We start from the raw sequence: 56,835 nt of genomic DNA on the forward strand, positions 1-56,835 counted from the left end.
GTGACCTTCGCCGTGCCCGCCGCGCTCGCAGACGAGTACGCGTACCTCCCCGGGCAGTACGTCGCGCTGCGGGTGCACCTCGACGGCGCCGAGGTGCGCCGCTCGTACTCGCTGTGCCGCCCGCCCGCACCGGTGCGCGACGGCGCCACCAGCCTCAGCATCGCGGTCAAGCGCGACGAGGGCGGCCTGTTCTCGACGTGGGCGCAGACCGAGCTGACCCCGGGTTTCCAGATCGACGTGATGAGCCCGCAGGGCACCTTCACGTCGGGACTCGAGGAGCTGGAGGGCACGCACGTGGTCGGCATCGCCGCCGGCTCCGGCATCACGCCGATGATGGCCCTCGCACGCACCCTGCTCACCGCCTCCGACACCACCCGCTTCACGCTGCTCTACACGAATAGATCGACCGGCGACGTGATGTTCCTCGAGGATCTCGCCGACCTGAAGGACCGCTATCCGACCCGGCTCGTGCTGCACCATGTGCTCTCCCGCGAGCAGCGCACCGCTCCGGTGCTGTCGGGGCGCATCGACGAGCAGCGGCTGCGCACCATCCTCGACTCGCTGATCCTCCCCGCGACCGTCGACGAGTGGTTCCTGTGCGGTCCGTTCGCGCTCGTCGACCTGTGCCGCGAGGTGCTCGCCGACCTCGGCGTGCCGCGCGAGCATGTGCGCTTCGAGCTGTTCACCACGGGCGATGCGCCCGTCGAGCGCGGACCGCGACGGGTCGAGGTGCGCGCCGGCGAGAAGGCGTACCGCATCGAGATCAACCTCGATGGGGTGTCATCGACCGTCGAGAGTCCGGTCGACGCGCACGAATCGGTGCTGAACGCGGCGCTGCGCGTGCGGCCGGATGCCCCGTTCGCCTGCTCCGGAGGAGTGTGCGGCACGTGCCGGGCTCGCGTGTTGGAGGGCAGCGTGACGATGACCGAGAACTACGCGCTCGAGCCCGATGAGCTCGAGCGCGGGTACGTGCTCACCTGCCAGTCGCACCCGACCAGCGACCGCCTCGTCGTCGACTACGACGTGTGACCCACCGCCGCGCCCGGCCGCTCGAGACAGGAGCCGTCATGATCGACATCCACATCGCCGATGACGTCGCAGAGATCACGCTGAACGCCCCCGAGCGGCTCAACGCTCTCGACGAGCAGGCCCTGCACGGCCTGCACGCGGCGTACGACGAGGCCGAGCGGGTCGGTGTCAGGGCCCTGCTGCTGCGCGGCGAAGGGCGGGCGTTCTGCGCCGGACGCGACATCTCGGCCGTCGATCCGAGAGACGACGACGTGATGGGCTACCTCGGCGGGATCGTCACTCCCCTGCTGCAGCGCATGGCGGCGTTCCCGGCGCCCACCTTCGCGGTCGCGCACGGCGCCTGCCTAGGTGTCGGGCTCGGCCTGCTCATCGCCACCGACGTGGTCTACGTCGCCGAGTCGGCGAAGATCGGCTCGCCGTTCGCGGCCCTCGGCGCGACGCTCGACTCCGGCGGTCACGCCCTGTTCGCCGACCGGCTGGGCGCGCACAAGACGCTCGATCTGATCTACACGGGCCGGCTCATGTCGGGCTCCGAAGCCGTGGCATCCGGGCTCTTCTCCCGCGTCTTCGCCGACGACGAGGTGCGCACGGCGACCGAGGATGCCGCTCGCACCGCGGCTCGCGGGGCGACCGCGGCATTCCTGGCGAGCAAGCGACTCATCGCCCGCATCCGCGACGAGCGGCTCGCACTCTGGGACTCGATCGACATCGAGAACGCCGCGCAGGCCGCGCTCTGCGACACCGATGACTATCGCGAGGGCTTCGCCGCGTTCCAGCAGAAGCGCCGCCCGGAGTTCCGCGGCCGCTGACCCTGCTGCTCCGCCCGCCCGGCCGGTCCCGCGCCCCGCCCGACGGACGGGAAACGCCGGTACCCGGCATCCGCCACCAGCGTTTCCCATCCGGCACCCACCCGACGGATGGGAGACGCCCGTGCGCGCAACCCCCTGCTTCCGTGTCGGTGCCCGGTGCGAGGATGCCGGCATGATGCTCGCAGAGCTGCTCGCCGCGACCGACGAGGTCTCGGCGACGTCTTCCCGCCTGGCCAAGATCGACGCGCTCGCCCGGCTGCTCGCGGCCGCGCAGCCCGACGAGCTGCGTCCGCTGGTCGGGCTGCTGCTGGCCGCGCCGCGACAGGGCCGCCTCGGCGTCGGGTGGCGCACATTGAGCGGCCTCGACGTCTCGCACGCCGAGACCGCGACGCTCACCATCACCGAGGTCGACGAGGCGCTCGATGCCCTGGCCGCGGCATCCGGAGCGGGCTCGACCGCCGCGCGACAGGGCATTCTGCAGACACTCGCCGGTCGAGCGACGGCGGCGGAATGGGATCTGCTCTCCCGGGCGATGATGGGAGAGCTGCGCACCGGCGCGCTCGGTGGCGTGCTGCTCGACGCGATCGCCCGCGCGTCGGATCGCCCAGTGACCTCGGTGCGACGCGCCGCGATGCTGTCGGGCGATCTGGGCGAGACCGCGGTGATCGCGCTGACCGGCGGCGAAGACGAGCTCGAGGCCGTGGGGCTGGCGGTCGGGCGGGCCGTGATGCCGATGCTCGCGTCGACCGCAGCCACCCCTACCGCGGCGCTGGAGATCACCGGCGAGGCGTCGGTGGAGTACAAGCTCGACGGCGCGCGCATCCAGGTTCACCGCCACGGCGACGAGGTCGGCGTCTACACCCGCAGCCTCGCCGACGTCACGCATCGGGTGCCCGAGCTCGTCGAGATCGTGCGCTCGCTGCCGGCGCGCGACCTCATCCTCGACGGCGAGACGCTGTCACTCGATGAAGACGGCGCACCGCGGCCCTTCCAGGAGACGATGTCGCGCTTCGGCGCCGACGTCGCCCGCGAGCTGGTGCTGCGCCCGTGGTTCTTCGACATCCTGCACGTCGACGGACGCGATCTCATCGACGAACCCCTCAGTGCGCGACTTGCCGAGCTCGAACGGGTCGTCGGCGACTGGCGGATGCCCGGAATCGTCACCGCCGATGCCGACGAGGCCGAACGCCTCTCGCGCGAAGCCCTCGCGGCCGGGCACGAGGGCGTGCTGGTGAAGGCGCTGGACTCGCCGTACACGGCGGGGCGCCGCGGCACGTCGTGGGTGAAGGTGAAGCCGGTGCTCACCTACGACCTGGTCGTGCTCGGCGCGGAATGGGGATCGGGCAGGCGCACCGGGATGCTGTCGAACCTGCACCTCGGCGCCCGCGACCACGACGGCGAGTTCGGCGAACCGGGCGGGTTCGTCATGGTCGGCAAGACGTTCAAGGGGCTGACCGATGAGCTGCTGCGCTGGCAGACGCAGACCTTCCCCGCACTCGAGACCCGGCGCACGGCGGGCACCGTCTTCATGCGACCGGAGACGGTGGTTGAGATCGCGATCGACGGCGTGCAGCGCTCGCCCCGGTACCCGGGCGGCATCGCGCTGCGCTTCGCGCGCGTGAAGGGCTATCGGCCGGACAAGAGCGCCGGCGAGGCCGACACGATCCAGACGCTCAGGGCGCTGCTGCGCGGCTGAGCACCAGCATCACGCCGACGGCGCCAGCCCCTGATCCTCCTCGACGACGGTGCCCTTGAACGACCACGGGAAGTTGATCCACCGGTCGGTGTCCTTCCAGGCGAAGTCGGGCTGGATGATCGTCGACGGCTTGGTGTAGATGGTGACCGAGCGCACATCGGCGCCCTTCTCCTTGAGCAGCTGCACGGCGAGCGCGAGCGTGCGCCCCGAGTCGGCGACGTCGTCGACGAGCAGCACGCGGCGTCCGTTCAGATAGTCCATGTCGAGCTCGGGCGGCAGCACCTCCGGCGCGTCGAGCACGGTGCCGATGCCGGTGTAGAACTCCATGTTGATCGCACCGCAGTTCTTCACGCCCAGGCCGTAGGCGATGGCCCCCGCCGGCAGCAGACCACCGCGCGCGATCGCCACGACGACCTCGGGCACGAAGCCGCTGTCGATGATCTCGCGCGCGAGATCGCGGGTGGCCTCCCCGAATCCGTCCCAGGTGAGTGTCTCGCGCTCGATCAGTGCCTCAGTCACCGTTCCATTGTGTTACACGAATGGCATACCAGGTGAACCGATTCGGCCCCTCTTCTGGGTGGATGGGGTAGAAACGAATGAGGAGTCGCGTCACCCGCCGCCCTCCTCGCTCCGATACCCGAGGTCTTCCACCATGTGCCGCCTGTTCGCCTTCGTCGCTCCCGATCACTCCGCCGCCCGCCGGGAACTCGGTCGCGACGGCATGGAGAGCCTGCTCTCGCTCGCCCGGCTGCACGGCGACGGATGGGGCTGGGCGGGAGTGCGCGAGCCGGGTCAGCCACCTGCGGCACACCGGTCGGCGCGATCGGCCATCGGCGACGCCGCCTTCGAGCAGGCCGTAGACGCCGAGTGCCGTGCCGCGATCGTGCACCTGCGTTGGGCGACGGCGGGCCTTCCGGTCAACGACCGAAACGCGCATCCCTTCCTGGCGGACGGCATCGCGTTCGCGCACAACGGCTCGATCAAGCCGCTCGACCAGCTCAGGTCGCTGCTCTCGCCCGAGAGCGTCGCGTCGCTCACCGGCACCACCGACAGCGAGATGTACTTCGCGCTCATCCGCGAGAAGGTCGCCGAGGGGCTGAGTCTGCACGAGGCGACGACGCGGGTGGCCTCGCTGCTGCGCGAGCTGTTCCCGCTCGCCAGCCTCAACGCGCTGCTGCTCGACGACGAGGAGCTCATCGTCGTGCACGCCAGCGCGACGAGCATCCTCACCGAGCACGACCTGTCACGCCTCGCCCCGCTGGCGGATGTGCTCCCCAGCGAGCACAACGAGGACTACTTCGCGCTGCGCTGGCGCGAAGGCGACGACGGAACCATCTCGATCGGATCTACCGGTGTCGCCGGCAGCGGCTGGACTCCCCTGCCCGCGGAGTCGGTCACCGCCATCCGCCTTGCCGACCGCGCGACGTCGACGCTCGAGCTCGCGGCCGAGCACGCGCTGCACGCCTAGCGGCGACGCTTCTCGGCCCGCTCGCGCAGCTCCCGACCCTCGTCGATCGTCTTCTGCTCCTTCTCCTGCATCTTCCTGCTCTGCCGGTCGTCGCGCGGTGGCAGCTGGATGCTCTCCTCCGCCTCGATGCCCGCCTGCAGCTGACGACCGCGCTCCACCTCGGCATCGAACTCCGCGCCGAGCAGCAGCGACAGGTTCACGATCCAGAGCCACAGCAGCAGGATGATGACGCCGGCGATGCTGCCGTACGTCTTCTGGTAGTTGCCGAAGTTGACGACGTAGAAGAAGAAGCCGAGCGAGGCGATCACCATGATGAGAAGCGCGACGAAGGCACCCAGGCTCATCCAGCGGAACTTCGGCTGCTTCACGTTCGGGCTGCCGTAGTACAGGATCGCCACGGCGAGCACGGCGAGGATCGCGACGACCGGCCACTTGGCGATGCTCCACACGGTGACGGCCGCCTCGCCGAGTCCGATGGCCTCTCCGACGGCCTCGGCGATCGGACCCGAGACGATCAGCAGCAGCACGATCGCCACGGCGATGATCAGCAGCACCACCGTCAGCAGCAGCACCACCGGCCGCAGCTTCCAGAACGGGCGACCCTCGTCGATCTCGTAGACCGTGTTCATCGCCTGCGAGAACGCGCTGACATACCCGGACGCCGACCAGATCGCTCCCGCCAGACCGATGATGAGGGCGAGCCCTGCGGAGTTCGACTGCGCCAGCTGCTCGATCGGCTGACGCAGCAGCTCCACGACCGATTCGTCGGCCACACGCCCCAGCACGCCGACGAGCAGATCGGTGGTCTGCTGCGCCTGCCCGAACAGCCCCACCAGCGAGACGACGGCGAGCAGGGCGGGGAAGATCGCCAGCACGCTGTAGTACGTCAGAGCCGCCGCGAGGGTGGTGCATCGATCGCGCGAGAACTCGGCGACCGCGCGCTTGAGCACGTACTTCCACGAGGGCTTGTCGATCTGCGGCGGGGTCTGCGGCTTGCGAGCGTCGTCAGGCGCCGGCGCCTGCTGCTCTTTGGCGGTGCTGCTCTGCGCATCGCCCTGCGACGCCGGCTGCTCCAGGTTTCCCGACATGGTGCCCTCCGTGATGCTGTGCGGTCGCGTTCCGAGCATCCACTCTCGACCGGATGCCCGATTCGCACCACCGCCTCGACCTGGAGAGCCGCGCGAGCTATATTGCCGCGGCGCTACTATCGGAAGAGTCCGGTCACGACCGGTGCTCGAAAAAGGGGCACGAAGCACTCCGCGATGCAGCGAGAGACGCGAGACACATACGGATCCCTCCGTTCCTGTCTTGAAAGGCGCTTCACCATGCCCACCGTCTCCGCCCACGTGGCCCTCACCCTCGCCCAGCACATCGACCACGTCTTCGGCGTGATGGGCAACGGCAACGCGTACTTCCTCGATGCGCTCGAGAAGCAGACCGACGCCGTCTTCACCGCCGTCCGCCACGAGCAGGGTGCTGTGGTCGCCGCCGACGCGCACTTCCGCGCATCCGGTCGCATCGCGGCCGCCACCTCGACGTACGGCGCCGGGTTCACGAACACCCTCACGGCGCTGGCCGAGGCCGTCCAGGCGCACGTGCCGCTCGTGCTCGTCGTCGGCGACGAGCCCACCTCCGGCCCGCGCCCGTGGGATGTGGATCAGATCGCGATGGCATCGGCCGTCGGCGCGCGCACCTATACGACCGGGCACGCGGATGCCGCCGCCACCACCGTCATCGCGATCGAGCACGCCCTCACCTACCGCGTGCCCGTCGTGCTGGCGATCCCCTACGACGTCGCCGCGCTCGAGGCGGGACCCGTCGCTGCGGCTCCCGAGCCGCGGCTGCCGGCGCCGCTCGCCCCACGCGGTGACTTCGCGGACGGGATGCTCGACGAGATCGCTCACGCGCTGCGCTCGGCCGAGCGCCCGTTCCTACTCGCGGGCCGAGGAGCCTGGCTGTCCGGGGCGAGCGAGGCCCTCGGGCAGCTCGCCGACGCGACGGGCGCGCTCACGGCATCCACCGCTCTGGGCCGCGGCGTCTTCCCCGACACCCGATACGACCTGGGCGTGACCGGCGGGTTCGGCGCCGACGGCGCCATGGAGCTGGTGCGCGAGGCGGACGTCGCCGTCGTCTTCGGCGCCTCGCTCAACCAGTTCACGATGCGCTTCGGCGAGCTGTTCGCCCCGGGCACGCACGTCTTCCAGATCGACGTGGCACCGGCGGCGACGCACGCCAACATCGGCGGATACGTGCGCGCAGATGCGCGTCTCGCGGCCGAGGCACTGGTCGCGCGGCTGCACGACTCCGGAGAGACGACTGCGGTCGGCGCCGACACGCAGGTCGGTGGATCTGACGGCGGTCGGATCTCCGGACTCGGAACCCAGCCGTGGCGGGAGTCCGTCGACGTCGCCGCGGCCCGCGCCTACGCGGAAGGCGACGAGATCGCCCCCGACGGCCGCCTCGACCCGCGCTCGGCGGCGCGCCGCATCGCGGAGCTGCTGCCGGAGGACCGCGTGGTCGTCTCAGACGGCGGCCACTTCATCGGCTGGGCGAACATGTACTGGCCGGTGGCGGCGCCTGACCGCATGATGATGGTCGGCACCGCCTTCCAGTCGATCGGCCAGGGCTGGCCGAGCGTGGTCGGCGCGACCCGCGCCCGCCCCGAGCAGACGATCGTGCTGACCTCGGGCGACGGCGGCGGACTGATGGCGATCGCCGACCTCGAATCCGCCGTGCGCGCCGCCGCCGGCCGGGGCGTCGCGGTGATCTGGAACGACGCCGCCTACGGCGCCGAGGTCAACCTCTACGGCCTCAAGGGTCTCGCTGAGGGGCCGATGCTCATCCCCGAGGTCGATTTCGCCGCCTTCGCCGCGGCCGTCGGCGCGGAGGGCGTGGTCGTGCGCACGCTCGACGACCTCGAGCGGCTGCGCAGCTGGGCATCCGAGGATCCGGCGGAGCGTCGCTTCCTCGTGCTCGACCTGCGCATCTCGGGCGCGGTCATCGCGCCGTACCAGCAGGAGATCATCCGCGTGAACTCCTGACGCGGCACCCTCGCAAGAAACGCAGGAGACCACGCGAAACGCAGGAGCCGACCGTGAATGGGCTCCTGCGTTTCGTGCGAAGTCCTGCGTTCGGGAATCAGATCCAGCCCTTGTCCTGGGCCGAGCGCACAGCCTGCGCGCGATTGGCCGCGCCGGTCTTCCCGATCGCCGAGGAGAGCACATTGCGCACGGTGCCCGGGGTCAGGAAGACCTCCTCGGCGATGCGCCCTGCTGTCCGGCCATCCGCCGCCAGACGCAGCACCTGGCGCTCTCGCTCGCTGAGGGGGTTCGCGCCCTCGAACAAGCTCTGCTCTGCGAGAGAGGGATCGAGGACCCGCAGTCCTGCGTGCACGCGACGCACTGCGTCCGCGAGCTGCTCGGCCGGGGCATCCTTGGCGACGAACCCGGCAGCACCGGCGTCCAGCGCCGACCGCAGGTACCCCGGGCGGGCGAACGTCGTCACGATCAGCACGCGCGTGCCGGGGCAGGCTGCGCGTACGGCACGCGTTGCCTCGATCCCGTCCATCCCCGGCATCTGGATGTCCATCAGGCAGACGTGCGGTCGCAGTTCGGCGGCGAGACGCACGGCATCCGTGCCGTCGGCCCCGGTGCCGAGAACGGTCATGTCACCTTCGAGCTCCAGCAGCGCCGCCATGGCCCCGCGGATCAGCGCCTGGTCGTCCACCAGAAGCAGACGGATCGCGTCGGCGCTCACCAGGTCACCTCGACGTGCGTGCCGGCGTCGGAGCGCACGGAGAAGGCGGCCCCGGCCGCCGCGGCGCGCTCGCGCATCCCCCGCACCCCGTTGCCCTCCCTGCCGCCCGAGCCGACGCCGTCGTCATGCACCTCGAACCGCCCCGGCGCGATGCTCACGCTCACGATGCTCGCGCGAGCGTGCCGGAGCACGTTGGTGGTCGCCTCGCGCAGGATCCATCCCGAGGTGAGCGCCTGCGAGGGGGACAGCGCATCGGGCTCACCGCTGACGCGCACGTCGATATCCGCCGCCCGCAGCGCTTCACGGCTCGCGGCCAGCTGCTCGACGAGCGCTGCCACGCGGGCACCGGCGACGGTCGACCGCACGCCTGCGATGGCCTCGGCCGTGAGCTCTTCGATGGCCGCCAGCTCCTCCTTGGCCCGTTCTGGGTCGGAGTCGATGAGCCGTCGCGCGAGCTGCGCCTTGAGTCGCACGACGGTGAGCGAGTGTCCGACGAGGTCGTGCACGTCCCGCGCCACCGCCTCCCTGCCCTCGCTGGTCGCCAGCTCGCGTCCCAGCGCCTCGGCCTGCGCCGAGCGGATGATGAGCCACGTGGAGACGGTGTTGACAACACCGACCATGGCGATGATGGCGAGTACCGAGGCATAGCTGCGCCCCTCCGGGGCGAACAGCACGGTTGCGGCGGTGACGGCCAGGGAAGTGATCGTGGTGATCCAATGCCAGGGTCGGGTGAGACCGTAGGAGGCGAACGACATGATGAACGGCAGGAAGCTCAGGGCCGAGCCACCCTCGGCAGGCACGGACACCACCGCGCATGCGATGAGCGCGGCGAAGATGATCCACTGACCCTTCCGCGGAGGGTCTCCCACTGCGTTGCCGTCGGCCATCCCGCGAATGAATCCGACGACGTACAGCACGGCGAACGCGGTGATGGCAGTCCAGCCGATCACCACCCAGTGCGCCTCGGCCCGCGAGCGCAGCAGGGCCATGACCGGGTAGATCAGGAAGACCAGCCAGACGACTGCCATCAACCACCCGAAGCGCTCCCAGGGGTTCTTCACCGCGTGCGTGGTCACCGTTCGACCTTATCGGCGCGCGCGCGAGCGCTTGGCGCCGGCCACCACGAGCAGGACGAAGAACGCGGTCCATGCGCCCATGTTCAGCAGGAGCGCCGACAGCGGATCGCTCTGACCGGTGGTGAGAGTGCCGTCGGTGAGCGGCCAGCGTGCCAGGGCAGCGAAGCCGTACATGGGCGTGAAGCGGGCGATCTCGAGCATGATGCCGTCGAGCGGCATGAACACGTTGCCCAGGAACCCGAAGAAGGTCATCGAGATCGATGCCAGCGCCGCAGCGGAATCGCTGTTGAAGAACAGCCCGACGCCGAGCCCGTACAGGCCGAACATCAGCCCTGCTCCGAGGATGATCGTCGCTGCGGCCGCCCACCGCCACATGTCGTCGGCCTGCGCTCCGGTGGCGAACCCGGCGATGAACACGGCGACCAGGGCGAGCACGGCGAAGATGAGCGCATTGATGAGCTTCGTGAGCGCGTATCCGGCGGTGCCGAGCGGCGTCATCGCGAGCTGGCGGCCCCAGCCCTGCTTGGCCTCGGCTGCTGCGAGGGACGAGAGCGAGCTCATCGCGACCGCGGTGCCGTAGGCGGCCATCGAGACCATGATGTAGAACGACACGTTGCCGTGTCCTGCGGAGAGGTGGCCGACGTCGCCGCCTGCTCCGAAGAGCAGGTACATCGCGACGGGCATCGCCAGCGTGAAAGCGAGGGTGTAGGGGTTGCGCAGCTGACGCAGCGCCTCGACGCGCAGCATGGTGGGCGAGATGGTGGTCATGTCAGTTCTCCGTCAGGGTGGTGAAGGCGGTTTCGAGGGTCGGCGCGACGATTTCGAGATCATGCGCCCCTGAGGCGAGAAGAGCGGATGCCACGACATCCGAGTCGGCTGCGCGAAGGCTCACACGGCCGGCGTCGACGCGCAGATCGGTGACGCCGGGACGAGCATCGAGGACGGTGAGGAGCTCGCGCGCGCCCTCGGCGGGCAGCGTTGCGGAGAGCGTGCGTGCGCCGAGGCTGGCACGCAGCCGGTCGGTCGGAGCGTCGGCGACGATTCGACCGCGGTTCATGACGACGGTGCGTCGGGCGAACTGCTCGGCCTCCTCGAGATAGTGCGTGGCGAAGACGATGGTGCGGCCGGCATCGGCATCCGCCCGCATGACCTCCCAGAACCGGCGGCGGGCGGTGACGTCCATCCCGGCGGTGGGCTCGTCGAGCACGAGGATGTCGGGGTCGGCCACCAGCGCCAGTGCGAACTTGACGCGCTGCTGCTCTCCTCCTGAGCACTTCGCTACGCGCCGGCGTGCGAGCCTGAGCAGGTCGGCGCGCTCGAGCGTCTCCGGCACTCTGCGGAGCGCCTCCCGGCTGTGCAGCGAAGCGATGACCTCGACTGTCTCACGCACCGACAGGTCGGAGAGAAGCCCTCCGGTCTGCAGGACGGCGGCGATGCGCCCGGAGGCTGTCGCGTGCGCCGGCGCCTGACCGAAGACGGCCACGCGCCCTTCGCTGGCAGGCGTCAGACCGAGGAGCATGTCGAGCGTCGTGGTCTTGCCCGCTCCGTTCGGGCCGAGAAGCGCGACGATCTCGCCGCGGTGCACAGTGAGGTCGAGGCCGGCGACGGCGTCGACGCGGCGGTCGCTCGCGCCGTAGTGGCGGCGCACTCCCTCGAGGACGATGGCGGGCGAACGCTCGGAGATGGACACCGGCGGTTCTGCCGGGACGGTGAGAGTGGTCATGCATCCACTCTCACGGCGCGCGGTCCCGCGAGCAGGAGTGCGCTGTCACGCCTTCCGCGTGACACCTGTCACGTGCTGAATGGGGCATCCGACCCCGCGCGGATCACAGGAGAACGCGCGAAACGCAGGAGCCGATCCGGGCTCGGCTCCTGCGTTTCACGCGAATTCCTGCGTTTCGCGAGCGCAGAGCCGACGATTCAGGATGCCGGCAGCAGGGCTCCCTCGAAGAACGCGGCGAGCTCGTCGACCGCGTCGAGGGGCAGGATCGCGGCGACGTACTGGTCGGGGCGCACGACGACCACGACGCCGCCGCGCGACAGCTCGCGCGCCTCGAAGATGTCGTTGTCGTTCCACTTGCTGGGAGCCGACGCGTACACCTTCTCCCAGTCGGTCAGGCCCAGCGGCCCCGTCTTCGGTGCGAACAGCTCGGGCACGGTCGTGACCTCGACATCCTCGTACGAACCCTGGTGGATCGCCTTCACGTCGAACACGGAGTCGACGTCGGCATCCGCCGGGGTGAACCGCGCGAAGACCGCCGCCGCCTGCGCCGCCCAGGCGTTCAGTCGCTCGCCCGAGGCGTCGCCGAAGGCGTAGACGCGCCAGCGGCCGTCGGCCCGGGCATGGTGGCCGAGGTGGATGACGTTGCCGTCGCAGACGCGGGTGACCTCGGCCGACTTGAACCGCTTGCCCAGCGGGAAGCCGGCCGCGAGTGCCTGGTGCGCGTCGGTGCCGGTGATCATCGACGGGGTGTACTGCGTCATGAACCCCGAGGGGAACTCGGCCGTGCCGAGGTAGAAGGTCGCGAGCTCCTGGGGGTCGGAGATCTCCTCGGGCTTGCGGGCCATCAGGCTCGACCACTCGCGATCGAAGTCGATCAGCTGCTGCGCGACCGGCTTGCGCTCGGCGCCGTAGGTGGCGAGCAGGGTCTCGGGGCTGCGGCCGGTGAGCACCGAGCCGAGCTTCCAGCCGAGGTTGAAGCCGTCCTGCATCGAGACGTTCATGCCCTGGCCGGCCTTGGCGCTGTGCGTATGGCACGCGTCTCCGGTGAGGAAGACCCGCGGGGTGCGCCCGCTGTCGTCGATGACGTCGTCGAAGCCGTCGGTCACCCGGTGCCCGACCTCGTAGACGCTGTGCCAGGCGATGTCCTTGACGTCGATGGAGTACGGATGCAGGATCTCGTTCGCCTTGCGGATGACGGTCTCGATGGGCGTCTGGCGCACCCGGTGGTCGTCGTCGGCGGCGACCTCACCGAGATCGATGTACATGCGGCTGAGATAGCCGCCCTCACGCGGGATGTGCAGGATGTTGCCCGCCTCGGCGTTGATCGCGCACTTGGTGCGCCAGTCGGGGAAGTCGGTGTTCACCAGCACGTCCATGACGCCCCACGCGTGCGCCGCCATGTCGCCGACATGCGTGCGGCCGATGGCCTTGCGCACCCCGCTGCGCGCGCCGTCGCAGCCGACGACGTACTTGGCGCGGATGGTGCGCTCGGTGCCCTTGTCGTCGACCTGCACCTCGACCGGATGCTCGCCCGAGTCGTGCACCGTGAGGCCGAGGAAGGCCACGCCGTAGTCGGGCACGATGCGGCCCGGTCCGTCGGCGGCCGCCTCCGCGAAGTAGTCGAGCACGCGCGCCTGGTTGACGATGAGGTGCGGGAACTCGCAGATGTCGTAGGCGTAGTCGGCGGTGCGCGCGGTGCGCACGATGTTCTGCGGGTTCTCCGGGTCGGGGCCCCAGAAGTTCATCCAGCCGATGTTGTACGCCTCGGCGACGATGCGCTCGGCGAAGCCGAACGCCTGGAAGGTCTCGACGCTGCGCGGCTGGATTCCGTCCGCCTGGCCGAGCACGAGACGCCCGTCGCGCTTCTCGATGATGCGCGTGTTCACGTTCGGATACTGCGACATCTGCGCGGCGAGCAGCATGCCCGCAGGGCCCGAGCCGACGATGAGCACGTCCACCTCGTCGGGCAGCGCGTCTGGCCGGTCGATGCCCAGACCCTCGGCGGGAAGGACCCGTGGGTCGTGGGAGACATAGCCGTGGTGGTGGAACTGCATCGTCGTCGATTCCTTCCGGCGTGTTCTATATTGGAACACAGCGTTCTACTATTGAACAGATCGTATACGAAGGGCGTCACGCGCCACAAGAGAACAGGAGTCGCCGATGGCCTCGGCACCCGCATCGCAGACGCTCAGCCGCGGCATCCGGATCCTCGAGATCCTCGCCGATGGCCCTCTCTCGATCGATGACGTCGCCGCGCGCCTCGAGGTGCACCGCTCGATCGCCTACCGCCTGCTGCGCACGCTCGAGGATCATCGGCTCGTCGTCCGCGACGCATCCGGCCGGGCGGCGCTGGGGCCGCGGATGGCGGCCCTCGCCGCCGGCGTCGCGCACGACCTGCAGGCCGAGGCCCTTCCCGAGCTCACCGCGGTCGCAAACGAGCTCGGCCTCACCGCCTTCCTCACCGTGCTCGACGGCGACGAGGTCATCACGCTGACCAGCGTCGAGCCCCGCCACGCGCTCGCGAACGTCGCGCAGCGCCCCGGCGCCAGGCATCCGGTCACGGTGGGAGCGCCGGGCAAGGCGATCCTCACGCAGATGCGGGAGGTCGACTGGCCCGCGGCGGATGCGGCGCTGCGCGCCGAGGTCGCCGCCGTGGCCGAGCGCGGCTACGCGGTCAGCCACGACGAGGTGATCCCGAATCTGCGGTCGATCGCCGTGCCGCTGCCGCTGCGCGGCAAGCGCCCGGCCGCTCTCGCCGTGGTTCACATGGCATCCCGCATCCCGGATGCCGAGATCGCCGACCGCCTGCAGCGATCGGCGATCACGATCCGCGCCGCGCTGGACGGCTGATCGCAGCCGCCCAGCACGGACGCTCAGGCCCTGGCGAGCCCGTGGATCGGGCTGACCGCCTGCTCGGCCTCGTGGTCGGGGCCGAGCGGAATGCCGCTGCGGTCGCGCAGCAGCAGCGTCGCGATGAGTCCGATCACGGTCATACCCGCGAGGTACCAGGTGATGCCCGCGGTGGAGTTCGTCGCCTGGAAGATCGCCTGTGCGATCATCGGCGAGAACGCGCCGCCGAGGATGGCGCCGATCGCGTACGAGATCGACACCCCGGAGAAGCGGATCGACGCTGGGAACAGCTCGGCGTAGAGGGCCGCCTGCGGCCCGTACGTGAGTCCGAGGCCGATGGTGAGCACGACGAGCGCGATCGCGAGGGATGCCACCGTTCCGATGTTGGTGACGGGGAACAGCAGGAACACACCCAGCAGCTGCAGCACCCATCCGGCGATGTACGTGTTGCGTCGGCCGATGCGGTCGCTGATCCATCCGGCGAACCAGGTGGAGATCAGCCAGGTGACACCCGAGAGGGCGACCACCCAGAACACGGCGGAGGTGTCGAGCTCGATCGGTCCCGGCGTCGCCGTGGCGTAGCGCTGCATGTAGCCACCGGTGGTCATGTAGCCGACGGCGTTGTTGCCGGCGAACACCAGGGCGGCGATCAGCACGAGCGGCGCGTGGTGGCGCAGCAGCTGCACGATGGGCATGCGCGTCTCCTCCTTGCGCTCAGCGATCTCGGTGAACACCGGGCTCTCCGAGACCGTGCGTCGCACCCAGTAGCCAACGCCGATCAGCACGAGCGAGAGCAGGAACGGCACACGCCAGCCCCATTCCAGGAACGCGTCACCGGGCGCGATCTGCGCCATCAGCGCGAGCATCATCGAGGCGAGAAGCAGACCGATCGGCACGCCGATCTGGGGCGACGCGCCGAACAGGCCCCGCTTGTGCTTGGGCGCGTGCTCGACGGCCATCAGCACGGCGCCGCCCCATTCGCCACCGGCTGAGATGCCCTGCACGACGCGCAGGAGGATCAGCAGGATGGGCGCCCACACGCCGATGGCGGCGTGTGTCGGCAGCAGGCCCACCAGCGTGGTCGCGCCGCCCATGAGCAGCAGCGTGAGGACGAGCATCGGTCGACGGCCGAGCTTGTCGCCGAAGTGGCCGGCGAGGAAGGCGCCGAGCGGACGGAAGAGGAAGCTGACGCCGACCGTGAAGAACGACACGATCTGCGCGAACTCCTTGCCCATCGGCTCGAAGAACAGCGCCGCGAAGACCGTGGCCGCCGCGAAGGCGTAGATGAAGAAGTCGTACCACTCGACGGTGGTGCCGACGACGGTCGCGATGACGACGCGCCGCCGATCATCCGCGCTGGCGATGGTTCCGGTCGGTGTGAACCCGTCGGGGTGGGCCGCGGCCCTTCGACGGCCTGCGTGATCGCTCATGATGCTCCTTTGACGACTCTGTCGGGGTGGGGATCGGATGCTTGCCACCCGCGTTCGGATCATATACGATTTCGAATACGACGCACAAGACTCCTCGAGTCAGCCCGTGCACCCACGCAAGGAGGCGCCCTATGGCCGAGCTCGCCCGCCCCGGCAAGATCATCGCGATCCACCTCAACTACGTCTCGCGCTCCGACCAGCGCGGCCGTCGTCCCGCCGCCCCCTCCTACTTCTTCAAGCCGGCCAGCTCGCTCGCCGGCACCGACGGCGTCGTCGAGCGCCCCGCCGGCACCGAGCTGCTCGCCTTCGAGGGCGAGATCGCGCTCGTCATCGGCACCGCCGCCCGCCGCGTCTCGGTCGACGGGGCGTGGTCGCATGTGGCATCCGTCACCGCGTCGAACGACCTGGGCCTGTACGACCTGCGTGCCAACGACAAGGGTTCGAACGTCCGCTCCAAGGGCGGCGACGGCTACACACCGGTCGGCCCCGACCTCATCGACGCGTCTCGGGTCGATCCTTCAGCTCTCCGCGTTCGCACCTGGGTGAACGGCGAGCTCGCGCAGGACGACACCACCTCGGGCCTGCTCTTCCCGCTCCCCCAGCTCGTCGCCGACCTCTCGCAGCACTTCACCCTCGAGCCGGGCGACATCATCCTCACCGGCACACCCGCCGGTTCCAGCGTGATCGTGCCGGGTGACGTCGTCGAGGTCGAGGTGGATGCTCCGGGTGCCCCGGGCGCCCCCTCGTCGGGACGCCTGCGCACCACGGTCACTCAGGGCGAGATCGAGTTCGACCCTGCGCTCGGCTCGATGCCGGCAGTCGACGACCTGCAGCGCGCCGAGGCGTGGGGCTCGCGCGAGCTCGCCGGCCTCCCTCCCGTCGAGCAGCCGGCACCGGGGCTCTCCCCCGAACTGCGCACCAAGCTCGAAGCCGCACCCACCGCCGGGCTTTCGAGCCAGCTGCGCAAGCGCGGCCTGCACTCCTGCTTCATCGACGGCCTCTCCGCCAACCTGCCCGGCGCCAAGATCGTCGGCACCGCCAAGACCCTGCGCTTCGTGCCCGCCCGCGAGGACCTCTTCAAGAGCCACGGCGGTGGGTACAACGCCCAGAAGCGCGCGTTCGATGCCGTCGGCGAGGGCGAGATCATCGTGATCGAGGCACGCGGCGACGAGACCACCGGCACCCTGGGCGACATCCTTGCACTGCGCGCCCGCACCCGCGGCGCCGCCGGCGTCGTCACCGATGGCGGCGTGCGCGACTTCGACGCCGTCGCCGAGATCGGGCTGCCGGTGTTCTCGAAGGGCGCGCACCCCTCGGTGCTCGGCCGCAAGCACGTGCCGTGGGAGTTCGACGTCACCATCGGCTGCGGCGGCGCGACCGTGCAGCCCGGCGACGTCATCGTCGGCGACGGCGACGGCGTGATCGTCATCCCCGCACACCTCGCCGAGGAGGTCGCCGATGCGGCTCTCGCGCAGGAGGACGAGGATGCCTGGATCGCCGAGCAGGTCGCCGCGGGCCACCCCGTCGACGGGCTGTTCCCGATGAACGCCGAATGGCGAGCGAAGTACGAGGCGAGCCGATGACGACTCTCGTGCGCGAGGGCAGCAAGTCCGAGCAGGCCTACACCTGGCTTCGCTCACGCATCGCCTCGCACGCGTACGGCCCCGGCTACCGCCTCGTGCTCGGGGCGATCGCCCGGGAGCTGCAGATGAGCGTCGTGCCGGTGCGCGAGGCGATCCGCCGTCTCGAGGCCGAGGGCTTCGTGACCTTCGAGCGCAACGTGGGCGCGCACGTGTCGCTGATCGACGAGGACGAGTACGCGCACACCATGCAGACCCTCGGCCTGGTCGAGGGCTCGGCGACCGCGCTGTCCGCTCCCCTGCTCGACGAGGAGGCGCTCGAGCGCGCCGAGCGGATCAACGAGCAGATGCGCGACCTGCTCGAGCACTTCGACGCGCACCGCTTCACGCAGCTCAACCAGCAGTTCCACTCCGTGCTGTTCGAACCGTGCCCGAACCCGCACATCCTCGACCTCGTGCACCGCGGGTGGGGCCGGCTCTCGGGCATCCGCGACTCCACCTTCGCCTTCGTGCCGGGCAGAGCCCGGCACTCGGTCGAAGAGCACGCTCAGATCCTCCAGCTGATCCGCGCGGGCGCCGAGCCGCTCGAGATCGAGCTGTCCGCACGCAACCACCGCTGGCGCACCCTGGACGCGTTCCTGGCTGCCCGGCATTCCCACACCAGCGAAGAAGGACGATGATGACCGACGTCTACACCCCCGCCGACCTGCCCTCGAAGATCCAGCACTACATCGACGGCGAGTTCGTCGACTCGATCGACGGCGACACCTTCGAGGTGCTCAACCCCGTCACCAACGAGACCTACGTGCACGCGGCCGCCGGCAAGAAGGCCGACATCGATCGTGCCGTCGACGCCGCCCGCCGTGCGTTCACCGAGGGCCCGTGGCCGCGCATGCTGCCGCGCGAGCGCTCGCGCGTGCTGCACCGCATCGCCGACATCGTCGAATCGCGCGACGCGCGCCTCGCCGAGCTCGAGTCGTTCGACTCGGGCCTGCCGATCACCCAGGCACTCGGTCAGGCGCGTCGCGCGGCCGAGAACTTCCGCTTCTTCGCCGACCTGATCGTCGCGCAGGCAGACGACGCCTTCAAGGTGCCCGGCAAGCAGATGAACTACGTCAACCGCAAGCCGATCGGCGTCGCAGGCCTCATCACGCCGTGGAACACCCCCTTCATGCTGGAGTCGTGGAAGCTCGGACCCGCGCTCGCGACCGGCAACACCGTGGTGCTCAAGCCCGCCGAGTTCACTCCGCTGTCGGCCTCCCTCTGGGCGGGCATCTTCGAGGAGGCGGGCCTGCCGCAGGGCGTGTTCAACCTCGTCAACGGCCTGGGTGAGGACGCCGGCGACGCGCTGGTCAAACACCCCGACGTGCCCCTGATCTCGTTCACCGGCGAGAGCCGCACCGGCCAGATCATCTTCGGCAACGCGGCCCCCTTCCTGAAGGGTCTGTCGATGGAGCTGGGCGGCAAGAGCCCGGCCGTCGTGTTCGACGACGCCGACCTCGACACCGCGGTGGATGCCTGCGTCTTCGGCGTCTTCTCGCTCAACGGCGAGCGCTGCACCGCCGGCAGCCGCATCCTCGTGCAGCGCGGGATCTACGACGAGTTCGTCGAGAAGTTCGCCGCGATCGCGAAGCGGGTCAAGGTCGGCCACCCGCACGACCCGGCCACCGAGGTCGGCGCGCTGGTGCACCCCGAGCACTACGAGAAGGTCATGAGCTACGTGGAGATCGGCAAGAGCGAGGGTCGCCTGATCGCCGGCGGCGGCCGCCCCGACGGCTTCCCGACCGGCAACTACGTCGCCCCGACCGCCTTCGCCGACGTCGCACCTGATGCCCGGATCTTCCAGGAGGAGATCTTCGGCCCCGTCGTGGCCATCACCCCCTTCGACACCGAGGAGGAGGCGCTGGCCCTCGCGAACAACACCCGCTACGGCCTCGCCGCCTACATCTGGACGAACGACCTCAAGCGCGCCCACAACTTCGCGGGCGCCGTGGAGGCCGGCATGGTGTGGCTGAACTCGAACAACGTGCGAGACCTGCGCACTCCGTTCGGCGGCGTCAAGGCATCCGGACTCGGACACGAGGGCGGCTACCGCTCGATCGACTTCTACACCGACCAGCAGAGCGTGCACATCACCCTGGGCGCGCCGCACAACCCCGCCTTCGGCAAGCAGGACCTGGACGACCCGGACCCCCGCTGACCCGGCCGCCGTAACACCCAGAGCAAGGACGCTGACATGACCGACCACGCAGGCAAGACCCTCACCTCCTCCGGCTTCTACGTGAGCCAGGAGGCGCCGATCCACACCGACGACCCCGTTGCGACGCCCGTCGCGAGCCCGCCTGACATCCTCCGCTGCGCGTACATGGAGCTCGTCGTGACCGACCTCGCCGCATCGCGGCAGTTCTACGTCGACATCCTCGGGCTGTACGTCACCGAAGAGGACGACAGCACGATCTATCTGCGCTCGACCGAGGAGTTCATCCACCACAACCTCGTGCTGCGCAAGGGCGAGGTCGCCGCCGTGGCCGCGTTCTCGTACCGGGTGCGCACCCCCGAGGACCTCGACCGCGCGGTGGCGTTCTACACCGAGCTCGGCTGCGACGTGCGCCGCGAGGCGGGTGGGTTCGTCAAGGGCATCGGCGACTCGGTGCGCGTGGTCGACCCGCTCGGCTTCCCGTACGAGTTCTTCCACCAGAGCGAGCACGTCGAGCGGATGTCGTGGCGCTACGACCTGCACATCCCCGGCGAGCTGGTGCGGCTGGACCACTTCAATCAGGTCACCCCCGACGTGCCGCGCGCGGTGCGCTACATGCAGGACCTCGGCTTCCGCGTCACCGAGGACATCCAGGACGGCGAGGGCACCGTGTACGCCGCGTGGATGCGCCGCAAGCCCACCGTGCACGACACCGCGATGACCGGCGGCGACGGACCGCGCATGCACCACGTGTGCTTCGCGACGCACGAGAAGCACAACATCCTCGCGATCTGCGACAAGCTCGGCGCCCTGCGCCGCTCGGACGCGATCGAGCGCGGCCCCGGTCGCCACGGCGTCAGCAACGCGTTCTACCTGTACCTGCGCGACCCCGACGGTCACCGCGTCGAGGTCTACACGCAGGACTACTACACCGGCGACCCGGACAACCCCGTCGTCACCTGGGACGTGCACGACAACCAGCGCCGCGACTGGTGGGGCAACCCCGTCGTGCCGAGCTGGTACACCGACGCGTCGCTGGTGCTCGACCTGGACGGCAACCCCCAGCCGGTGCGCGCCCGCACCGACTCCAGCGAGATGGCCGTGACCATCGGCGCCGACGGCTTCTCGTACACCCGCGCCGACGAGGGCGAGAAGTCGATGCCCGAGTGGAAGCAGGGCGAGTACAAGCTCGGACACCAGCTGTGACCCTCCCCGCCGAGACCATTGCGGCGCTGGCCGCCGAGCTCGCCGAGGCCGAGCGGACGCGCGGCGTGATGCCGCGCATCACCGCCCGGCATCCGGATGCCACGGTCGAGGACTCGTACGCGATCCAGGGCGTCTGGCGTGACTCGCAGGTCGCTGCCGGGCGCCGTCTGGTCGGCCGGAAGATCGGCCTGACCTCGCGCGCCATGCAGCAGGCGACGGGCATCTCCGAGCCCGACTACGGCGTGATGTTCGACGACACCGTCTACCGCTCGGGCGCCGAGATCCCGTTCGACGCGTTCTCGAACGTGCGCATCGAGGTCGAGCTGGCGTTCGTGCTGAAGACGCCGCTCGAGGGTCCGGACTGCACGCTCGACGACGCCCTCGCGGCGATCGACTACGCCGTGCCGGCGCTCGAGGTGCTCAACTCGCACATCGAGCTCGAGGGCCGCACCATCGTCGACACGATCAGCGACAACGCCGCCTACGGCGCGATGGTGCTCGGCGACGTGCACATGCGACCCGACGAGATCGACCTGCGCTGGGTACCCGGCGTGCTGTCGAAGAACGGTCAGATCGAGGAGACCGGCGTCGCGGCGGGCGTGCTCGGGCATCCCGCGACCGGTGTGGCGTGGCTGGCGAACAAGTTCCACCAGCACGGCGCGCGGCTGGAGGCCGGAGAGATCATCCTGGCAGGATCGTTCACACGGCCGATGTGGGTCGAGCGCGGCGACGAGGTGCTGTGCGACTACCGCGAGATGGGAACGATCGCATGCCGCTTCGTCTAGAGCCCACCTTCCGTGATGCGCTGGCGGCCGCCGATCGCCCGCTGATCGGGATGTGGCTGAGCACCGGCACGACCCTGAACGCCGAGATCTGCGCGGGTTCGGGCATCGACTGGCTGCTCATCGACATGGAGCACGGCCCGAACACGGTCGTCTCGGTGCAGCAGCAGCTGCAGGTGATCGCCGCGTACCGGGTGCCGACGATCGTGCGGGTGCCGGTGAACGACCCCGTGATCATCAAGCAGGTGCTCGACGCCGGCGCGCAGAACCTGCTCGTGCCCATGGTCGGCTCGGCTGCCGAGGCGCAGGCCGCGGTGGCCGCGGTGCGGTACCCGCCCGAGGGCGTGCGCGGGGTCGGCTCTGGCCTCGCCCGCAGCGGACGGTGGGGCCGGGTCGCCGGCTACGTGCCGAACGCGTCCGACACCGTCTCGCTGTTCGTGCAGATCGAGTCGGCGGATGCCGTGGACGCGGCGGCCGACATCGCCGCCGTCGACGGGGTGGACGGCGTGCTCGTGGGGCCCGCTGACCTCGCCGCGTCCATGGGCGTGCCCGGTCAGCAGTCGCACCCCGAGGTGCTCGCTGCCGTGCATCGCGTGTTCGAGGCGGTCACCGCGGCCGACAAGAAGGTGGGCGTGAACGCGTTCGACCCGGCCGGCGCCGACGCGTACCTCGCCGCGGGCGCGCACTTCCTCTCGGCGAGCGCCGACGTGACGATCCTCGCCCGTGGCGCCGAGGCCCTCGCGGCGCGGTTCATCCCGGCATCCGCAGCCGACCAGACCGACACGTACTGACTGACGCACGCATGTCAGGATGAGCAGGTGCACGATCCGAGGATGAAGCGGTGAGCCGCGCGATCGCGGCGATGGCCGACCGCAACTTCCGCTGGTTCTTCCTCGCCCGCGCCATCACTCTGGTGACCGGGTCGATGTCGTCGATCGCGCTCGCGTTCGCGGTGCTCGAGATCGACAACGACCCGTTCAGCCTCTCGCTCGTTCTGACCGCCTTCACGCTGGCGAACATCGTCTTCGTGCTGTTCGGAGGCGTGGTGGCTGATCGGCTCCCCCGTGCCCTGGTGATCCAGGCCTGCTACGTGCTCGACATCGTCTCGATCGGCACCATCGCGGCGCTACTGTTCACCGAGACGGCGACGGTGCCGGCGGTCGCGGCACTGGCAGCGCTCAACGGTGCGTCGACGGCGTTCGTCATGCCTGCGATGCAGGGCATCATCCCGCAGCTGACCAGCCCCGAGAATCTGCAGCAGGCCAACGCCATGCTCTCGTTCGTTCGCTCGGCCGTCACGATCGGCGGGCCCGTGATCGCCGGCATCCTCGTCACGACGGCGGGACCGGCCTGGGCGATGCTCGTGCAGATGACGGGATGGCTGATCGCCATCCCGATCCTGGCGATGGTGCGGCTGCCTCCGCCCGCGGGCGACGGCGGATTCTCGCTTTTCTCCGACCTGCGCACCGGATGGACGGAGTTCTGGAGCCGATCCTGGCTCGTCGTTGTCGTGCTCGCGTTCATGATCATGTACGCGATCCACGTCGGCGCGTGGGGCGTCGTCGGTCCGTACATCGCGAAGAACGACGAGCGACTCGGCATCGCCGGGTGGGGCTGGGTGGTCAGCGCGGAGGGCGTCGGCGTGCTGCTGATGACCCTCGTGCTGATGTGGCTGCCGCTGCGGCGACCGCTGCGGTTCGGGATGCTCGGGATGAGCCTCTTCGCGATCCCGCTGACCATGCTGGGCGTGCATCCGGCCGTCGTGCTCGTGGCGATCGCGGCGTTCCTCGCCGGGGCCGGTGCGGAGGTGTTCAGCACAGGCTGGAACGTGGCGATGATGGAGAACATCCCGATCGACAAGCTCAGCCGCGTCTCGAGCTACGACATGCTCGGCAGCTTCGTGGTCATGCCGATCGGCACGCTCGTCTACGGCTGGCTGATCACGCACGCCGACCCCGCGACGGTGCTGATCACCTCGGGCATCCTCTACGCCGTGATCGCCGTCGGCACCACCTTCGTGCCGACCGTGTGGCGGATGGGTCGGGTGGAGGCCGCGACGGTCAGAACCTGATCGGACCGCCCGTCAGAGCGAGCGCTCCGCCGCCTCCACCACATTCGTCATCAGCAGGGCGACGGTCATCGGGCCGACACCGCCGGGGTTCGGCGAGATGAAGCCCGCGACCTCCGCGACATCCGGGTGCACGTCACCGTAGACCTTCGACTTGCCGGTCTCGGGATCGTCCTCGCGGGTGACACCCACGTCGAGCACGGCGGCTCCGGGCTTGACGTCCTCGGCGCGGATGAGGTGCTTGACCCCGGCGCCGGCGACGATCACGTCGGCCTGGCGCAGGTACGGCGCCATGTCAGGGGTGCCGGTGTGCACCTGGGTGACCGTCGCGTTGACGTCGCGGCGCGTGAGCAGCAGGCCCATCGGCCGGCCGATGGTGACGCCGCGACCGACGACGACGACGTGCTTGCCGCCCAGGTCGTACCCGCTGCGGTGCAGCAGCTCGATCACCCCTCGCGGCGTGCACGGCAGAGGCGTGTGGATGGGGCCGTTGACGTTCAGCACGAGGCGCCCGAGGTTCGTCGGGTGCAGTCCGTCGGCATCCTTCGCCGGGTCGATCCGCTCGAGGATCGCGTCGGTGTCGAGGTGCTTGGGAAGGGGCAGCTGAACGATGTAGCCGTGGCACTCGGAATCGGCGTTGAGCTCGTCGATCAGCGCCTCCACCTCGGCCTGCGTGGCGTCGGCGGGCAGTTCGCGCTGGATCGAGTTCATGCCGATCGCCTCGGACTGCCGGTGCTTCATGCCGACGTACAGCTGCGAGGCGGGGTCGGCGCCGACCAGCACGGTGGCGATGCCCGGCACGACGCCGCGCTCACGCAGCGCCGCGACGCGCTCTGCCAGCTCGCCCTTGATGGCGGCGGCGGCCGCCTTCCCGTCAAGGATCTTCGCGGTCATGGGGTCCTCCTTCGGCGAGAAATCCCATTCCGCGTGAGAAACCGCGCTCGGCACGGTTTCTCACGCAGGAAGTGGTTTCTCGTGGTGAGTGCCGGATGCTTACTGCTGCAGGTCGGGGTACAGCGGGAACGCACCGGCGAGCGCGTCGACGCGGGCGCGCAGCGCCTCGATGTCGGCACCGGGCTGCAGCGCGAGGGCGATGACGTCGGCGACCTCGGTGAACTCGGCGTCGCCGAACCCGCGGGTTGCCAGCGCCGGGGTGCCGATGCGCAGACCCGAGGTCACCATCGGCGGGCGCGGGTCGTTCGGGACGGCGTTGCGGTTCACCGTGATGTGGATCTCGTGCAGCAGGTCCTCGGCCTGCTTGCCGTCGATCTCGGCGTCGCGCAGGTCGACGAGCACGAGGTGCACGTCGGTGCCGCCCGAGCGCACCGCGATGCCCGCGTCCGTGACGTCCTGCTGCGAGAGTCGCTCGGCGATGATCGCCGCTCCGCGCAGCACGCGCTCCTGGCGCTCCTTGAACTCCGGCGTGCCGGCGATCTTGAACGCCGTCGCCTTGGCGGCGATCACGTGCATGAGCGGGCCGCCCTGCTGACCGGGGAACACGGCCGAGTTGATCTTCTTCGCGATGTCGGCGTCGTTGGTGAGGATGAAGCCCGAGCGGGGTCCGCCGATGGTCTTGTGCACCGTCGACGAGACGACGTGCGCGTGCGGGACCGGGTTCGGGTGCAGGCCCGCGGCGACGAGACCGGCGAAGTGCGCCATGTCGACCCACAGCAGCGCGCCGACCTCGTCTGCGATCGCGCGGAACGCGGCGAAGTCGAGGGTGCGCGGGTAGGCCGACCAGCCGGCGATGATCACCTTCGGCTTGTGCTCGAGCGCCAGACGGCGCACCTCGTCCATGTCGATGGTCGAGGTCTCGGGGTTCACGCCGTAGGCGACGATGTCGTACAGGCGGCCCGAGAAGTTGATCTTCATGCCGTGGGTGAGGTGACCGCCCTGGTCGAGCGAGAGGCCGAGCAGCGTGTCGCCGGGGCGGGCGATGGCGTGCAGCACGGCGGCGTTGGCGGTGGCACCGGAGTGCGGCTGGACGTTGGCGAACTCGGCGCCGAACAGCTCCTTGGCGCGGGCGATCGCGAGCTCCTCGGCGACGTCGACCTCTTCGCAGCCGCCGTAGTAGCGACGCCCCGGGTAGCCCTCGGCGTACTTGTTGGTGAGCACCGAGCCCTGCGACTGCAGCACCGACACCGGCACGAAGTTCTCGGACGCGATCATCTCGAGGAAGGTCTGCTGGCGCTTCAGCTCGCGATCGAGCACCTCGGCGATCTCGGGGTCGACCTCGGCGAGCGGGGCGTTGAAGTAGCGGTCGGTCATGACGGTCTCCTGTTCACACGGGAATTGGGGGTGTTCCTCATCGGCCCAGGCGCGCGGTCGATTCCTATGAGGCCGCTCCCCGGTGGTGACCCACCCAGACGCCAGTCGCGACGCAAGAAGTTTAGCGGATCGGCTCGGCCCGGCCGACCTCGCCGCGTCACATTCGATCGGCAGGGAGGATACATTTTGTTCATGGTCCTTCCTCTTACCGCGGGGCTCGTTCCCGCGCCGGCCTCGATCACCCTGGGCGACGGTGCTCTCGTGCTCACCCCCGGCATGCCGGTCGCCGGTCCGCCGGCCGCCGTCGAGCAGCTGCGGGATGCCGTGGCCCGGCGCACGGGCATCCGCCTCGACCCCGTCGACGAGCCCGCCGCAGCGCTCGTCGTGCTGCGCATCGACCCGGCCATCGCCGCGGCCGAGGGCTACGCGCTGACGGTCGACGAGCGCGTAGAGATCATCGGCGCCGACGCCCCGGGCCTGCATTACGGGGTCGAGACGCTGCTGCAGCTGCTCGCCGGCACGACGGACGGCTGGGCCTGGCCGACGGCGCGCATCGCGGACGCCCCGCGGTTCGGGCACCGCGGGATCATGCTCGACGTCGCGAGGCACTTCTTCCCCGTCGATGAGGTGAAGACGATCATCGACCGCGCGGCGGCTCTCAAGCTCAACCGGCTGCACCTGCACCTCACCGACGACCAGGGCTGGCGCATCCGGATCGACTCCTGGCCGCTGCTCACCGAGCGGGCCTCCGGGTCCGCAGCCGACCCGGGTGAGCCGGGCGGCCACTACACGAAGGACGCCTTCCGCGAGATCGTCGCGCACGCGGCGTCGCGGCACATCACCGTCATCCCCGAGTTCGACCTTCCCGGCCACACCCACGCCGTCGGCGTCGCCTACCCCGAGCTCGTCGAGGAGCCGCACCAGCACCCCGCCCTGCTCGCCGACGCCGAGCGCCTGGGCCACGCGCTTCCCGTCAGGGGCGAGCCGTACACCGGCTGGGGCGTCGGGCACTCGAGCCTGCGCATCCACGAGGAGCGCACCTGGCGGTTCGTGCGCGACGTGCTCACCGAGATCGCCGAGATCTCGCCCGGCCCCTGGATCCACATCGGCGGCGACGAGTCGCTGGGCACCTCGGCCGAGGATTTCGCGTACGCCATCGAGCGCGCCACCGCGATCGTGCGCGAGCTGGGCCGCATCCCGATCGCCTGGCACGAGGCCGGGGCCGTTCCCGACCTCGCCGAGGGAACCGTCGGGCAGTACTGGGGCGCGCTTCAGCCGACGCCGGCGCACGCCGCCCAGTGCGCGCACTTCGTCGCGCGCGGCGGCACGGTGGTGCTCTCGCCGTCGGATGCCGTCTATCTCGACATGAAGTACGACGCCGACTTCCCGCTCGGACTCGCCTGGGCCGGCACCGTGAGCGTCGAGCAGGCGCGCGGCTGGGACCCGGCGAAGGTGCTCGATCTGCCCGAGGATGCGATCGCGGGCATCGAGGCGCCGCTGTGGACCGAGACGGTGCGCTCGCTGGCCGACGCGGAGCTGCTGATGTACCCGCGCATCGCGGCCGCCGCCGAGCTCGCCTGGTCGCCGGCCGGCGCGAGCAGCTGGGCCAACTTCCGCACCCGCCTGGGCAGCCTCTCGCCCCTGTGGCAGTCTGAGCGCATCCGATTCCATCCCGTCGACGAGATCCCCTGGAGTGCACGATGACCATGGAGCCCACGATCACCACCGACGCCCTCGGGTCGCGGGTCATCCATTCGGCCTGCATCGTCGACGGCGACGGCACCGTCACCGAGAACGGGTGGGTGCGCTTCGAGGAGGGTCGGGTCGCCGCGCGCGGCACCGGCGACGACTGGACCCCGGCGGACGAGGTGGTCGACGCGAGATCCATCGCCGGGCCGGATGCCGTGCTGACGCCGGGCTTCATCGACATCCATGGCCACGGCGGTGCGGGCGTCGCCTACGACGACGGCGCCGAGGCGATCCGCCGCGGTCGCGCGATGCACCGCTCGCACGGCACGACCCGCGCCGTGATCTCGCTCGTCACCGCGACGATCGACCAGCTCGCCGAGCAGGTGGCGACCATCGCCGATCTCGCCGAGACCGACCGTGACATCCTGGGCAGCCACCTCGAGGGGCCGTTCCTCGATCCGGGGCACCAGGGCGCGCACGAGCCGTCGCTGCTGCAGCATCCGCAGCCCGCCGACGTGAGCCGGCTGCTCGATGCCGGTCGGGGGACTGTGCGGCAGGTCACGATCGCGCCGGAGCTGCAGGGCGGGCTCGATGCGGTGCGTCTCGTGGTGGCTTCCGGTGCGGCCGCGGCGGTCGGGCACACCGACGCCGACGCGACGATCGCACGGCAGGCGTTCGAAGCCGGTGCGTCGATCCTCACTCACGCGTTCAACGCGATGAACGGCATCCATCACCGCGCCCCGGGACCGGTGATCGCCGCCGCGGCCGACCACCGGGTCGTGCTCGAGGGCATCGCCGACAACTTCCACCTGTCGCCGCCCATCATCAAGCTGCTGTTCGACATCGCGCCCGGTCGGGTCGCCCTGATCACCGATGCCATGGCCGCGGCCGGCAGCGCCGACGGGCACTACGACCTCGGTGCGGTGAAGGTGACCGTCAAGGACGGCATGGCCCGCGCCGACGACACCGGGTCGATCGCAGGGTCGACGCTGACACAGGACGTCGCGCTGCGCCGCGCCGTCGAGGCCGGTGTCCCTATCGGCGAGGCGGTGCGCGCGCTCACCACCACCCCGGCGCGAGCGGTCGGCTACGGCGAGTCGCTGGGTCTGCTGCAACCGGGCTGCGTCGCGGATGCGGTGCTGCTCGACGCCGGACATCGCGTGCACGGCGTCTGGGTCGGGGCCGCGCCGACCCGCTGAGCCGACGACTTCTCCACAGGGGTGGTTCAGCGGAGCGTTTCGAGTCAGAATGGGAAGTCGCGTGATGAGAAGAGCACTCACGCGTCTTCTTGTGAGAGCGTTCCCGCGGGGGTGAGGACAGGCCGTGTCGATCGACAGCAGCGGTGAGGCGATGGCTGACGCCGCCCTCGTGCTGCGCACCCGGTCGGGAGATGCGGATGCCTTCGCCGAGCTCTGGCGTCGTCACCACGCCTCGGGAGTGGCGGCGGCCCGCTCTGTGACGTCCTCGATCGACCCCCGGGATCTGGTCCAGGAGTCGTTCACCCGCATCCACCGAGCCGTTCGAGGAGGCGCAGGACCGAACGGATCATTCCGCGCCTACCTGTTCACGAGCATCCGCAACACCGCAGCTGCCTGGGGAGTCACGCGGCACGACGCGACGACCGACGAACTCGACACGGTGACCGATCCGTCATCGACCGACGGCGAGCTCGACCGCGGTCTGACCGCCGGGGCCTTCCGCTCGCTGCCGGCACGCTGGCAGGAGGTGCTCTGGTACTCGGAGATCGAGCGCATGAAGCCCGGCGAGATCGCACCGCTGCTCGGCATGAGTGCGGGCGAAGTGTCTCAGCTGAGCATCCGCGCGCGCAGGGGCCTGCGCGAGGCGCTGGTGCGGGCGCATCAGCAGAACGCCGTCGAGGCACAGGACGTGTCAAGTCACCTCGTGCTCGTCGTCCTGCCCCTGATGCTGGGCACCACCGGAGCCGAGGCCTATCTCGCCGCGCTGGAGAGCGGGTCGGCGCCGGTCGGCGCGCTCGCCGAGATGCCCGAAAGCGTCACCCAGCACGCAGTCGTGACCACGCGTGCCGAAGATGCCGCGTCGGCCGTCGATGCGACGGCCTCGCTGAGCACACGCGGGAGGGCGCGGTCTCGCTCAGTCGCGGGGATCGGCGCGCTCATCGGTGCCGGATCCGCGGCGCTCGTCGTCGCCGGTGCGGTGGCGGCCGCGGCGGTCGTACCCGCCATGATGACGTCGACCTCGGCGACCTCGCCGCCCAGCGCAGCCGAGCCGGACGAAGCATCGATCGCGTCAGAGGTCGCCCCGGATGACTCGATGAGTGCGGGCACCCCGATGATCATCGAGGTCGACGACGAGAGGACCGACACCGCCCCGCCCCCGAGGCCCGTGGCTCCCCGGTCGCCGTCTCCGAAGCCTCCCTCGAAGAAGGAGCCTGCTCCGCCGATCGCACCGATCGTCGACGGCCTCCTCAGGCCGCCGCTTCCGGGTGTCCCCGCACCACCGAAGGAGCCCGCGGCCGACTCCTCAGCGAATCCGGTTCCGCGCCCGACACCGACGCCGACTCCGGTTCCCGAGCCGACCCGGCCTCCGATCGTGACGCCTGCTCCGACTCCCGAGCCCTCCCCCGCGCCGACGCCGATTCCAGACCTCTCTCCGGGCGAGGCAGCCGACGAGCCGTCCTCCGCCGACCTCCCGACATCGGCGGGCACGACCGCCGAATAGAATGGGGGCATGTCCCCGCACACCGCCGCCGAACCGGGCGTGCAGCGCCCCGCCGTGACTCCTCTCGACATCGTCCGCGTGCTGGTGCTGCTCGCCGCTCTCGCCTCGCTGGCCCTGTGGGGCTTCGGAGAATGGGCCATGCCGTGGAACATCGTCGTCGGCGTCGGCGCGCCGCTGGTCACCCTGCTCGTGTGGGCACTGTTCCTGTCGCCCCGCCCCGTGCTGCGCCTGCACCCGTTCCTGCGCGCGCTCGTCGAGGTGCTCATCTACGTCGCAGTGACCCTCGCCTGGTGGTCGATCGGCCAGGCGTGGGTCGGTCTCGCCTTCGCCGTCGTCGCCGTCACCTCGGGCGTCATCGCCGGACGCCGCTCGCTCGGCTGAGGCCAGCGGGAGCAGTGACATCATGACGGTCGTCGAGCGTCTCGCCCGCGAGCTGGGCGACATCGTCGACACCTCCGCATCCGTGCTCGACGAGGCGCGGGCGGATCGCAGCGGTCATCGTTCGCCCGGTGCGCCGCTCGCGGTCGTGCATGCCCGCAGTGTCGAGGACGTGCAGCAGGTGATGCGCATCGCCTCGACGACCGGCACGCCCGTGGTCGTCCGCGGAGCCGGAACGGGTCTGGCCGGAGCCGCCAACGCCGGCCCCGGTGAGATCGTGCTCTCGACGGCCCGCATGACCCGGGTGCTCGAGGTGCGCCCCGACGACCTGCTCGCCGTGGTGGAGCCGGGCATCCTCAACGCCGAGCTGAACGCGCAGCTCGGCCGGCACGGTCTGTGGTGGCCGCCCGACCCCGCCAGCCGGGAGATCTCGACCGTCGGCGGCAACATCGCGACCGGCGCCGGCGGGCTGCTCTGCGCCAAGTACGGAGTCGTGCGCGACGCCGTACTCGGCGTCGACATCGTGCTGGCTGACGGGCGCCTGCTCCGACTGGGACATCGCACCGTGAAGGGCGTCACCGGTCTCGATCTGACCTCGCTCGTGATCGGCTCGGAGGGCCGCCTGGGCGTCATCGTCGGCGCGACGCTGAAGCTGCGCCGGCTCACCGAGGGAGCCGTGTGCACGATCGTCGGCTCGTTCCCGACGGTGCGCGATGCCGCCGCAGGATCTGCCGCCGTGACGGCCGCCGGTGTGCAGCCGGCGATCATGGAGCTGATGGACGCCCCGTCGCTCGCCGCGGTGCACGCGCTGCTGGCGCTGCCGGCGCCCGTCGCCGGTGCCGCGCAGCTCACCATCCAGACCGACGGCCCGGCCGCGCGCGAGGAGGCCGACCGCATCGCCGAGGTGCTGCGGGCCGGGGGCGGCGACGTGGTGCTCTCCGACGACCCGGTCGAGGGCGAGCGACTCCTGGCCGTCCGGCGTGCCATGCACGCCGCCATGGCCACCCTCGGCACCACGCTCATCGAAGACGTCGCTGTGCCGCGCAGCCAGATGGCGGCCATGTTCGACGAGATCTCCCGCATCGAACGGGAGTTCGATGTCAGCATCCCGACCGTGGCGCACGCCGGCGACGGCAACCTGCACCCGAACTTCGTGTTCGAGGGCGAGACCGTGCCGCCGCACATCTGGGCGGCGGCCGACGAGCTGTTCCGAGCCGCGATCCGCCTCGGCGGCACCCTCACCGGCGAGCACGGCGTCGGCACCCTGAAGAGCCGCTGGCTCGCCGACGAGCTCGGCGACGACCAGTGGGAGATCCAGCGCCAGATCGTGCGGGTGTTCGACCCGCAGGGCATCCTGAACCCGGGGAAGGTCTTCTCGGATGCCTGACATCCGCGTCAGCGCCGCTGTCATCGTCGACGACCTCGGCCGCGCCCTGGTCGTGCGCAAGCGCGGCACGACTCGGTTCATGCAGCCCGGCGGCAAGCCCGAGGCGGGCGAGAGCGCGGCGGGCACCCTGATCCGCGAGCTGGAGGAGGAGCTGGCGCTGCGCGTCGACGAGACCGATCTCACCCCGCTCGGCACCTTCGTGTCTGCGGCCGCGAACGAGCCCGATCACCGCGTGGTGGCCGACGCGTTCGCGCTGCGCGCTCAGCCCGGTGATGTCATCGTGCAGGCCGAGCTCGCCGAGCTGCGCTGGCTCGAGCGCGGCGACTGGACGAGTGTGCCGCTCGCGCCGCTGAGCACCGAGCACCTGCTGCCGATCGCCTGGGCCTGACCGGTCGGACCGCGCGGCGGCATCGCCCGCCGCTCCCGACTGCCCGCCCGGAGCCGCACGGTCGGGATCGACCGGGCGTCAGATGCCCTGCCAGGACGGCTTGTTCTCGTAGCTGTAGCGGTAGTAGTCGGCGAGCTCGAGTCGGGAGGCCGCTGCCTCGTCTAGCACCACGGTGACATGCGGGTGCAGCTGCACGGCCGAGGCGGGGATCATCGCACTGACCGGCCCCTCGAGAGCGGCGGCGACGGCCTCGGCCTTGGCATCGCCGAACGCCAGCAGCACGAGGTGACGGGCGCGGAGGATCGTTCCCAGCCCCTGGGTGATGCAGTGCCTGGGCACTTCGTCGAGGGAGTCGAAGAAGCGGGCGTTGTCCGCCCTGGTCTGCTCGGTGAGCGTCTTCAGGCGGGTGGTCGACGCGAACGACGATCCGGGCTCGTTGAAGCCGATGTGCCCGTCGGTGCCGATGCCGAGGATCTGCAGGTCGACGCCGCCCGCGTCGATGATCTCGCGCTCGTAGTCGTCGCCCGCGTGACGGACGGTTTCGAGGGCGCCGTTGGGCACGCGGATCAGTTCGGGGTCCAGGCCCAGCGGCTCGATGACCTCACGGGTGATGACCGAGCGGTAGCTCTCGGGGTGCGTGACGTCGAGGCCGACGTACTCGTCGAGCGCGAAGCCGCGCACATGCGAGACGTCGTGTCCGGCGAGCCGCTCGCGCAGCGCATCGTACACCGGCAGCGGCGTCGATCCCGTGGCCAGTCCCAGCACCGGGTTCCTCACCTCGTCGACCAGTCGGACGATCTCGTCTGCGACGAGCGCGCCGGCGGCGGCTCTGCTGTCGAGGATGACGACTTCAGCCATGAACGGGGATCTCCTTCTCGAGGGGATGGGTCGGTGCGTTCGCAGCGCTCAGCAGCGCGGCGCCGATGGCGGCGACGGCGGAGTCGGCGGGCAGCAGCTCGATTCTCTCATCGAGGTGCAGCGACTGCAGAAACGGTGACGGGACGGCATCGCGGCGCAGTCGCGCCCGGATGCCCGGCTCGATGCGAGGTGCGAGCGCGGTGAGTCCTCCCCCGATGACCACGGTCTCGACATCGGCGGCGAGCACGAGGGCGCGCACCGCCGCGGCCGCACCGCGGAACAGGTCGTCGCGCAGCGCGACAGCGGTCTCGTCCGCGGCGTCCGCCGCATCGAGGATGTCCCTCACCGGCAGCTCCCCGCCGCGGCCCCACGCGCGGGCGAGCGCCCCACCGCCGCAGAGCGTCTCGATGCAGCCGCGCTGCCCGCATCCGCACACCCGCCCCTGCGGGTCGACGACCAGATGACCGACCTCGCCGGCGGTGCCGCGCGCTCCGCGCCAGATGCGGCCGTCGATGACCACGCCGGCAGCGACCCCTGTGCCGGGATTCAGGTAGGCGATCGGCGCGGTGTCCCGACGCAGCGCGGCGGCGCCGAGCGCCGCAGCCTTCACATCGTTCTCGACGACGCACGCGACGCCGAGCGCCTCGCGCACGTGCGCCGCGAGGCCGAGCGAGGCGACGCCGAGGTTCACCGCGTGCAGCACGACTCCGGAGGCTGCGTCGACCAGGCCCGGGATGCCGATCCCGATCGACCGGATGCGCTCCCGGCTCACGTCGAGCTGGTCGATCAGCTCGATGACCGAGGCCGCCGCGCCGTCGAGCACGGCGGCGTCGCCCCAGCCGCTGGGTCGCCGGACCCGACCCAGAACCGTGCCGTCGTCGGCGAGGGCGATGCCCGCGATCTTCGTGCCGCCGATGTCGAGGCCGATCCGGATGCCGGAGTCGAAGGGCCCCGTCACGAGACGCCCAGCTGCGCCGAGAGCACCATGACCGCGGCTCCCCGGAGGACGATGTCGCGCTGCTGCGTGAGCCGGATCTCGACGTCGGCGAAGACCCCGTCGAGCGTGCGGGCGTGCAGCGTGCGCGTGGCGGCGTCGACGAACTCGTCGCCGAGCAGCTCGGCGGAGCCGGCGAGCACGACCTGCGAGAGGTCGAGGGCCGCGACGATGGGGGCGATTGCGATGCCCAGCCGGGTGCCCGCCTGGGCGAGGATGTCGGCACGGCGGTCCGGCTCGAGCGCGATCAGCTCGAGCAGGTGCGGCACGTTGACCCACGCCTCGAGGCATCCGCGGTTGCCGCACGCGCAGAGGGGGCCCTCGTCGGTGCCGGTGACGACGTGCCCGATCTCGCCGGCGGCGAAGCGACCGCCGATGACCGCCTGCCCGCCCGCGATGAGCCCCGCGCCGACGCCTCGTCCGATGCGCACGAGCATGATGTCGGAGCGAGCGGCGCCGAAGGTGTACTCCGCGAGCACCGCGGCGTTCGCGTCGTTGCGCACGAGCACAGGCAGGTCGAACTCGTCATGCAGCAGCTGCTCGAGGGGCAGGTCGACCCAGCTCAGGTTCGGTGCGCTGAGCACCGTGCCGTCGGGCCGGACGATCCCGGGGCTGCCGACGCCGATGCCGAGCACCGGACGATCGGCTGCGCCGACGAGTGCGCGGATCAGCTCGACCGCGGCCGTATAGGCCTGCTCGGGGTCGGCCTCGGCCGACAGCGACACCCTTCGCCGGTGCAGCATGTGCCCGTCGAGGTCGAGCACGGCACCCTGGAACGCGTCCGCGCCCGAGAGGTCGACGCCGATGATCTGGTGCCCCTGGCGGTCGATGTCGATCACGATCGGAGGCTTGCCGGGGCCCGCGGCCTCGCGCACGCCGATCTCGCGGACGACGCCGTCGGAGATGCATTCCGCGACGAGGTCCGAGATGGTCACCCGGGTCAACCCGGTCTCGCGCGAGAGGTCGGCGCGGCTCATCTCGCCGCGGTGGTAGAGCGTCTGCAGCACGAGCGACCGGTTGTGCGCCCTGGCCTGCTCGGGCAGCACCTTCCCGGTCGCACGCAGCCCGCGGCCGCCACCGAACGAGCCGCTGACCAGGGCGTGCGCCGGCGCGGAGGGCCGGCGGTCGAGAGGGATACTCATGTTTGTTAGTACACCTTACGAACCGACCCACCGCAACATCGCGAGGAGGCCGGACGACTCGCTTTACCGAAACGTTACCCGTGTCACCCGCAGCGGCGTCAGACGTTGCCTCTCCGTGACCACCCGTCCCGTACCATGAAAACATATGTCACGCAGCATCTAGGGGGGTGAGTCCGTGACCGATCTGATCTCCGGACCCGGCACCGGCCAGTCGAACGCCGTCTCGTCTCACGCGGAGACCGTCGCGCAGCCGCCGATCGACGGGACGCAGCCGATGCAGTGGGCCCCGATGGAACCGGCACCGAAGAAGCGGCGGCTCGGATTGTGGATCGGCCTGGGTGCGGGGGCCGTCGCCGTCGCCGCCGCCGCGGCCTCGCTGTTCCTGATCGCTCCAGGCACGACCATCGCCGGCGTCCCCGTCGGCTTCATGACCCCGGGCGCCGCTGCGGAGGCGGTGAGCTCGCGCGTGGCATCCACCGAGGTGCAGCTCACCGGCGTCGACGGCGGCGCGAGCGTCGACGGAGCCGACCTCGGCGCCGGCGTCGACGCGACCGCTCTCGCTGACCAGGCCTTCGCCGACCGCCCGATGTGGAACCTGGGCGCCTGGATGGGCGAGCCGATCGCGGCCGACCTGACCCTCGACACCGCGGTGGCCGACAGCGCCCTGCGCGCCGCCGCGCCAGCCGCCTACACCCCCGCCACCGACGCCACCGTCGTCTTCGACGCGAAGGCCGCCACGTACACCGCGACGCCCGCGGAGCCCGGGGTCGGGTTCTCGCTCGACGACCTGACGGACGAGTTCACCGCGGCGCTGACCGCCGGCGAGACCTCGTTCGCGTTCTCGGGTGAGCCGACCGAGGTGGCCCCGCTGATCACGGATGAGAAGGCGGCGGCGGCCGTCGAGAAGCTGAACGGCATGCTGGCCAAGGTCGGCTTCTACGTGGGTGACGAGCGCACCGTCCCGGTCGCGCCCGAGGTCGCCGCGTCGTGGCTCACGGTCGCGCCCGTCGACGGGGAGCTGCAGATCACCGCCGATGCGGCGAAGATCCAGTCCGTGGTCGACACGCTCGCGTCGAAGGTCGACCGCGAGGTCGTCAACGCGCGCAACATCGTCGACTCCGACGGCAAGGTGCTCAAGGCCCTGACCGAGGGCAAGGACGGTCGCGTGCTCGGCGACACCTCCACCACCGCCGCTGACTTCGCCGAGAAGCTGGGCAGCGGCGACGCCGCCTTCGCCCTGCCGGTGACCTCGACGCCGTTCGAGTCCACGAACCTGTTCCGCCGGGTCGAGGTCGACCTGAGCGAGCAGCGCACCTACCTGTATGAGAACGAGAAGCTCGTGAAGTCGTGGGCGGTCTCGACGGGCAAGGCCGGCACCCCCACCGACAAGGGGCGCTTCCGCGTGTACGCCCAGCTGCGCACGCAGAACATGGGCCGCGAGGACACCACGGTCAAGCCGTTCTACTACACGCCGAACGTCCCGTACATCACGTACTACAACGGCGACGAGGCGCTGCACGGCACCTACTGGCACTCGAACTTCGGCACGCCGATGAGCCACGGCTGCGTGAACATGACGGTCGACGCCGCCCGCTTCGTATGGGAGTGGGCGACCAAGGGCACCGAGGTGTGGGTGCACGACTGATCCCGGCGCCACACGCGCGCCGCAGACATGGAAGAGGCCGGATGCTGAGCATCCGGCCTCTTCTGCGTCTGTCATCACATGCCGTCGATGACACCGTTCAACGTCGCCGACGGACGCATCGCGGCATCCACCTTGTCTGCATCCGGACGGTAGTAGCCGCCGATGTCGACAGGATGCCCCTGCACCGCGTTCAGCTCCGCGACGATCTTCTGCTCGTTCGCGGCCAGCTGCTCGGCGATCGGCGCGAACGCGGCGGCGAGCGCCGCGTCCTTCGTCTGCGTCGCCAGCTCCTGCGCCCAGTACAGCGCGAGGTAGAAGTGGCTGCCCCGGTTGTCGATCGTGCCGAGTGCACGGCCGGGCGAGCGGTCCTCTTCGAGGAAGGTGCCGGTGGCGGCATCGAGCGTCTCGGCGAGCACGCGGGCCTTCTCGTTTCCGGTGCGGTCGGCGAAGTGCTCGAGCGACGCGGCCAGGGCGAAGAACTCGCCCAGCGAGTCCCAGCGCAGGTAGTTCTCGCCGACCAGCTGCTGCACGTGCTTCGGGGCCGAGCCGCCCGCACCGGTCTCGAACAGACCGCCGCCGGCGAGCAGCGGGACGATGCTGAGCATCTTCGCGCTCGTGCCGACCTCGAGGATCGGGAAGAGGTCGGTCAGGTAGTCGCGCAGCACGTTGCCGGTGACCGAGATGGTGTCGAGGCCGTGGCGCATGCGCGCGAGGGTGTAGCGGGTGGCCTCCTCGGGCGCCAGGATCGTGATGGTGAGGCCCTTGGTGTCGAGCGTCGCGAGGCCCTGGTGCACCTTGGCGATGATCTGCGCGTCGTGCGAGCGGTTCGCGTCCAGCCAGAACACGGCAGGCGCTCCGGTCGCGCGAGCGCGGGTCACCGCGAGCTTGACCCAGTCCATCACGGGGATGTGCTTGGTCTGGGTCGCACGCCAGATGTCGCCGGCGCCGACGGTGTGCTCGATGAGCACGGTGCCCTCGCTGTCGAGCACCTGCACGATGCCGTCCGACGCGATCTCGAACGTCTTGTCGTGGCTGCCGTACTCCTCGGCGGCCTGCGCCATCAGGCCGACGTTCGGCACGGTGCCGATGGTCGCCGGGTCGAGCGGGCCGTTGGCGATGACGTCGTCAATGACGGCCTGGTAGACGCCGGCGTACGACGAATCGGGGATGACCGCGATGGTGTCGGCCTCACCGCCGTCCTTGCCCCACAGCTTGCCGCCGTTGCGCACCAGCGCAGGCATCGACGCGTCGACGATCACGTCGCTCGGGACGTGCAGGTTGGTGATGCCCTTGTCGGAGTTGACGTACGACAGGCGGGGACCGGCGTCGATCGCCCGCTCGAAGGCCGCGGCGATCTCGTCGCCGCCGGCGACCGTCGTCAGACCCGACAGGATCGAGCCGAGCCCGTCGCGGGGACTCAGGCCGGCCTCGGCGAGCTTGTCGCCGTACTGCGCGAAGACGTCGGCGAAGAATGCCTTCACCACATGGCCGAAGATGATCGGGTCGCTGACCTTCATCATCGTCGCCTTCAGGTGCACGGAATAGAGCACGTCATCGGCCTTCGCCTGCTCGAGGGTCTCGGCGAGGAAGGCGTCGAGATGCGCGGCCGAGAGGAAGGTGGCGTCGATGATCTCGCGCGGCAGGACCTTCAGGCCCTCCTTGAGCACGGTGATGGTGCCGTCGGCTGCGATGTGCTGGAAGCTCAGCACATCGTCGTGGGCGGCGACCCACGAGCGCTCGTTGCTCTTGAAGTCGTCGTGGCCCATGGTCGCCACGCGGGTCTTCGACCCCTCGGCGAACGGCTTGTTGCGGTGCGGGTGCTTCTTCGCGTAGTTCTTCACCGCGAGCGGGGCGCGGCGGTCGCTGTTGCCCTCGCGCAGCACCGGGTTGACGGCCGAGCCCTTGATCCGGTCGTAGCGCGCGCGGATGTCCTTCTCCTCGAGCGACTGCGGCTCGTCGGGGTAGTCCGGAACATCGAAGCCGTTCTGCTGCAGTTCGGCGATGGCCGCCTTGAGCTGCGGGATGGATGCCGAGATGTTCGGCAGCTTGATGATGTTCGCCTCCGGCAGCGTGGCGAGCCCGCCGAGCTCGGCGAGCGCGTCGCCGACCTGCTGCTCGGGGGTCAGCTTCTGCGGGAAGGCGGCGAGGATGCGACCGGCCAGCGAGATGTCGCGGGTCTCCACCTCGATGCCCGCCTGACCGGTGTAGGCCTTGATGATCGGCAGGAAGGAAGCGGTGGCCAGAGCCGGCGCCTCGTCTGTGTAGGTGTAGATGATGGCGTCGTCGGTCACCGGGATCTCCGTTCGCGAGGGCAGATTTATCTCGATACCAAGATACCCGAGTCTCCTCGACGGGCCCCGCCGCAGCATGCACGACTGTTACAACACGCGCGGCGGGGACGCGCTAGCCTGGGGTCATGTCGGAACTGCGCGTGGAAGAACTATCCGCTGCGACCATCGTCGCCGTGAACAATCTGTCCCTGCGCCCTGGACAGGAGCAGTTCCTCGCCCCCGTGTCGTACGGCATCGCGGCGACCGTCGTGAATCCGCAGACCTCGTGGCAGCGCGTCGTGCTCGACGGCGACGAGGTGGTCGGGTTCGTCAGCGCCAGCTTCGACGCCGACACCCCCGAAGAGCACTTCAAGAGCGTGCTGTGGCGCATCAACGTCGACGCCGACGAGCAGCGGCGCGGCGTGGGCCGCTTCGCTGTAGAAGCTCTGATCGACGAGGCGCGTGCGCGCGGCGTCGACCACGTGAACGTGATCTACGAAGCCGGTGAGGCCGGGCCCGAGGCGTTCTTCCGCCGCGTGGGCTTCGAGCCGGTCGGCGAGACCGAATACGGCGAGGTCGTCGCGCAGATCCGCGTCACGGACTGAAGCCGGCGGCGGGGCCCCGAATCCCCTCCCCCATCGAGACCCCGTCGCCGCTCGTCTGGGAGCGCTCCCTGCGTGCGACGCGGTCAGGGGCGGCGCTTGCGCGTGGTCCAGGCGATCACCGAGTCCGAGGTGCGCACCGCGAAGGTGCGCGCGGCGTCCCACAGGGCATCCGGCAGCTCTGGCCGCACCTGCTCACCGCGCGCCGTGCGCTCGGCGACGTCGAAGGTGCGCTCGAGCTCGTCGACGGCGACCCGGTACGCGGCGAAATCCTCCGCAGTCACCCTGGTGTCCGGTCGGGGCCTGGCGTCTCTGGCACGCTCCAACGCAGCCAGGAACAGCGCGGTGGCGGGCTGCCGCCCATCGCTCATCGCGGGGAAGGCGATCGCGCGCGCGGGGTCGGTCTCGTACTCCATCCACCGCGCGAGCAGGGCATCATGCCGGGCCCGCAGCCGCTCCAGCGGCAGCATGCCGCCTGCCGCCATGGCCGACCGCTCCGTCGAGACCCGCACCCGGCTCACCCTGACCCGCGCGACCGCGGCACGCGACGCCAGCTGCGCCTCCCGGAGGGCCCGGCGGGCGGATGCCACCGCCTCGGCGTCCGCGCGGGCGGCCGCCTTCTCGGCGATGACCCGCGCGGCATCCGCCCGGGCGACACGGGCAGCATCCGCCGCCGCGCGCGCGTCGAGCTGGGCGCGGCGCAGCTCGAGCCGCGCCGCGTCATAGCCCAGTCGCCTGCCGTTCACCGTCCCTCGCCTTCGCACCATCGCGTACCCGGCCGCTCCCGCGCCGGCCGCCGTCGGCGCGACCCACCACAGTTCGGTGGCGAGCAGCAGGATCGGATCCACCATCCCAACCTAATCTCAGACGAGCGTCTCCTGCCAGGCCGCGTGCAGCTGGGCGAACCTGCCGGTGCCGCCGATCAGCGCGGCGGGGGTGTCATCCTCGATGATCCGGCCGTGCTCCATCACCAGCACGCGGTCGGCGATCGCCACGGTCGACAGGCGGTGCGCGATGATGATGGCCGTGCGGTCGGCGAGCAGCGTCTGCAGCGCCTCCTGGATCAGCCGCTCGGACGGGATGTCGAGCGACGCCGTCGCCTCGTCGAGGATGAGCACCGCGGGATCGGCGAGGAACGCGCGTGCGAACGAGATCAGCTGGCGCTGCCCCGCCGACACACGTCCGCCCCGCTTGTTGACGTCGGTGCCGTAGCCGTCGGGCAGGGCCGAGATGAACTCGTCGGCGCCCACCGCGCGCGCCGCCGCGCGGATCTCGTCGAGCGTCGCGTCGGGCTTGCCCAGCGCGATGTTGTCGGCGACCGTGCCGCTGAACAGATAGGCCTCCTGCGTCACCATGACGATGGCGCGGCGCAGGTCCTTCGGGTGCAGCATCCGCAGATCGACGCCGTCGAGGGTGACCCGGCCCTCGGTCGGGTCGTAGAACCGCGAGACGAGCTTGGCGAGCGTCGACTTGCCCGCACCCGTCGTGCCGACCAGCGCGATCGTCTGCCCGGCGGGGATGTCGAGGGTGAAGTCCGGCAGGATCGTCCTGTCTGCGTTGTACGCGAACGTGACCCCCTCGAAGCGCAGCGCGCCGCGCGACTCCCACAGGTCGACGGGCTGGTCGGGATCGGGAACGGTCGGCTGCTCCTCGAGCACACCCGACACCTTCTCGAGTGCGGCGGTCGCCGACTGGTACGAGTTGAGGAACATCGCGATCTCCTGCATGGGCGCGAAGAAGTTGCGCACGTACAGCACGGCCGCCAGCAGCACGCCGACACCCAGCGCGCCGTCGGCGACACGCAGGCCGCCCCACAGCACCACGCCGGCGAGGGTGAGCGCGGCGACGCCCATCAGACCGGGCTCGAAGGTGCCGTACAGCACCATCGAGCGGCGGTTGACGTCGCGGTAGTCGCCGGCCACCTTGCGGAACGTCGCGTCGTTGCGCGGCTCCTTCCGGAAGGACTTGACGGCCCGGATGCCGGTCATGGTCTCGACGAACTGCACGATCACCGTGGCGCTGATCACGCGCGACTCGCGATACACCCGCTGGGAGCGGGTGTAGAACCAGCGCATCAGCAGCACCAGCGGGATGCCCGCGACGAGCAGGATCACGCCGGACTGCCAGTCGGCGATCACCAGCGCGATGAACGTGAACAGGCCGAACAGCACACCCGAGACGAGGTTGTTCAGGCCGCCCTCGAGCAGCTCGCGGATCGAGTCGAGATCGCTGGTCTGGCGCGAGATGATGCGCCCCGACGTGTACGACTCGTGGAACTCCAGGCTGAGGCGCTGGGTGTGCAGGAAGATCCGCTTGCGCAGGTCGAGCAGCACCGCCTGCGTGATGCGGGCGGCTAGCACCACATAGAGCCCGATCAGCGCGGAGCCGACGATCCCGGCGAGCAGGTACACGATCGTGACGATGATCGCGGGCATCCAATCGGCGGTCTCGAGCAGGTGCGGCAGCGCCCGGTCCAGTGCGATGCCGATGAGGATGGGGCCGGCCACCTGCAGCGCCGTCGAGACGACGAGCACCAGCGCGGTGATGACGATCCGCACTCGGAGCGGCCCGACGAGCGAGCCGAGCAGCCGCAGGGAGCGCTGTCTGATGGCCCGGCTCTCAGCCTTGGTGTAGTTCGAGCGGTCTTCGCCCTGGGTGCCTGCGATGCTCACGCCTGCACCTCCTCTTCATTCGCGGATGCGTCGATCGACGCATCGGTGATGATGTCGATCGCGCCGGTGCGCGCCGCCTCCTCCGCCTCGAGACTCGAGATGACGTGGCGGTAGTGCGAGCTGGTGCGCAGCAGCTCGGAGTGGGTGCCCACCGCGGTGATGCGTCCGCGTTCGAGCAGAGCGACGCGATCGGCGAGTGCGACCGTCGACGGCCGGTGCGCGACGACCAGCGCGGTCGTGTCGGCGAGCACGTGTCGCAGAGCCTCTTCGACGAGCGCCTCGGTGTCGACGTCGAGGGCCGAGAGCGGGTCGTCCAGCACGAGCACCTTCGGGTCGGCGGCGACCGCGCGCGCCAGCGCCAGGCGCTGACGCTGGCCGCCGGAGAGGCTCAGGCCCTCCTCGCCGATGATCGTCTCGACGCCGTCGGGCAGCGTGTCGACGAACCCGGCCTGGGCGACATCGAGCGCCTCGCGCAGCACCCGCTCGGCCTCGTCACTGCGGATGTCGAGGTCTGCGCGGCCCAGCAGGACGTTCTCGCGTACGGATGCCGAGAAGAGCGTCGCGTCCTCGAACGCCATCGCCACGTGGCGGCGCAGCTCGGACAGCTCCAGATCGCGCACGTCGACGCCGTCGAGCGTGACGCGCCCGCCGGTCACGTCGTACAGGCGCGCCGGCAGCGTCGTCAGCGTCGTCTTCCCCGAGCCGGTCAGGCCGACCAGCGCCATGGTCTCCCCCGGCCGCAGCACGAGGTCGATGCCGTCGAGCAGATCCCGCTCGTTGGCGCCGGCGTCCTGATAGCGGAATCGGGCGCCCTCGAACGCGAGCTCACCGCGCGCCTCGCCGAGGCGCACCGGGTTCTCGGGGTCGGTGATGGTGTTCGTCTCCTGATAGATCTCGAACACCCGGTCGGTCGCGGTGCGCGCGTCGAGCATGAACGAGAAGAGGAAGCCGATCGACTCGATGGGCCAGCGCAGCACGGCGGCCATCGCGAAGAACGCGAACAGCTGCGGCACGTCGATCTGCCCCTGGGCGATCAGCCAGATGCCCGAGATGAGGCTGAGGCCGAACGCGATCTGCGGCATGAGGTCGAGCCAGAACCAGATCTCGGCGATTGCCCGCGCTTTGCTCAGCTCGGTCTGGCGCAGCGTCTCGGCCTGGCGGCTGAAGCGCAGCAGGGCGTGCTTGCCGCGCCCGAACGCCTTCAGCACGCGGATGCCGTGCACGCTCTCCTCGACGCTGGTGGCCAGATCTCCCGCCTGGTCCTGGCTGCGACGCGCGAGCGCGCCGTAGCGCTTCTCGAACAGGAATCCCTGGATCCACATCGGCACGCCGGTGACGAGGAAGATCACGCCGAGCAGCCAGTGCCAGCGGAACAGCAGCGCGGCGCCGATGATGATGGTCAGCACGTTGACGACGAGCAGGATCAGGCCGAAGGCCAGCCAGCGCCGGATGATGTTGATGTCCTGCATCATGCGGCTGAGCAGCTGTCCGGACTGCCAGCGGTCGTGGAAGGCGACGGGCAGCCCCTGCAGCCGCGAGTACAGCTCGGCACGCATCTGGTACTCGACCTCGGTGGCCGGGGTCAGCACGAACCACCGACGCAGCCACACCATGGCGGCCTCGCCGAACGCCAGGGCCAGCACCCCGAACGCACCGGCGACGACGAACCCGAGCGAGCCCTCCACGCCCCCGCCGAGATCGAAGTTCTTCACGACCTGCTCGAGCACGATCGGGATCATCAGGGCGATCACGGCGGCCGCGAGCGCGCTGAGCGCACCGCCGATGAGGCGGCCGACGATGGGCCGGACGAACGGCTTCAGGCGCCAGAGCGCCGCGACGGTGGACAGGGACGACGAAGACGAGGTGACAGACATGACTCTCAGTTGCGTGGCGAGCGGAAGACGAAGACGGGTGCGGATGCCGATGGCATCCGGTGCGGGTGCGGCGCGGCGCGATCAGAGGTCGCGAGGCCGCGGTTCAATCCCGCGGGCGGAGTGCGCGCGAGCGGAGGGACGTCGTGACAGTCGTCGTGATCATGGTGTCCTCCTGGAGCTCGGCTTCATCGGCCGGTCGACGCGACAGCCTATGAGCCTATTGCGGAAGACGCTTTCTGCGCAAGAGTCCGCGCCGTGTCGCAGACGCTCAGAGCTCTCCCCGCTCGCGGGCCAGCAGGCTCTGCTTCACCGGGAGGCCCCACGCGAAGCCGCCGAGCGATCCGTCCGAGCGAAGCACACGGTGACACGGCACGAACAGCGCGGGCGCGTTGCGCGCACAGATCGACGCCGCCGCCCGCACCGCTCGCGGGCTGCCGAGCGCGACGGCGAACTCGCTGTAGCTGAGCGGGCGGCCCGGCTCGATGCGTCGGAGGGCGTCCCATCCCGCGGCCTGCAGCGCCGTGCCGCGCTGGCGCACGCGCACCGACTCGATGGCCCGCAGGTCGCCCCGGTAGTACGCGTCCGCGGCATCCGCGGCATCCGTCTCCCCCTCCGCGATCGACGCGGGGCGCAGCGCCGGGTGCACCCGAGCGACGATCGCGTCGTGGTCGTCGCTCCAACCCGACGCGAGCACCTGCTGCGCGTCGTCGACGAGGATCGTGAGCGGACCGTCGGGGGTCGCGATGGTCTGGATGAGTGCGGTCATGACGGTTCCTTCGCGGTCGAGCGGCGGCGTGGCGGTCGCACCGGCGCGGCGCGCCAGAGATGTGCGGTGAGGTAGCTGCGCCAGGGCGCGACGCGCGCTGCCCAGGCGGTGAGGGGCGCCGGATCGGCGGGGAGTCCGGATGCCGCCGCGCCGGCGCGGACGGCCACATCGCCCGGCAGGAACACATCGGGGTCGCCGAGCACCCGCATTCGCACGTAGTCGGCGGTCCACGGTCCGATGCCGGGCATGGCCAGCAGCGCGGCGCGCTGCGCGACGGCATCGTCGCCGACGGTAAGGGTGAGGGATCCGTCGGCGAGCGCGGCCGCGGCGCCGGTGATGGCGCGGATGCGCGCGGCCGGCCCACGGAGCACCTCGGCGCCGTGCTCGGCGATCGCCGCCATCGTGGGGAACAGGAGTCCCCCGTCGGGGGTGCGCTCGCCGAGCTGCTCGGCGAGCGCGGTCAGCGCGGTGCGGGCCGCGGCGACGGTGATCTGCTGGCCGACCATCGCGCGGATGAGCATCTCGTGCGGGTCGGCGGCCCCAGGCACCCGGATGCCCGGCAGCGCGGTCACCAGTGCAGCCAGCTCGGGGTGCCCCGACAGCGCCTCGTCGACCGCTGCCGGATCGGCGTCGAGGTCGAACAGCCGACGGGCCGTCGACACGAGCGGGGCGAGGTCGGCGAGCCGGGTCACCGTCGCCCGCAGCCGGAGCTGCCCCTCGGCCGTCTGTCGGATCTCGAAGTGCGCCGGGCCGCCGGGCATCCGCAGATGCCGGGCGAACGAGGTGGCGGTCGCCGACTCGACTCCCGGCAGCGCTCGGGCGGCCATCCAGGCGAACACGCCGTCGGCGTCCATCGGTGTGCGGTGCGGCAGCAGCAGGTCGATCGCGCCCTGCGAGCCGCCGGACGAGGGCGTGCCCGGCGAGCGACGCCGCTTCGCGCGCAGCTCGCCCGGTGTCATCTCGAAGACCTCGCGGATGGTGTCGTTGCACTGCCGGATGCTCGCGAAGCCTGCCGAGAATGCCACCTCCGAGATCGGCAGGTCGGTGCCCACGAGCAGCATCCGGGCGGTGTGCGCACGATGCGCTCTGGCCAGGGCGAGCGGGCCCGCGCCCAACTCTCCGGTCAGCAGCCGGGTGAGGTGCCGCGGCGAGTAGCCGAGTCGTCGGGCGAGACCCGGCACGCCCTCCTGCTCGACGACGCCCGCGGCGATCAGACGCATCGCCCGCGCCGCGGCGTCGCCGCGCACGTTCCACGCGGGCGATCCGGGCGCCGCCTCCGGCAGGCAGCGCTTGCACGCCCGATAGCCCGCCTCGTGCGCCGCCGCGCTGGTCGGATAGAACGTGACGTTCTCGGGTTTCGGCGTGCGGGCCGGGCAGCTGGGCCGGCAGTAGATTCCCGTCGAGCGCACTGCGGTGACGAACTGCCCGTCGAAGCGGGTGTCCTTCGCGCTGATCGCGCGATAGCGCTCGTCGTGCTCGGTGCTGCTCATGCCTCCATGCTGTCACGCGCACGGACGCACGGCTGGCGGAAATCGGACACGGCAGTCACGCTGCCCCCGCATCGGTCAGTGGAAGAAGTGCCGCTCTCCGGTGAAGAACATCGTCACGCCGGCCTTGCGGGCCGCGTCCACCACCTCGTCGTCTCGCACCGATCCACCGGGCTGCACGATTGCGTTGATCCCCGCGTCGATGAGCACCTGCGCCCCGTCGGCGAACGGGAAGAACGCGTCGGATGCGGCGACGGAGCCTGCGGCGCGGTCACCCGCGCGCTCCACCGCGAGGCGGCAGGAGTCGACGCGGTTCACCTGGCCCATGCCGACGCCGACGGTCGCGTTGTCCTTGGCGAGGACGATCGCGTTCGACTTGACCGCACGGCACGCCTTCCACGCGAAGATGAGGTTCTCCATCTCGCGGTCGTCCGGGCGCTCGCCCGACACCAGCTCCCAGTTCTTCGCGACCGAGACGATGTCGTCGGGGAAGCGGTCGGCGTCCTGCAGCAGCAGTCCGCCCGAGACGAGGCGCACGTCCATGCGCTCCTGGCGCCAGTCGGCGGGCAGCTGAAGCAGACGCAGGTTCTTCTTCGCCTTGAACACCTCGAGCGCGGCCGGCTCGAACGCCGGGGCGACGATCACCTCGGTGAAGATGTCCTTCAGGTTCTCGGCCATCTTGAGCGTGACGGTGCCGTTCGCGGCGATCACTCCGCCGTATGCCGACACCGGATCGCACTCGTGGGCGCGCAGGTGGGCGCTCGCGATCGGGTCGAGCGCGCTCGGCGCGGTGGTCGCGATGCCGCACGGGTTGGCGTGCTTGATGATCGCGACGGCGGGCAGCACCATGTCGTACGCGGCGCGCAGCGCGGCATCCGCGTCGACGTAGTTGTTGTACGACATCTCCTTGCCCTGCAGCTGCGTGGCCTGGGCGATGCCGTGGCCGCCGACGCGGGTGTAGATGGCGCCGCGCTGGTGCGAGTTCTCGCCGTAGCGCAGCGTCGCCAGGCGCTCGGCCTTGACGGTGAGGTGCGCCGGCAGGTCGCCGGTTTCGGCGAGAGTGCCCTCCGAGAACCACTGCGCAACCGCGGAGTCGTAGTTCGCGGTGTGCGCGAACGCACGCGCCGCGAGCTCACGACGGTGCGCGAGCGTCGTGCCGCCCTCTTCGATCGCCTCGATGATGGCGGGGTACGACTCGGGCGAGACCACGATGGCGACGTTCGCGTGGTTCTTCGCAGCGGCGCGCACCATCGCGGGGCCGCCGATGTCGATCTGCTCGACGATGGCGTCGGGCTCGGCTCCGGATGCCACGGTCTCGACGAACGGATAGAGGTTGACCACTACGAGCTCGAACGGCTCGATGCCCAGATCGGCGAGCTGACGCTCATGGTCCTCGAGGCGCAGGTCGGCCAGCAGGCCGCCGTGCACCTTCGGGTGCAGGGTCTTCACGCGGCCGTCGAGCATCTCGGCGACCCCGGTGACCGCGGCGACGTCGGTGACCTGATGACCGGCATCGCGGATGGTCTGCGCGGTCGATCCGGTCGAGACGATCTCGATGCCCGCCGCCGTCAGCGCCTCGGCGAGCTCGAGCAGACCGGACTTGTCGCTCACCGAGACGAGCGCGCGCTTCACCCGCACCAGGTCGCGGTCGCGGTACAGCGAGGGGTCGAGACGGGGGCCGGCCATGAGGATGCTCCTTCGTTCGGGCGAGGTCGTGGGGGTCAGCGGATCAGCGGGAGAGGGGCAGCTCGCCGGTGGCGATGCGCTGCACCGCGTCGATGAGCAGACGCCGCTCGACGGGCTTGATGCGGTCGTGCAGCGTGGATTCGGTGTCACCGGGCAGCACCGGCACGCGCTCCTGCGCGAGGATCGGGCCGCTGTCGATGCCGTCGTCGATGACGATGATGCTCGCACCCGTCTCGGTCACGCCGGCGGCGAGCGCATCGCGAACGCCGTGCGCGCCGGGGAACTCGGGCAGGTAGGCCGGGTGGGTGTTGATGATGTTCGGCGCGTAGCGCTCGACCACGGCGGGCGGCAGCAGCCGCATCAGGCCGCTGAGCACGATGAGGTCGGGCTGCCAGGCATCCAGCTGCGCCGCCAGCTCCTGTCCCCACTCCTCGCGACTGGCGTACGCGGTGTACGGCACGGTGAACGTGGGAATGCCGAACGCCTCGGCGTGGGCGAGACCCGCCGCGTCGCGGTCGGCGCCGACGGCGATGACCCGCGCGGGGAAGTCGGGGTGGCTCGTCGCCTCGAGCAGGGCTCGGAGGTTCGAGCCGGTACCGGAGATGAGAACGGCGAGCGTCAGCACCCGCTCAGTCTACCGGGGTGGTGTACCGGGCCATCTCCGTGTTCCATCGGTCGGTGCGCTCCTCGGCGAGCTCGTCTGGGTGCCGCGGCGCGAGCAGCAGGATGGCCGCGCCGATGAGCACCTCGACGCCGACGGCCAGCGCGAAGGGCCCGACCGCCGGCCCCGCCTCGGCGAGCCGGCCGGGGCCGATCGAGCCGGATGCCAGCACGGCGGCGAGCGCGGCGATGCCCGCCGACAGGGCCGCGATGCTCAGGGCGATCGCCGCGCGGGGTCCGTATCCGTGCGCGGTGTCCTCCCAGACCAGGCGAGAGCGCACCATCCAGCCGGCGAGCGCCCCGCACGCGATGGGCACGAGCACGCTCACCAGCATCCAGATCGACGAGTGCTCCGGCAGCAGACCGAGCACGGGGATGCCGGGGATGACGCCCAGCTCGGTGCCCGCGGGCGAGACGCCCGTGCCGACACCGACCGAGAACCCCGGGCCGGCGAACCAGCTCGCCGCCCAGACGATCAGGGTTGGCAGATAGGCCAGGTGTCCGATGGTGAGCATGAGGGCGCCGAGTGCATCGACGTGCGCCGCCTCGAACAGCGCGACCACCTCACCGCCGCGCAGCAGAGTCATGGCGGCGATGCCCAGCGCGGACGCCCCGGTCAGCGCGATCGTGACGACCACGGCACCGCGCACCGCCTCGCCGGGCACAGCCGCCCACTCCCCCCAGCCGTCGACTCGGTCGCGGAGCAGGTCGATCGGCCCGTCGTCGCCCTCCGACCAGGCGTGCACGACTGCACCTGCCAGCGCGCCGACGGCGTACACCGCGACGGGGATGACGATCGCCGCAGCGAACGGCGCCCGCAGCACGTCGGAGCGGCAGCTCACGGCCACCGCGGCGGCGAGCACGGCGAAGGCCGCGGTCCCGCCGACGACACCCGAAATCCAGCGGCCGGCGACCGCGGCGCGGCGGCCGGAGCGCGCGGCGAAGAGCAGGGTGAACACGAGCAGTGCCAGCGGCGGCACCGAGAGCGCGAAGCGAGCGGCGTCCTTCGATATGCCGAGGCCCGACAGCAGGGCATCCGGCAGCACGACCTCGAGCGGCACTCCGTGACCGAACTGCCACAGCGTGCCGCTCACCGGCCACAGCGCGCCCCAGTCGGCGTCCAGCCCGAACGCGAGCGTCCACAGCAGAGTGAAGGGCGCGAGCACGACGGCGAGCCCGACGGCCGCCGCGATGGCGGCGTCGAGGGCGGCGAGAAGCGCGACGAGGAGGCGTTGCATGTCGGATCGAGCCTACGTCGTGCCCCGTCACGACAGCCTCGGGGCACGCGCGCTCTCCGGTAGATTCTCTTCGGAGGTCCACCCGATGACTACTGCTGCCCCTGAGCACACGCACACCGAGCCGCGCAATGCGGTCGACCGCTTCTTCGAGATCACGAAGCGAGGATCGACCTTCGCGGCCGAGATCCGCGGCGGCGTCGTCACCTTCGTGACGATGGCGTACATCGTCATCCTGAACCCGATCATCCTCTCCAGCGGCGCCGACATCGACGGGTCGCAGCTCGACTTCCTGCAGCTGAGCGCGGTGACCGGTCTCACCGCCGCGGTCATGACGATCCTGTTCGGACTCGTCGCCCGCCTGCCGTTCGGCTTCGCGGCGGGCTTGGGCATCAACGCCTTCCTCGCCTTCTCGGTGGTGGGCGAGGTGACCTGGCCCGAGGCGATGGGGCTGGTGGTCATCAACGGTCTGATCATCGTGCTGCTCAGCGCGACCGGGCTGCGGCGCATGATCTTCGACGCCGTGCCGATGCAGCTGAAGATCGCGATCACGGTCGGCATCGGCCTGTTCATCGCGTTCATCGGCTTCGTCAACGCCGGCTTCGTCACCGCCAGCATGTCGCCGCCGGTCGCCCTGGGCGTGGGCGGCTCGGTCGCCACGGTTCCCACCCTGATCTTCGTGGTCACCCTGCTGCTGACAGGCGTGCTCGTGGCGCGGAAGGTGAAGGGCGGCATCCTCATCGGACTCGTCTCGGGCACGGTGCTCGCCGTCCTCGCCGAGGCGATCTGGCACATCGGCGCGAAGGGTGATGACAACCTCGGCGGCTGGGGCCTGTCGGTGCCGGCCCTGCCGGCGCAGCTGGTCAGCCTGCCCGACCTGTCACTCGTCGGCCAGGTCGACCTGTTCGGCGCGTTCGGGCGCATCGGCGCCCTCGCCGCGCTGATGCTCGTCTTCACCCTCGTGTTCACCAACTTCTTCGACGCGATGGGCACCATGACCGGCCTCGCCAAGGAGGCCGACCTCGCCGACGAGCGCGGCAACTTCCCGCGCCTGAAGTCGGCCCTGATCGTCGAGGGCGTCGGCGCCGTCGTGGGAGGCGCGACCTCGGGGTCGTCGAACACCGTGTTCATCGAGTCCGGCGCGGGAATCGGCGAGGGCGCTCGCACGGGCTTCGCCAACCTCGTCACGGGAGGCCTGTTCCTCATCGCGATGTTCTTCACGCCGCTCGTCTCGATCGTGCCCACCGAGGTCGCCGCGGCAGCGCTGGTGATCGTCGGCGCGCTGATGATGAGCCAGATCCGCTTCATCGACCTGACGGACTTCTCGGCTCTGTTCGGCGTCTTCCTCACCGTGTCGGTCATGCCGATGACCTACTCGATCGCGAACGGCATCGGCGCCGGGTTCGTCGGCTGGGTCGCCGCGCGGGCGTTCTCCGGCAAGGTGAAGGAGATCAGCCCTCTGCTGTGGGTCGTGACCGTCGGCTTCCTGATCTACTTCGCCCGTGGACCGGTGGAGATGCTGCTGAGCTGACCGTCGGCTCACCATGAGCCGGGCATGACGAAGGCCCCGGGGTGGAGCCCGGGGCCTTCGTGTACGAGTCTAGCTCAGATCAGAGCGATTCGATGATGGCGCGCATCAGCTCGGCGGTCTCGGACGGCGTCTTGCCGACCTTGACACCGGCGGCCTCGAGGGCCTCCTTCTTCGCCTGCGCGGTGCCCGCCGAGCCCGAGACGATGGCGCCGGCGTGGCCCATGGTCTTGCCCTCGGGAGCCGTGAAGCCCGCCACGTAGCCCACGACGGGCTTGGTGACGTTCGCCTTGATGTAGTCGGCCGCGCGCTCTTCGGCGTCGCCGCCGATCTCGCCGATCATGACGATGGCCTTGGTCTCGGGGTCTGCCTCGAACGCGGCGAGCGCGTCGATGTGCGTGGTGCCGATGACCGGGTCGCCTCCGATGCCGATGGCGGTCGAGAAGCCGAGGTCACGCAGCTCGAACATCATCTGGTAGGTCAGGGTGCCCGACTTCGACACGAGCCCGATCGGCCCCTTGCCGGTGATGTTCGCCGGGGTGATGCCGACCAGCGACTCACCGGGGGTGATGATGCCGGGGCAGTTCGGACCGATGATGCGGGTCTTGTTGCCCTTCTCGGTGGCGTACGCCCACGCCTCGGCGCTGTCGCCGACGGGCACGCCCTCGGTGATGACGACGAGCAGCGGGATCTCGGCGTCGATGGCCTCGACCATGGCGTCCTTGGTGAACGCACCGGGCACGAAGGCGATCGAGACGTCGGCACCGGTCTTCTCCATGGCCTCGGCGACCGAGCCGAAGACGGGGAGCTCGACGGCGTTGCCGTCCTTGTCGGTGTGCGCGACGGTGGTGCCGGCCTTGCGTGCGTTGACGCCGCCGACGATGTTGGTGCCCGCCTTGAGCATCAGGGCGGTGTGCTTGGTGCCCTCACCGCCGGTGATGCCCTGGACGATGACCTTGGAGTCCTTGTTGATGAAGATCGACATGTCGTTGATTCCTTCGCGTCAGGCGTTCGCCAGCTCGGCGGCCTTGTCGGCGCCCTCGTCCATGGTGGCGGCGAGGGTGACGAGCGGGTGGTTGGCGGCGGCGAGGATCTCGCGACCCTCTTCGACCTGGTTGCCGTCGAGGCGCACGACGAGCGGCTTGGTGGCCGCGTCGCCGAGGATCTCGAGGGCCTTCACGATGCCGTCGGCGACGGCGACGCAGGAGGTGATGCCGCCGAAGACGTTCACGAACACGCTCTTGACCTGCTCGTCGCCGAGGATGACGTCGAGGCCTGCCGCCATGACGGTGGCCGATGCGCCGCCGCCGATGTCGAGGAAGTTGGCCGGCTTCACGCCGCCGTGCTTCTCGCCGGCGTAGGCGACGACGTCGAGGGTCGACATGACCAGTCCCGCGCCGTTGCCGATGATGCCGACCTGACCGTCGAGCTTGACGTAGTTCAGGCCGGATGCCTTGGCCTTCGCCTCGAGGGGGTTCTCGGAGTCCTTGTCGGCGAGTGCCTCGTGCTCGGGGTGGCGGATCTCGGAGGCGTTCTCGTCGAGGGTGACCTTGCCGTCGAGGGCGATGATCTCGCCGTCCTCCGTGCGCACCAGCGGGTTGACCTCAACGAGCGTGGCGTCCTCGCCCTTGTAGACCTCGTAGAGCTTGACGAAGACGTCGGAGACCTTCTCGATGAGATCCTCGGGGAAGTTCGCGGCCTTGGCGATCTCGACGGCCTTCGCCTTGTCGATGCCGGTCAGCGGGTTGACCTCGACGCGGGCCAGCGCCTCGGGCTTCTCGACCGCGAGCTGCTCGATCTCCATGCCGCCCTCGACGCTGCACAGCGAGAGGTACGAGCGGTTGGCGCGGTCGAGCAGCACCGAGAAGTAGAACTCCTCGGCGATGCGGGCGCCCGCGGCGACCATCACGCGCTTGACGATGTGGCCCTTGATGTCGAGCCCGAGGATCGCCTTGGCTGCCTCGTACGCCTCGTCGGGGGTCTTGGCGACCTTGACGCCGCCGGCCTTGCCGCGACCGCCGGTCTTGACCTGGGCCTTGACGACCACCACTCCACCGAGCTTCTCGGCCGCTGCCTTCACCTCCTCAGGGGTGTCGGCGACGATGCCGGCGAGAACCGGCACTCCGTAGGATTCGAAAAGGTCTCGTGCCTGGTACTCGTAGAGATCCACAGTGCAGTCCTTCGCTGGTTGCGGCGGGTGGGACGCGACAGTTCTGTCGGGTGTCGATTATCATTCGACCCGATTGGCAAGCCTACTACCGCCGGGGACCCGCCCCGCACCGCGGGTCTAGGCTCTTCCCTATGCAGCACCCGACTGAGCTCCGCACCGGCGTCGTCGCCGCGGCGATCGACCTGTTCGCCTCGCAGGGGTTCGAGGCGACCTCGGTGGAGCAGATCGCGAAGGCGGCCGGGGTCTCCCGATCGACCTTCTTCCGTCAGTTCGGCGGCAAGGAGGACGTCGTCTTCACCGACCACGAGGCATTGCTCGACGAGCTGCGCGCGTTCCTGTCCGAGCCGCACGACGACCCGTGGGCGGCGGTGTGCGCCGCGTCGGAGCGGGTGTTCACGCATTTCGCTCGCGACCCGGAGCTCGCGCGCCGGCGTTACGAGATCGTGCGCGAGGTGCCGGTGCTGCGCGATCGCGAGATCGTCACCGTCTTCCGCTACGAGCGCCTGTTCGACGAGTACCTGCGCGATTCGCTGCCCGGCATCGCGCCGATCGACGCCGTGGGGTTCGCCGCACTCATCACCGCCGTGCACAATCACGTCCTCCGACAGCTGCTGCGGGGCCGGCGCGTGCCGGTGAGCGCGCTGCAGGAGGCGCTCGACGATGTGCGGCGACGCTACGGCGTGCTGCCCGAGACGGTCCAGCCCGCCGACGACGACGTGGTGGTGGCGGTGTTCCCCCGGTCGATGCCGATTGCCGAGATCTCGCGCCGGGTGCAGGCTCAGCTCTCCTGAGGCGGCACGCCGATCACTCGTCGCAGCCGCACCTGCCCGATGCGTTCTTCACCATGAAGCACACGTCGCACACGCCGTAGTCGCGCTCGGCGAGGTTGGTCGCCTTGGGCGCGCGGGGTTCGGGAGCCGGTCGGGGTGCCGTCGTCCTGCGGGCACCGGATGCCGGGCGCTTCGCCGCCGGCACGTTCGGCAGCCCGCTCGGCTGGTCCACGTAGAGGTACGGCGCGCGTCCCTCGCTAGGCAGCAGCGGCAGCACGCGGCCGCTGACGGTGATCTCCTCGCCGTCGGTGAACCCGTTGATGTAGGTGCGACCGATGTGCAGCGGCGCACCGGGGGTGCGGCGGATCGCCTCGATGTACCGCCCGCGGTCGATGTAGCTGCTGATGCCGACGGCGTCGGTCACGGCGCCGATGAACTCATGGTTCTCGACGGGGATCCGGTGCGCGCGCAGCGCCTCCGCGAGAGATCGGTACGGTCGGGAGGTTCCTGCGGGGGTGGGACCCTGTACTTCGTTCATCACATCCATTCTCTCATCCGCAAGGCCCCTGCCCCACCCGTCATCGCGTGCCAGACTGAGGCGCATGGCACGGGCGACGGTGATCGGCAGCGGACCGAACGGACTCGTCGCGGCCGTGTCGCTGGCCCGCGCGGGCTACCGGGTCGAGGTGCTCGAAGGGGCCGACTCGATCGGCGGCGGAGTGCGCACGGTGCCCGGCCCGCTGCCGGGTTTCGTCATGGACGTCTGCTCGGCCGTGCATCCCGCCGCGCTCAGCTCGCCGTTCTTCCGCGCGTTCGGCCTCGCCGAGAAGGTCGACTGGATCACGCCGGAGATCTCTTACGCGCACCCGCTCGACGACGGCCGTGCCGCGATCGCGTGGCGCGACGTCGAGCGCACGGCCCGCGAGCTGGGCGCTGACGAGCGCGCGTGGCTGGCGCTCGCGCGTCCGCTGGCCGAGGGCATCGACGGAGTGGTGGACTTCACCGGCAACGAGCTGTTCCGGCTGCCGCAGCATCCGGTCACCGCGGCGCGATACGCCCTGCGGATGCTCGAGCAGGGCACGCCGTTCGCCCGCGCGACCCTGCGCACCGAGGAGGGGGCGGCGCTGCTGGCCGGCGTGCTGGCGCACGCGAACAGCCGGATGCCCTCGCTGAGCTCCGCGGCAGCGGGTCTGCTGCTCGTCGCCCACGGTCATGCGGGCGGCTGGATGTACCCGCGCGGGGGCGCGCAGCGCATCGCCGACGCGATGATCGCAGACCTCGAGGCGCACGGCGGCGCCGTCCGCGCGGACGAGAAGGTGCACGATCTGAGCACCCTCGACTGGGGCGACCCGGCGCGCGGCGACCTGCTCGTGCTCAACACCGCGCCCCGTCTCGCCCTGACCCACCCCGACATCCCGGCGGACTACGCGCGGGCGCTGCGGTGCTACCGCTACGGCGCCGCGGCCGCGAAGGTGGACTTCGCCCTGGACGGGCCGATCCCCTGGACGAACCCGATGGTCGCGCAGTCGCCGACCGTGCACATCGGCGGCACCCGCGACGAGGTCTGGGCGAGCGAGAACGCGGTCGCCCGCGGCACGGTGAGCGAGCACCCCTACGTGCTGGCTGTGCAGCCGTCGGTGCTCGACGACACGCGGGCGCCGGCGGGCAAGGCGGTGCTGTGGACGTACATCCACGTGCCGGCGGGCTCCGAGCTCGACGCCACCGAGCTGATCACCCGCCAGGTCGAGCGCTTCGCGCCGGGGTTCCGCGACCTCGTGCTCGCCAGTCACGCCGTGCCCGCGTCGGCCCGCGAGATGCTCAACGCCAGCGAGATCGGCGGTGACGTGTTCGGCGGAGCGTTCACGATGCTGCAGGCGGTCAAGCGTCCCGTGCTCTCGCCCACGCCGTGGCGCACCCCCATGCACGGTGTCTACCTGGCATCCGCCGCCACTCCGCCCGGCCCGGGCGTCAACGGCATGGCCGGATGGCACGCGGC

At 70.4% G+C, this 56,835-nt stretch carries 49 protein-coding genes and 1 riboswitch (2 of these 50 cut by a window edge); of the genes, 24 read left to right on the forward strand and 25 right to left on the reverse strand.

What is annotated here, in order from left to right; translation table 11 throughout:
• The 3 genes from paaE to V2S04_RS05730 form a co-directional block, all read left to right on the forward strand.
• Positions 1–1,029 carry the 3' portion of a 1,2-phenylacetyl-CoA epoxidase subunit PaaE gene (gene paaE, locus V2S04_RS05720; protein WP_413638107.1) on the forward strand. 120 nt of this gene lie to the left of the window's left edge, so 1,029 of the gene's 1,149 nt are visible here — the last part of the coding sequence; its start codon lies off the left edge, out of view; the stop codon is at positions 1,027–1,029.
• Positions 1,030–1,067: 38 nt separating this feature from the next.
• Positions 1,068–1,838, forward strand: coding sequence for an enoyl-CoA hydratase/isomerase family protein (locus tag V2S04_RS05725; protein WP_413637476.1), 771 nt, complete (start codon positions 1,068–1,070; stop codon positions 1,836–1,838).
• A gap of 172 nt (positions 1,839–2,010) precedes the next feature.
• The gene (locus V2S04_RS05730) at positions 2,011–3,534 is read left to right on the forward strand and encodes an ATP-dependent DNA ligase (protein WP_413637477.1); all 1,524 of its coding nucleotides are present in this window, start codon (positions 2,011–2,013) and stop codon (positions 3,532–3,534) included.
• Positions 3,535–3,543: 9 nt separating this feature from the next.
• Here the strand turns inward: V2S04_RS05730 and V2S04_RS05735 are convergent, their stop codons facing one another.
• On the reverse strand, positions 3,544–4,053 hold the full coding sequence (locus V2S04_RS05735; RefSeq protein ID WP_413637478.1) for a phosphoribosyltransferase: 510 nt from the start codon (positions 4,051–4,053) through the stop codon (positions 3,544–3,546).
• 133 nt (positions 4,054–4,186) lie between these two features.
• Between V2S04_RS05735 and V2S04_RS05740 the strand changes: the two genes are divergently transcribed.
• Complete coding sequence (locus V2S04_RS05740; RefSeq protein ID WP_413637479.1) at positions 4,187–5,002, forward strand: class II glutamine amidotransferase; 816 nt, start codon at positions 4,187–4,189, stop codon at positions 5,000–5,002.
• On the opposite strand, the gene V2S04_RS05745 is transcribed toward V2S04_RS05740, so the two are convergent.
• The gene (locus tag V2S04_RS05745; RefSeq protein WP_413637480.1) at positions 4,999–6,090 is read right to left on the reverse strand and encodes a YihY/virulence factor BrkB family protein; all 1,092 of its coding nucleotides are present in this window, start codon (positions 6,088–6,090) and stop codon (positions 4,999–5,001) included. The two genes, V2S04_RS05740 and V2S04_RS05745, sit on opposite strands and share 4 nt — an antisense overlap.
• Before the next feature lie 237 nt (positions 6,091–6,327).
• Here V2S04_RS05745 and V2S04_RS05750 point away from each other — a divergent pair, with 237 nt between their 5' ends.
• Positions 6,328–8,043, forward strand: coding sequence for a thiamine pyrophosphate-binding protein (locus tag V2S04_RS05750; protein WP_413637481.1), 1,716 nt, complete (start codon positions 6,328–6,330; stop codon positions 8,041–8,043).
• 97 nt (positions 8,044–8,140) lie between these two features.
• Here V2S04_RS05750 and V2S04_RS05755 read toward each other — a convergent pair whose 3' ends face one another.
• From V2S04_RS05755 to V2S04_RS05775, 5 genes are all read right to left on the reverse strand, one after another.
• The gene (locus V2S04_RS05755; protein WP_413637482.1) at positions 8,141–8,758 is read right to left on the reverse strand and encodes a response regulator; all 618 of its coding nucleotides are present in this window, start codon (positions 8,756–8,758) and stop codon (positions 8,141–8,143) included.
• Positions 8,755–9,834, reverse strand: a complete 1,080-nt coding sequence (locus tag V2S04_RS05760) for a sensor histidine kinase (protein WP_413637484.1) — start codon at positions 9,832–9,834, stop codon at positions 8,755–8,757. Before V2S04_RS05760 ends, V2S04_RS05755 begins: the two co-directional genes overlap by 4 nt.
• Positions 9,835–9,843: 9 nt before the next feature.
• On the reverse strand, positions 9,844–10,602 hold the full coding sequence (locus V2S04_RS05765) for an ABC transporter permease (RefSeq protein ID WP_413637485.1): 759 nt from the start codon (positions 10,600–10,602) through the stop codon (positions 9,844–9,846).
• Between the two features lies 1 nt (position 10,603).
• Positions 10,604–11,557, reverse strand: a complete 954-nt coding sequence (locus tag V2S04_RS05770; protein WP_413637486.1) for an ABC transporter ATP-binding protein — start codon at positions 11,555–11,557, stop codon at positions 10,604–10,606.
• A 197-nt stretch (positions 11,558–11,754) separates the two neighbouring features.
• Positions 11,755–13,611, reverse strand: coding sequence for an FAD-dependent monooxygenase (locus tag V2S04_RS05775; protein ID WP_413637488.1), 1,857 nt, complete (start codon positions 13,609–13,611; stop codon positions 11,755–11,757).
• Positions 13,612–13,717: 106 nt separating this feature from the next.
• Here V2S04_RS05775 and V2S04_RS05780 point away from each other — a divergent pair, with 106 nt between their 5' ends.
• Positions 13,718–14,407: an IclR family transcriptional regulator gene (locus tag V2S04_RS05780; protein ID WP_413637489.1), complete on the forward strand. Its 690-nt coding sequence runs from the start codon at positions 13,718–13,720 to the stop codon at positions 14,405–14,407.
• A gap of 23 nt (positions 14,408–14,430) precedes the next feature.
• Here V2S04_RS05780 and V2S04_RS05785 read toward each other — a convergent pair whose 3' ends face one another.
• On the reverse strand, positions 14,431–15,837 hold the full coding sequence (locus V2S04_RS05785) for an MFS transporter (protein ID WP_413637490.1): 1,407 nt from the start codon (positions 15,835–15,837) through the stop codon (positions 14,431–14,433).
• Positions 15,838–15,968: 131 nt separating this feature from the next.
• On the opposite strand from V2S04_RS05785, the gene V2S04_RS05790 reads away from it, so the two are divergent.
• Genes V2S04_RS05790 through V2S04_RS05820 form a run of 7 tightly spaced genes read left to right on the forward strand, consistent with a single transcriptional unit; the run spans position 15,969 to position 23,673 of the window.
• Complete coding sequence (locus V2S04_RS05790; RefSeq protein ID WP_413637491.1) at positions 15,969–17,420, forward strand: fumarylacetoacetate hydrolase family protein; 1,452 nt, start codon at positions 15,969–15,971, stop codon at positions 17,418–17,420.
• Positions 17,417–18,097 (forward strand): GntR family transcriptional regulator, encoded by a 681-nt coding sequence (locus V2S04_RS05795; protein WP_413637492.1) that lies wholly within the window; start codon positions 17,417–17,419, stop codon positions 18,095–18,097. The genes V2S04_RS05790 and V2S04_RS05795 overlap by 4 nt, the downstream gene beginning before the upstream one ends.
• The gene (gene hpaE, locus V2S04_RS05800; RefSeq protein ID WP_413638108.1) at positions 18,097–19,617 is read left to right on the forward strand and encodes a 5-carboxymethyl-2-hydroxymuconate semialdehyde dehydrogenase; all 1,521 of its coding nucleotides are present in this window, start codon (positions 18,097–18,099) and stop codon (positions 19,615–19,617) included. The genes V2S04_RS05795 and hpaE overlap by 1 nt, the downstream gene beginning before the upstream one ends.
• Before the next feature lie 36 nt (positions 19,618–19,653).
• Complete coding sequence (gene hpaD / locus V2S04_RS05805; protein ID WP_413637494.1) at positions 19,654–20,820, forward strand: 3,4-dihydroxyphenylacetate 2,3-dioxygenase; 1,167 nt, start codon at positions 19,654–19,656, stop codon at positions 20,818–20,820.
• Positions 20,817–21,605, forward strand: a complete 789-nt coding sequence (locus tag V2S04_RS05810; protein WP_340088714.1) for a fumarylacetoacetate hydrolase family protein — start codon at positions 20,817–20,819, stop codon at positions 21,603–21,605. Before hpaD ends, V2S04_RS05810 begins: the two co-directional genes overlap by 4 nt.
• Complete coding sequence (locus tag V2S04_RS05815; RefSeq protein WP_413637495.1) at positions 21,590–22,393, forward strand: HpcH/HpaI aldolase family protein; 804 nt, start codon at positions 21,590–21,592, stop codon at positions 22,391–22,393. Before V2S04_RS05810 ends, V2S04_RS05815 begins: the two co-directional genes overlap by 16 nt.
• 50 nt (positions 22,394–22,443) lie before the next feature.
• On the forward strand, positions 22,444–23,673 hold the full coding sequence (locus V2S04_RS05820; RefSeq protein ID WP_413637496.1) for an MFS transporter: 1,230 nt from the start codon (positions 22,444–22,446) through the stop codon (positions 23,671–23,673).
• Between the two features lie 12 nt (positions 23,674–23,685).
• Here V2S04_RS05820 and V2S04_RS05825 read toward each other — a convergent pair whose 3' ends face one another.
• On the reverse strand, positions 23,686–24,564 hold the full coding sequence (locus V2S04_RS05825; RefSeq protein WP_413637497.1) for a bifunctional methylenetetrahydrofolate dehydrogenase/methenyltetrahydrofolate cyclohydrolase: 879 nt from the start codon (positions 24,562–24,564) through the stop codon (positions 23,686–23,688).
• A 99-nt stretch (positions 24,565–24,663) separates the two neighbouring features.
• Entirely contained in the window at positions 24,664–25,938 is a 1,275-nt protein-coding gene (gene glyA / locus V2S04_RS05830; protein ID WP_413637498.1) for a serine hydroxymethyltransferase, read from the reverse strand.
• 36 nt (positions 25,939–25,974) lie between these two features.
• Positions 25,975–26,057: riboswitch (ZMP/ZTP riboswitch) on the reverse strand.
• A gap of 73 nt (positions 26,058–26,130) precedes the next feature.
• Between glyA and V2S04_RS05835 the strand changes: the two genes are divergently transcribed.
• From V2S04_RS05835 to V2S04_RS05860, 6 genes are all read left to right on the forward strand, one after another.
• A complete protein-coding gene (locus tag V2S04_RS05835; RefSeq protein WP_413637499.1) occupies positions 26,131–27,642 on the forward strand; it encodes a beta-N-acetylhexosaminidase in 1,512 nt (503 codons plus the stop codon).
• Positions 27,639–28,826, forward strand: coding sequence for an N-acetylglucosamine-6-phosphate deacetylase (locus V2S04_RS05840; protein ID WP_413637501.1), 1,188 nt, complete (start codon positions 27,639–27,641; stop codon positions 28,824–28,826). The genes V2S04_RS05835 and V2S04_RS05840 overlap by 4 nt, the downstream gene beginning before the upstream one ends.
• Positions 28,827–28,950: 124 nt before the next feature.
• Positions 28,951–30,327 (forward strand): RNA polymerase sigma factor, encoded by a 1,377-nt coding sequence (locus V2S04_RS05845; RefSeq protein WP_413637502.1) that lies wholly within the window; start codon positions 28,951–28,953, stop codon positions 30,325–30,327.
• Between the two features lie 9 nt (positions 30,328–30,336).
• Complete coding sequence (locus V2S04_RS05850) at positions 30,337–30,708, forward strand: YrdB family protein (RefSeq protein WP_340088724.1); 372 nt, start codon at positions 30,337–30,339, stop codon at positions 30,706–30,708.
• Positions 30,709–30,730: 22 nt separating this feature from the next.
• Positions 30,731–32,092, forward strand: coding sequence for an FAD-binding oxidoreductase (locus tag V2S04_RS05855; RefSeq protein WP_413637503.1), 1,362 nt, complete (start codon positions 30,731–30,733; stop codon positions 32,090–32,092).
• Positions 32,085–32,480 carry an NUDIX hydrolase gene (locus V2S04_RS05860; RefSeq protein WP_413637504.1) on the forward strand — a complete coding sequence of 132 codons (396 nt, stop codon included), beginning with the start codon at positions 32,085–32,087 and terminating at the stop codon, positions 32,478–32,480. The genes V2S04_RS05855 and V2S04_RS05860 overlap by 8 nt, the downstream gene beginning before the upstream one ends.
• A 78-nt stretch (positions 32,481–32,558) precedes the next feature.
• Here the strand turns inward: V2S04_RS05860 and V2S04_RS05865 are convergent, their stop codons facing one another.
• From V2S04_RS05865 to V2S04_RS05875, 3 genes are read right to left on the reverse strand one after another with little or no spacing between them, the layout of a single operon-like run.
• Entirely contained in the window at positions 32,559–33,338 is a 780-nt protein-coding gene (locus V2S04_RS05865) for a glucosamine-6-phosphate deaminase (protein ID WP_413637505.1), read from the reverse strand.
• Positions 33,331–34,296 (reverse strand): ROK family protein, encoded by a 966-nt coding sequence (locus V2S04_RS05870; RefSeq protein WP_413637506.1) that lies wholly within the window; start codon positions 34,294–34,296, stop codon positions 33,331–33,333. The genes V2S04_RS05865 and V2S04_RS05870 overlap by 8 nt, the downstream gene beginning before the upstream one ends.
• Positions 34,293–35,474, reverse strand: a complete 1,182-nt coding sequence (locus V2S04_RS05875) for an ROK family protein (protein WP_413637507.1) — start codon at positions 35,472–35,474, stop codon at positions 34,293–34,295. Before V2S04_RS05875 ends, V2S04_RS05870 begins: the two co-directional genes overlap by 4 nt.
• A gap of 175 nt (positions 35,475–35,649) precedes the next feature.
• On the opposite strand from V2S04_RS05875, the gene V2S04_RS05880 reads away from it, so the two are divergent.
• Positions 35,650–37,119: a L,D-transpeptidase family protein gene (locus V2S04_RS05880; protein WP_413637508.1), complete on the forward strand. Its 1,470-nt coding sequence runs from the start codon at positions 35,650–35,652 to the stop codon at positions 37,117–37,119.
• Between the two features lie 74 nt (positions 37,120–37,193).
• Here the strand turns inward: V2S04_RS05880 and V2S04_RS05885 are convergent, their stop codons facing one another.
• On the reverse strand, positions 37,194–39,410 hold the full coding sequence (locus V2S04_RS05885) for an NADP-dependent isocitrate dehydrogenase (RefSeq protein WP_413637509.1): 2,217 nt from the start codon (positions 39,408–39,410) through the stop codon (positions 37,194–37,196).
• Between the two features lie 125 nt (positions 39,411–39,535).
• Between V2S04_RS05885 and V2S04_RS05890 the strand changes: the two genes are divergently transcribed.
• Entirely contained in the window at positions 39,536–39,994 is a 459-nt protein-coding gene (locus tag V2S04_RS05890; protein ID WP_413637510.1) for an N-acetyltransferase family protein, read from the forward strand.
• An 83-nt stretch (positions 39,995–40,077) separates the two neighbouring features.
• Here the strand turns inward: V2S04_RS05890 and V2S04_RS05895 are convergent, their stop codons facing one another.
• From V2S04_RS05895 to V2S04_RS05930, 8 genes are all read right to left on the reverse strand, one after another.
• Positions 40,078–40,842 carry a hypothetical protein gene (locus V2S04_RS05895; protein ID WP_413637512.1) on the reverse strand — a complete coding sequence of 255 codons (765 nt, stop codon included), beginning with the start codon at positions 40,840–40,842 and terminating at the stop codon, positions 40,078–40,080.
• 12 nt (positions 40,843–40,854) lie between these two features.
• Positions 40,855–42,663: an ABC transporter ATP-binding protein gene (locus V2S04_RS05900; RefSeq protein ID WP_413637513.1), complete on the reverse strand. Its 1,809-nt coding sequence runs from the start codon at positions 42,661–42,663 to the stop codon at positions 40,855–40,857.
• A complete protein-coding gene (locus V2S04_RS05905; protein ID WP_413637514.1) occupies positions 42,660–44,537 on the reverse strand; it encodes an ABC transporter ATP-binding protein in 1,878 nt (625 codons plus the stop codon). Before V2S04_RS05905 ends, V2S04_RS05900 begins: the two co-directional genes overlap by 4 nt.
• Positions 44,538–44,805: 268 nt before the next feature.
• Positions 44,806–45,303 (reverse strand): methylated-DNA--[protein]-cysteine S-methyltransferase, encoded by a 498-nt coding sequence (locus V2S04_RS05910; RefSeq protein ID WP_413637515.1) that lies wholly within the window; start codon positions 45,301–45,303, stop codon positions 44,806–44,808.
• The gene (locus V2S04_RS05915) at positions 45,300–46,793 is read right to left on the reverse strand and encodes a DNA-3-methyladenine glycosylase 2 family protein (RefSeq protein WP_413637516.1); all 1,494 of its coding nucleotides are present in this window, start codon (positions 46,791–46,793) and stop codon (positions 45,300–45,302) included. The genes V2S04_RS05910 and V2S04_RS05915 overlap by 4 nt, the downstream gene beginning before the upstream one ends.
• 75 nt (positions 46,794–46,868) lie before the next feature.
• Complete coding sequence (gene purH, locus V2S04_RS05920; protein WP_413637518.1) at positions 46,869–48,476, reverse strand: bifunctional phosphoribosylaminoimidazolecarboxamide formyltransferase/IMP cyclohydrolase; 1,608 nt, start codon at positions 48,474–48,476, stop codon at positions 46,869–46,871.
• A 43-nt stretch (positions 48,477–48,519) separates the two neighbouring features.
• Complete coding sequence (purN, locus tag V2S04_RS05925; RefSeq protein WP_413637519.1) at positions 48,520–49,101, reverse strand: phosphoribosylglycinamide formyltransferase; 582 nt, start codon at positions 49,099–49,101, stop codon at positions 48,520–48,522.
• Positions 49,102–49,105: 4 nt separating this feature from the next.
• Positions 49,106–50,374, reverse strand: coding sequence for a DUF6350 family protein (locus tag V2S04_RS05930; RefSeq protein ID WP_413637520.1), 1,269 nt, complete (start codon positions 50,372–50,374; stop codon positions 49,106–49,108).
• Between the two features lie 85 nt (positions 50,375–50,459).
• On the opposite strand from V2S04_RS05930, the gene V2S04_RS05935 reads away from it, so the two are divergent.
• The gene (locus tag V2S04_RS05935; protein ID WP_413637521.1) at positions 50,460–51,902 is read left to right on the forward strand and encodes an NCS2 family permease; all 1,443 of its coding nucleotides are present in this window, start codon (positions 50,460–50,462) and stop codon (positions 51,900–51,902) included.
• Positions 51,903–51,981: 79 nt separating this feature from the next.
• On the opposite strand, the gene sucD is transcribed toward V2S04_RS05935, so the two are convergent.
• Together sucD and sucC are read right to left on the reverse strand one after the other, a co-directional pair.
• Positions 51,982–52,884, reverse strand: coding sequence for a succinate--CoA ligase subunit alpha (sucD, locus tag V2S04_RS05940; protein WP_413637522.1), 903 nt, complete (start codon positions 52,882–52,884; stop codon positions 51,982–51,984).
• Between the two features lie 18 nt (positions 52,885–52,902).
• Positions 52,903–54,069 carry an ADP-forming succinate--CoA ligase subunit beta gene (gene sucC / locus V2S04_RS05945; protein WP_413637523.1) on the reverse strand — a complete coding sequence of 389 codons (1,167 nt, stop codon included), beginning with the start codon at positions 54,067–54,069 and terminating at the stop codon, positions 52,903–52,905.
• 131 nt (positions 54,070–54,200) lie between these two features.
• Between sucC and V2S04_RS05950 the strand changes: the two genes are divergently transcribed.
• Positions 54,201–54,860 (forward strand): TetR/AcrR family transcriptional regulator, encoded by a 660-nt coding sequence (locus V2S04_RS05950; RefSeq protein ID WP_413637524.1) that lies wholly within the window; start codon positions 54,201–54,203, stop codon positions 54,858–54,860.
• 13 nt (positions 54,861–54,873) lie between these two features.
• Here the strand turns inward: V2S04_RS05950 and V2S04_RS05955 are convergent, their stop codons facing one another.
• Positions 54,874–55,377 (reverse strand): hypothetical protein, encoded by a 504-nt coding sequence (locus V2S04_RS05955; RefSeq protein WP_413637525.1) that lies wholly within the window; start codon positions 55,375–55,377, stop codon positions 54,874–54,876.
• A 64-nt stretch (positions 55,378–55,441) separates the two neighbouring features.
• On the opposite strand from V2S04_RS05955, the gene V2S04_RS05960 reads away from it, so the two are divergent.
• Positions 55,442–56,835 carry the 5' portion of a phytoene desaturase family protein gene (locus V2S04_RS05960; protein ID WP_413637526.1) on the forward strand. Its footprint extends 55 nt past the window's final position, so only the first 1,394 of its 1,449 coding nucleotides appear in the window; its start codon is at positions 55,442–55,444; its stop codon lies off the right edge, out of view.

The organism is Microbacterium sp. OR21, assembly GCF_047306785.1.
In the GTDB taxonomy this organism is placed as follows: Bacteria; Actinomycetota; Actinomycetes; order Actinomycetales; family Microbacteriaceae; genus Microbacterium; species Microbacterium esteraromaticum_E.

Excerpts from the sequence above, each read along its gene's own strand:
- V2S04_RS05935 (WP_413637521.1), top strand. The coding sequence starts at position 50,460 with ATGACTACTGCTGCCCCTGAGCACACGCACACCGAGCCGCGCAATGCG.
- V2S04_RS05895 (WP_413637512.1), bottom strand. The coding sequence starts at position 40,842 with ATGGTGGATCCGATCCTGCTGCTCGCCACCGAACTGTGGTGGGTCGCG.
- V2S04_RS05825 (WP_413637497.1), bottom strand. The coding sequence starts at position 24,564 with ATGACCGCGAAGATCCTTGACGGGAAGGCGGCCGCCGCCGCCATCAAG.
- V2S04_RS05785 (WP_413637490.1), bottom strand. The coding sequence starts at position 15,837 with ATGAGCGATCACGCAGGCCGTCGAAGGGCCGCGGCCCACCCCGACGGG.
- glyA (WP_413637498.1), bottom strand. The coding sequence starts at position 25,938 with ATGACCGACCGCTACTTCAACGCCCCGCTCGCCGAGGTCGACCCCGAG.
- sucD (WP_413637522.1), bottom strand. The coding sequence starts at position 52,884 with ATGTCGATCTTCATCAACAAGGACTCCAAGGTCATCGTCCAGGGCATC.
- V2S04_RS05855 (WP_413637503.1), top strand. The coding sequence starts at position 30,731 with ATGACGGTCGTCGAGCGTCTCGCCCGCGAGCTGGGCGACATCGTCGAC.
- V2S04_RS05780 (WP_413637489.1), top strand. The coding sequence starts at position 13,718 with ATGGCCTCGGCACCCGCATCGCAGACGCTCAGCCGCGGCATCCGGATC.
- V2S04_RS05835 (WP_413637499.1), top strand. The coding sequence starts at position 26,131 with ATGGTCCTTCCTCTTACCGCGGGGCTCGTTCCCGCGCCGGCCTCGATC.
- V2S04_RS05765 (WP_413637485.1), bottom strand. The coding sequence starts at position 10,602 with ATGACCACCATCTCGCCCACCATGCTGCGCGTCGAGGCGCTGCGTCAG.
- V2S04_RS05795 (WP_413637492.1), top strand. The coding sequence starts at position 17,417 with ATGACGACTCTCGTGCGCGAGGGCAGCAAGTCCGAGCAGGCCTACACC.
- V2S04_RS05850 (WP_340088724.1), top strand. The coding sequence starts at position 30,337 with ATGTCCCCGCACACCGCCGCCGAACCGGGCGTGCAGCGCCCCGCCGTG.
- V2S04_RS05750 (WP_413637481.1), top strand. The coding sequence starts at position 6,328 with ATGCCCACCGTCTCCGCCCACGTGGCCCTCACCCTCGCCCAGCACATC.
- V2S04_RS05840 (WP_413637501.1), top strand. The coding sequence starts at position 27,639 with ATGACCATGGAGCCCACGATCACCACCGACGCCCTCGGGTCGCGGGTC.
- V2S04_RS05745 (WP_413637480.1), bottom strand. The coding sequence starts at position 6,090 with ATGTCGGGAAACCTGGAGCAGCCGGCGTCGCAGGGCGATGCGCAGAGC.
- V2S04_RS05955 (WP_413637525.1), bottom strand. The coding sequence starts at position 55,377 with ATGAACGAAGTACAGGGTCCCACCCCCGCAGGAACCTCCCGACCGTAC.
- V2S04_RS05730 (WP_413637477.1), top strand. The coding sequence starts at position 2,011 with ATGATGCTCGCAGAGCTGCTCGCCGCGACCGACGAGGTCTCGGCGACG.
- V2S04_RS05775 (WP_413637488.1), bottom strand. The coding sequence starts at position 13,611 with ATGCAGTTCCACCACCACGGCTATGTCTCCCACGACCCACGGGTCCTT.
- V2S04_RS05910 (WP_413637515.1), bottom strand. The coding sequence starts at position 45,303 with ATGACCGCACTCATCCAGACCATCGCGACCCCCGACGGTCCGCTCACG.
- V2S04_RS05740 (WP_413637479.1), top strand. The coding sequence starts at position 4,187 with ATGTGCCGCCTGTTCGCCTTCGTCGCTCCCGATCACTCCGCCGCCCGC.
- V2S04_RS05860 (WP_413637504.1), top strand. The coding sequence starts at position 32,085 with ATGCCTGACATCCGCGTCAGCGCCGCTGTCATCGTCGACGACCTCGGC.
- V2S04_RS05930 (WP_413637520.1), bottom strand. The coding sequence starts at position 50,374 with ATGCAACGCCTCCTCGTCGCGCTTCTCGCCGCCCTCGACGCCGCCATC.
- hpaE (WP_413638108.1), top strand. The coding sequence starts at position 18,097 with ATGACCGACGTCTACACCCCCGCCGACCTGCCCTCGAAGATCCAGCAC.
- V2S04_RS05725 (WP_413637476.1), top strand. The coding sequence starts at position 1,068 with ATGATCGACATCCACATCGCCGATGACGTCGCAGAGATCACGCTGAAC.
- V2S04_RS05905 (WP_413637514.1), bottom strand. The coding sequence starts at position 44,537 with ATGTCTGTCACCTCGTCTTCGTCGTCCCTGTCCACCGTCGCGGCGCTC.
- hpaD (WP_413637494.1), top strand. The coding sequence starts at position 19,654 with ATGACCGACCACGCAGGCAAGACCCTCACCTCCTCCGGCTTCTACGTG.
- V2S04_RS05865 (WP_413637505.1), bottom strand. The coding sequence starts at position 33,338 with ATGGCTGAAGTCGTCATCCTCGACAGCAGAGCCGCCGCCGGCGCGCTC.
- purH (WP_413637518.1), bottom strand. The coding sequence starts at position 48,476 with ATGGCCGGCCCCCGTCTCGACCCCTCGCTGTACCGCGACCGCGACCTG.
- V2S04_RS05875 (WP_413637507.1), bottom strand. The coding sequence starts at position 35,474 with ATGAGTATCCCTCTCGACCGCCGGCCCTCCGCGCCGGCGCACGCCCTG.
- V2S04_RS05890 (WP_413637510.1), top strand. The coding sequence starts at position 39,536 with ATGTCGGAACTGCGCGTGGAAGAACTATCCGCTGCGACCATCGTCGCC.
- V2S04_RS05790 (WP_413637491.1), top strand. The coding sequence starts at position 15,969 with ATGGCCGAGCTCGCCCGCCCCGGCAAGATCATCGCGATCCACCTCAAC.
- V2S04_RS05915 (WP_413637516.1), bottom strand. The coding sequence starts at position 46,793 with ATGAGCAGCACCGAGCACGACGAGCGCTATCGCGCGATCAGCGCGAAG.
- V2S04_RS05950 (WP_413637524.1), top strand. The coding sequence starts at position 54,201 with ATGCAGCACCCGACTGAGCTCCGCACCGGCGTCGTCGCCGCGGCGATC.
- V2S04_RS05815 (WP_413637495.1), top strand. The coding sequence starts at position 21,590 with ATGCCGCTTCGTCTAGAGCCCACCTTCCGTGATGCGCTGGCGGCCGCC.
- V2S04_RS05770 (WP_413637486.1), bottom strand. The coding sequence starts at position 11,557 with ATGACCACTCTCACCGTCCCGGCAGAACCGCCGGTGTCCATCTCCGAG.